The organism is Streptomonospora mangrovi (assembly GCF_027604915.1).
Classification (GTDB): Bacteria; Actinomycetota; Actinomycetes; order Streptosporangiales; family Streptosporangiaceae; genus Streptomonospora; species Streptomonospora mangrovi.
Genome location: NZ_JAJAQC010000049.1, coordinates 1 through 57671 on the forward strand (window position 1 = coordinate 1; position 57671 = coordinate 57671).

Annotated in this window: 48 protein-coding genes (1 of these 48 running past the window's edge); 29 read left to right on the plus strand and 19 right to left on the minus strand. The window is 74.7% G+C overall.

What is annotated here, in order from left to right:
* Nucleotides 1-947, minus strand: a 947-nt coding sequence (gene sepH / locus LG943_RS22490) for a septation protein SepH (protein ID WP_270074341.1), incomplete at its 3' end; no start/stop codon positions are given.
* Nucleotides 948-1654: 707 nt separating this feature from the next.
* Here sepH and LG943_RS22495 point away from each other — a divergent pair.
* Nucleotides 1655-2623 carry a hypothetical protein gene (locus LG943_RS22495; RefSeq protein ID WP_270074342.1) on the plus strand — a complete coding sequence of 323 codons (969 nt, stop codon included), beginning with the start codon at nucleotides 1655-1657 and terminating at the stop codon, nucleotides 2621-2623.
* 87 nt (nucleotides 2624-2710) lie between these two features.
* Here LG943_RS22495 and LG943_RS22500 read toward each other — a convergent pair whose 3' ends face one another.
* The gene (locus LG943_RS22500) at nucleotides 2711-4012 is read right to left on the minus strand and encodes a D-arabinono-1,4-lactone oxidase (RefSeq protein ID WP_270074343.1); all 1302 of its coding nucleotides are present in this window, start codon (nucleotides 4010-4012) and stop codon (nucleotides 2711-2713) included.
* Between the two features lie 218 nt (nucleotides 4013-4230).
* Between LG943_RS22500 and LG943_RS22505 the strand changes: the two genes are divergently transcribed.
* Both LG943_RS22505 and LG943_RS22510 read left to right on the plus strand, forming a co-directional pair.
* The gene (locus LG943_RS22505; RefSeq protein WP_270074344.1) at nucleotides 4231-5268 is read left to right on the plus strand and encodes a ferrochelatase; all 1038 of its coding nucleotides are present in this window, start codon (nucleotides 4231-4233) and stop codon (nucleotides 5266-5268) included.
* Nucleotides 5269-5410: 142 nt separating this feature from the next.
* On the plus strand, nucleotides 5411-6229 hold the full coding sequence (locus LG943_RS22510) for an inositol monophosphatase family protein (RefSeq protein ID WP_270074345.1): 819 nt from the start codon (nucleotides 5411-5413) through the stop codon (nucleotides 6227-6229).
* A 156-nt stretch (nucleotides 6230-6385) separates the two neighbouring features.
* Here the strand turns inward: LG943_RS22510 and LG943_RS22515 are convergent, their stop codons facing one another.
* Nucleotides 6386-6553 (minus strand): hypothetical protein, encoded by a 168-nt coding sequence (locus LG943_RS22515; RefSeq protein WP_179765602.1) that lies wholly within the window; start codon nucleotides 6551-6553, stop codon nucleotides 6386-6388.
* A gap of 781 nt (nucleotides 6554-7334) precedes the next feature.
* Between LG943_RS22515 and LG943_RS22520 the strand changes: the two genes are divergently transcribed.
* The 4 genes from LG943_RS22520 (at nucleotide 7335) to LG943_RS22535 (ending at nucleotide 11279) form a co-directional block, all read left to right on the plus strand.
* A complete protein-coding gene (locus LG943_RS22520; protein ID WP_270074346.1) occupies nucleotides 7335-7988 on the plus strand; it encodes a response regulator transcription factor in 654 nt (217 codons plus the stop codon).
* Complete coding sequence (locus LG943_RS22525) at nucleotides 7985-9280, plus strand: sensor histidine kinase (RefSeq protein WP_270074347.1); 1296 nt, start codon at nucleotides 7985-7987, stop codon at nucleotides 9278-9280. Before LG943_RS22520 ends, LG943_RS22525 begins: the two co-directional genes overlap by 4 nt.
* Before the next feature lie 461 nt (nucleotides 9281-9741).
* Nucleotides 9742-10041, plus strand: a complete 300-nt coding sequence (locus tag LG943_RS22530) for a DUF4193 domain-containing protein (protein WP_179765605.1) — start codon at nucleotides 9742-9744, stop codon at nucleotides 10039-10041.
* A 221-nt stretch (nucleotides 10042-10262) separates the two neighbouring features.
* Nucleotides 10263-11279 carry a hypothetical protein gene (locus tag LG943_RS22535; protein ID WP_408648634.1) on the plus strand — a complete coding sequence of 339 codons (1017 nt, stop codon included), beginning with the start codon at nucleotides 10263-10265 and terminating at the stop codon, nucleotides 11277-11279.
* A gap of 130 nt (nucleotides 11280-11409) precedes the next feature.
* Here LG943_RS22535 and LG943_RS22540 read toward each other — a convergent pair whose 3' ends face one another.
* Nucleotides 11410-11709: a DUF4235 domain-containing protein gene (locus LG943_RS22540; protein ID WP_270074348.1), complete on the minus strand. Its 300-nt coding sequence runs from the start codon at nucleotides 11707-11709 to the stop codon at nucleotides 11410-11412.
* Between the two features lie 266 nt (nucleotides 11710-11975).
* On the opposite strand from LG943_RS22540, the gene valS reads away from it, so the two are divergent.
* From valS to LG943_RS22560, 4 genes are all read left to right on the plus strand, one after another.
* Nucleotides 11976-14552: a valine--tRNA ligase gene (gene valS, locus LG943_RS22545; protein ID WP_270074349.1), complete on the plus strand. Its 2577-nt coding sequence runs from the start codon at nucleotides 11976-11978 to the stop codon at nucleotides 14550-14552.
* A 318-nt stretch (nucleotides 14553-14870) separates the two neighbouring features.
* The gene (dut, locus tag LG943_RS22550; protein ID WP_270074350.1) at nucleotides 14871-15344 is read left to right on the plus strand and encodes a dUTP diphosphatase; all 474 of its coding nucleotides are present in this window, start codon (nucleotides 14871-14873) and stop codon (nucleotides 15342-15344) included.
* Between the two features lie 56 nt (nucleotides 15345-15400).
* Nucleotides 15401-16189: a DUF3710 domain-containing protein gene (locus LG943_RS22555; protein ID WP_270074351.1), complete on the plus strand. Its 789-nt coding sequence runs from the start codon at nucleotides 15401-15403 to the stop codon at nucleotides 16187-16189.
* A gap of 10 nt (nucleotides 16190-16199) precedes the next feature.
* Nucleotides 16200-16805 (plus strand): GNAT family N-acetyltransferase, encoded by a 606-nt coding sequence (locus LG943_RS22560; RefSeq protein ID WP_270074352.1) that lies wholly within the window; start codon nucleotides 16200-16202, stop codon nucleotides 16803-16805.
* Nucleotides 16806-16879: 74 nt separating this feature from the next.
* On the opposite strand, the gene LG943_RS22565 is transcribed toward LG943_RS22560, so the two are convergent.
* On the minus strand, nucleotides 16880-17968 hold the full coding sequence (locus tag LG943_RS22565) for a serpin family protein (RefSeq protein ID WP_270074353.1): 1089 nt from the start codon (nucleotides 17966-17968) through the stop codon (nucleotides 16880-16882).
* Between the two features lie 480 nt (nucleotides 17969-18448).
* Here LG943_RS22565 and LG943_RS22570 point away from each other — a divergent pair, with 480 nt between their 5' ends.
* Nucleotides 18449-19267, plus strand: coding sequence for a DUF3159 domain-containing protein (locus tag LG943_RS22570; protein ID WP_270074354.1), 819 nt, complete (start codon nucleotides 18449-18451; stop codon nucleotides 19265-19267).
* A 148-nt stretch (nucleotides 19268-19415) separates the two neighbouring features.
* Here LG943_RS22570 and LG943_RS22575 read toward each other — a convergent pair whose 3' ends face one another.
* The 3 genes from LG943_RS22575 to LG943_RS22585 form a co-directional block, all read right to left on the minus strand.
* The gene (locus LG943_RS22575; protein ID WP_270074355.1) at nucleotides 19416-20081 is read right to left on the minus strand and encodes a class I SAM-dependent methyltransferase; all 666 of its coding nucleotides are present in this window, start codon (nucleotides 20079-20081) and stop codon (nucleotides 19416-19418) included.
* 149 nt (nucleotides 20082-20230) lie between these two features.
* Nucleotides 20231-20914: a potassium channel family protein gene (locus LG943_RS22580; protein ID WP_270074356.1), complete on the minus strand. Its 684-nt coding sequence runs from the start codon at nucleotides 20912-20914 to the stop codon at nucleotides 20231-20233.
* Nucleotide 20915: 1 nt separating this feature from the next.
* On the minus strand, nucleotides 20916-21599 hold the full coding sequence (locus LG943_RS22585) for a potassium channel family protein (RefSeq protein WP_270074357.1): 684 nt from the start codon (nucleotides 21597-21599) through the stop codon (nucleotides 20916-20918).
* A 331-nt stretch (nucleotides 21600-21930) separates the two neighbouring features.
* Here LG943_RS22585 and LG943_RS22590 point away from each other — a divergent pair, with 331 nt between their 5' ends.
* From LG943_RS22590 to LG943_RS22600, 3 genes are all read left to right on the plus strand, one after another.
* The gene (locus LG943_RS22590; RefSeq protein ID WP_270074358.1) at nucleotides 21931-23193 is read left to right on the plus strand and encodes a class I SAM-dependent RNA methyltransferase; all 1263 of its coding nucleotides are present in this window, start codon (nucleotides 21931-21933) and stop codon (nucleotides 23191-23193) included.
* Nucleotides 23194-23264: 71 nt separating this feature from the next.
* On the plus strand, nucleotides 23265-24035 hold the full coding sequence (locus LG943_RS22595) for a DNA alkylation repair protein (protein ID WP_270074359.1): 771 nt from the start codon (nucleotides 23265-23267) through the stop codon (nucleotides 24033-24035).
* Between the two features lie 129 nt (nucleotides 24036-24164).
* The gene (locus tag LG943_RS22600; RefSeq protein ID WP_270074360.1) at nucleotides 24165-25097 is read left to right on the plus strand and encodes an LLM class F420-dependent oxidoreductase; all 933 of its coding nucleotides are present in this window, start codon (nucleotides 24165-24167) and stop codon (nucleotides 25095-25097) included.
* An 80-nt stretch (nucleotides 25098-25177) separates the two neighbouring features.
* Here LG943_RS22600 and LG943_RS22605 read toward each other — a convergent pair whose 3' ends face one another.
* The gene (locus tag LG943_RS22605) at nucleotides 25178-25465 is read right to left on the minus strand and encodes a hypothetical protein (RefSeq protein ID WP_270074361.1); all 288 of its coding nucleotides are present in this window, start codon (nucleotides 25463-25465) and stop codon (nucleotides 25178-25180) included.
* A 415-nt stretch (nucleotides 25466-25880) separates the two neighbouring features.
* On the opposite strand from LG943_RS22605, the gene acnA reads away from it, so the two are divergent.
* Together acnA and LG943_RS22615 are read left to right on the plus strand one after the other, a co-directional pair.
* Nucleotides 25881-28616: an aconitate hydratase AcnA gene (acnA, locus tag LG943_RS22610; RefSeq protein ID WP_270074362.1), complete on the plus strand. Its 2736-nt coding sequence runs from the start codon at nucleotides 25881-25883 to the stop codon at nucleotides 28614-28616.
* A 244-nt stretch (nucleotides 28617-28860) separates the two neighbouring features.
* Nucleotides 28861-31419 (plus strand): serine/threonine-protein kinase, encoded by a 2559-nt coding sequence (locus LG943_RS22615; protein WP_270074363.1) that lies wholly within the window; start codon nucleotides 28861-28863, stop codon nucleotides 31417-31419.
* A 157-nt stretch (nucleotides 31420-31576) separates the two neighbouring features.
* Here the strand turns inward: LG943_RS22615 and LG943_RS22620 are convergent, their stop codons facing one another.
* Nucleotides 31577-32044, minus strand: coding sequence for a septum formation family protein (locus LG943_RS22620; protein ID WP_270074364.1), 468 nt, complete (start codon nucleotides 32042-32044; stop codon nucleotides 31577-31579).
* 386 nt (nucleotides 32045-32430) lie between these two features.
* Here LG943_RS22620 and LG943_RS22625 point away from each other — a divergent pair, with 386 nt between their 5' ends.
* Entirely contained in the window at nucleotides 32431-34158 is a 1728-nt protein-coding gene (locus LG943_RS22625; RefSeq protein ID WP_408648635.1) for a molybdopterin-dependent oxidoreductase, read from the plus strand.
* A gap of 155 nt (nucleotides 34159-34313) precedes the next feature.
* On the plus strand, nucleotides 34314-34628 hold the full coding sequence (locus tag LG943_RS22630) for a hypothetical protein (protein WP_270074365.1): 315 nt from the start codon (nucleotides 34314-34316) through the stop codon (nucleotides 34626-34628).
* An 83-nt stretch (nucleotides 34629-34711) separates the two neighbouring features.
* On the opposite strand, the gene LG943_RS22635 is transcribed toward LG943_RS22630, so the two are convergent.
* Entirely contained in the window at nucleotides 34712-35284 is a 573-nt protein-coding gene (locus tag LG943_RS22635; protein ID WP_270074366.1) for a nucleoside/nucleotide kinase family protein, read from the minus strand.
* Nucleotides 35285-35400: 116 nt separating this feature from the next.
* Here LG943_RS22635 and LG943_RS22640 point away from each other — a divergent pair, with 116 nt between their 5' ends.
* The 9 genes from LG943_RS22640 (at nucleotide 35401) to LG943_RS22680 (ending at nucleotide 45660) form a co-directional block, all read left to right on the plus strand.
* On the plus strand, nucleotides 35401-36570 hold the full coding sequence (locus LG943_RS22640; RefSeq protein WP_270074367.1) for an ROK family transcriptional regulator: 1170 nt from the start codon (nucleotides 35401-35403) through the stop codon (nucleotides 36568-36570).
* Between the two features lie 243 nt (nucleotides 36571-36813).
* A complete protein-coding gene (locus LG943_RS22645) occupies nucleotides 36814-37953 on the plus strand; it encodes an ABC transporter substrate-binding protein (protein ID WP_270074368.1) in 1140 nt (379 codons plus the stop codon).
* A gap of 113 nt (nucleotides 37954-38066) precedes the next feature.
* Nucleotides 38067-38852, plus strand: a complete 786-nt coding sequence (locus tag LG943_RS22650) for an ATP-binding cassette domain-containing protein (RefSeq protein WP_270074369.1) — start codon at nucleotides 38067-38069, stop codon at nucleotides 38850-38852.
* Nucleotides 38852-40132, plus strand: coding sequence for a sugar ABC transporter permease (locus LG943_RS22655; protein ID WP_270074370.1), 1281 nt, complete (start codon nucleotides 38852-38854; stop codon nucleotides 40130-40132). Before LG943_RS22650 ends, LG943_RS22655 begins: the two co-directional genes overlap by 1 nt.
* A 260-nt stretch (nucleotides 40133-40392) precedes the next feature.
* Nucleotides 40393-40638 (plus strand): hypothetical protein, encoded by a 246-nt coding sequence (locus LG943_RS22660; RefSeq protein WP_270074371.1) that lies wholly within the window; start codon nucleotides 40393-40395, stop codon nucleotides 40636-40638.
* Between the two features lie 124 nt (nucleotides 40639-40762).
* Nucleotides 40763-41482, plus strand: a complete 720-nt coding sequence (locus LG943_RS22665) for a sulfite exporter TauE/SafE family protein (protein ID WP_270074372.1) — start codon at nucleotides 40763-40765, stop codon at nucleotides 41480-41482.
* A gap of 42 nt (nucleotides 41483-41524) precedes the next feature.
* Nucleotides 41525-42166, plus strand: a complete 642-nt coding sequence (gene mug / locus LG943_RS22670; protein ID WP_270074373.1) for a G/U mismatch-specific DNA glycosylase — start codon at nucleotides 41525-41527, stop codon at nucleotides 42164-42166.
* A gap of 95 nt (nucleotides 42167-42261) precedes the next feature.
* Nucleotides 42262-44184, plus strand: coding sequence for a 1-deoxy-D-xylulose-5-phosphate synthase (gene dxs, locus LG943_RS22675; RefSeq protein WP_270074374.1), 1923 nt, complete (start codon nucleotides 42262-42264; stop codon nucleotides 44182-44184).
* 120 nt (nucleotides 44185-44304) lie between these two features.
* Nucleotides 44305-45660, plus strand: a complete 1356-nt coding sequence (locus LG943_RS22680) for an FAD-dependent oxidoreductase (protein ID WP_270074375.1) — start codon at nucleotides 44305-44307, stop codon at nucleotides 45658-45660.
* 80 nt (nucleotides 45661-45740) lie between these two features.
* On the opposite strand, the gene LG943_RS22685 is transcribed toward LG943_RS22680, so the two are convergent.
* Nucleotides 45741-47210 (minus strand): neutral zinc metallopeptidase, encoded by a 1470-nt coding sequence (locus LG943_RS22685; RefSeq protein ID WP_270074376.1) that lies wholly within the window; start codon nucleotides 47208-47210, stop codon nucleotides 45741-45743.
* A 122-nt stretch (nucleotides 47211-47332) separates the two neighbouring features.
* Nucleotides 47333-48028: a TetR/AcrR family transcriptional regulator gene (locus LG943_RS22690; RefSeq protein ID WP_270074377.1), complete on the minus strand. Its 696-nt coding sequence runs from the start codon at nucleotides 48026-48028 to the stop codon at nucleotides 47333-47335.
* A gap of 236 nt (nucleotides 48029-48264) precedes the next feature.
* Between LG943_RS22690 and LG943_RS22695 the strand changes: the two genes are divergently transcribed.
* Complete coding sequence (locus tag LG943_RS22695) at nucleotides 48265-50499, plus strand: MMPL family transporter (protein ID WP_270074378.1); 2235 nt, start codon at nucleotides 48265-48267, stop codon at nucleotides 50497-50499.
* Nucleotides 50500-50535: 36 nt separating this feature from the next.
* Here the strand turns inward: LG943_RS22695 and LG943_RS22700 are convergent, their stop codons facing one another.
* The 6 genes from LG943_RS22700 to LG943_RS22725 all read right to left on the minus strand — a co-directional run.
* Nucleotides 50536-51096 (minus strand): STM3941 family protein, encoded by a 561-nt coding sequence (locus LG943_RS22700; RefSeq protein ID WP_270074379.1) that lies wholly within the window; start codon nucleotides 51094-51096, stop codon nucleotides 50536-50538.
* Nucleotides 51097-51204: 108 nt separating this feature from the next.
* On the minus strand, nucleotides 51205-53328 hold the full coding sequence (locus tag LG943_RS22705; RefSeq protein WP_270074380.1) for a 3-hydroxyacyl-CoA dehydrogenase NAD-binding domain-containing protein: 2124 nt from the start codon (nucleotides 53326-53328) through the stop codon (nucleotides 51205-51207).
* Nucleotides 53325-54503, minus strand: a complete 1179-nt coding sequence (locus LG943_RS22710; RefSeq protein WP_408648636.1) for a thiolase family protein — start codon at nucleotides 54501-54503, stop codon at nucleotides 53325-53327. Before LG943_RS22710 ends, LG943_RS22705 begins: the two co-directional genes overlap by 4 nt.
* A gap of 207 nt (nucleotides 54504-54710) precedes the next feature.
* The gene (locus tag LG943_RS22715; protein ID WP_270074386.1) at nucleotides 54711-55631 is read right to left on the minus strand and encodes a tetratricopeptide repeat protein; all 921 of its coding nucleotides are present in this window, start codon (nucleotides 55629-55631) and stop codon (nucleotides 54711-54713) included.
* A 204-nt stretch (nucleotides 55632-55835) separates the two neighbouring features.
* On the minus strand, nucleotides 55836-57107 hold the full coding sequence (locus LG943_RS22720) for an HRDC domain-containing protein (protein ID WP_270074382.1): 1272 nt from the start codon (nucleotides 57105-57107) through the stop codon (nucleotides 55836-55838).
* 151 nt (nucleotides 57108-57258) lie between these two features.
* Nucleotides 57259-57671 carry the 3' portion of a DUF3000 domain-containing protein gene (locus tag LG943_RS22725; RefSeq protein ID WP_270074383.1) on the minus strand. Its footprint extends 169 nt past the window's final position, so only the last 413 of its 582 coding nucleotides appear in the window; its start codon lies beyond the right edge, outside the window — the gene reads right to left on this strand; the stop codon is at nucleotides 57259-57261.

The following is a 57671-nucleotide window of genomic DNA, read 5'->3' on the forward strand; positions in this document are numbered from 1 at the left end:
GGGGCCTCGGGGGCGCGCGCGGGGTCGTCGCGGCGCTGCGGCGGGGCGGGCGGGTGGGCGCTGTGGGCGGCGGGGACGGGGGCGTCGCGGTCGGGGCGGATGCGCACGCGGCCGGGCGCGGAACGCTCGGGCGCCACCGGACGCGCGGGCGGGGCGGGCGGCGCCGGCGGCTCGTCGGGCCGGGCGGCGGGGGCCGAGGGCAGGGGGGCGTCGCCGACGGGCTCGCGGCGGGGTTCGGGGCGCGGCGCCGGGTCGGGCTGGCGGTAGGCGGGCTGGGGGCGCACGGGCTCGGGCGCCGGGGGCGGCCCCTGCCGGCGCGGCACGAAGGGGGTGACGTTGGCGCTGCCGGGGCCGAGGTCGAGGGGGGCGTCGGCCTCGGGGGAGAGGAACCGCAGGGCCTCGTCGTCGGCGGGGGTGACCGAGCGGCGGCGGGGCTCGTAGACCCAGTGGGCCACCCGCTCCTCACCCGCGACCAGGTACGCCAGCTTGAGCTGCCAGTTGTTGTCCTCGCGCTTCCAGGAGTCCCAGACGGCGTCGCCGTTCTCCAACTGGTGCGCGCCGATGCGCTCGGCCACCAGGTCGCCCAGGACGGGCCCGGGGGCGGACTCGCCCTGGCGGCGGACGGTGGCGCGCTGCGCCTGCTGCGCGATGTACTCGCGCTCCTGAAGCACGGGGCTCTCGAACCAGCGCACGCGCTCGATCGGGATCCCGGCGTGCTCAGCGATCGCCTCGGCGGTCTCACCGGAGCGGATCCGAGCCTGGATTTCCTTGGGGCGCAACGGATTCTCCACTTCGATCTCGTACTGGCCGAGCCGGGAGAACTGGCCGCGCACGGCGGCGCGGAGACGGTCGTCGACGGGCAGCATGAAACGGGTTCCACGGCCGGCACTCGCCAGTACCAGGTAAGTGCCGTCCTCGCTGACGGCGACCAGGCGAAGCTCTTGCATCGCCCTCCTTCTCGCGTCCCGTCGAGGGTAGGTCGTCGGCCATCCCCCATGGTCCCAGTCTCATCGGCATCCACAGCTTCGGCCAGTACCGCGCCCGGCATGTCCGAACTGTGTGACCCCAGGGCGGTTCCGAACCGCCCGTGAGCGTCGTGGTGCTGCCCCCGTGCCATCTTGACACGGGAGTGAACCGGGATTCCGGAGCGGCGGTCCGTCCCGGCCTCGACCGCGCCCGTCGCCCCTGGGCCGATGGTATCCGCCGATCCGGCGGCTGGGCCGGTGCGGACGCGGGCTTTCCCGGGCCGTCGCTGCCCCGCCGCGCACCCGTTATGCAAGCCGACACGCTGGTTGGCGGCATAACGTGATTCAATCTACTTCTGTCCTGTTTCCGGGCTATTAGGGAACATTCGCCCCTTCTGGGGGAGTTCTGGTGTGGCAACGGGGGAGCGGCGGTGCCGATGCCCATCGGCACCGCCGCACAGCGTTCCCGGCGCCCGCAGGCCGCCCCCACCGGCCGCCGCCGGCCGCGCCGCCCACGGCGCGGCACGCCCCACCGGTCGGAACCGACCGCGATCACGGGAACGCCACCGCACACCGCCGCTCGGCCGCCGGCGCCGCCGCGCGCCGCCCATGGCCGTCGCACCGGCACCACCGGCCACCACAGGCACCACAGGCACCACCGGCACCACCGGCCACCACGGAGGGGGAGGATGACCGACCGCGAGGAAGAAGACGAGCCCACCCGGCGCAAACGCCTGGACCTGAGCGTTCCCCAGGTCGTCGGCGCCGGGGTCGCCACGCTCACGGCGGCCACCCTGGCGTCGTTCCTGGGCGTCTACGGCACCATCATCGGCGCCGCCGTGATGAGCGTCCTCAGCACGGCGGGCACCGCCGTGTTCCAGCACCTGGCCGAGCGCAGCGGCGAGACCGCCCGCAACCTCGCCGCCAGGTCCGGCGGGCGCCGCCCCGACTCCGCGCGCGGCGCGCTCGCCCGCTCCGGACCCGGCACCGCCGACGGCGACACCCTGCTGGCCGCCGCCACCGAGACCGACACCGCCCTTGGCGCCCGCTCCGAGAGGGCGTACGCGGGCGGCGCGGCCGATGCCGACGACCTCCAGGCCACGCGCGCCCTGCCCACCGTGGGCGGCGGCGAGCGGAACCGGACCGGCACCGCCCCCGAGCCGGCCGAGCCGGCTGAGCCGCGCACCTGGTGGCGGCACTGGCGGTTCGTCGCCGTCCCCGCCGCCGTGGTGTTCGTCGCCGCGATGGCCGCCATCCTGGTGTTCGAGCTGTTCACCGGCCAGTCGCTGTCGGACACCGTGCGCGGCTCCGACTCCGGCTCGGCGCCCACCCTGCTGGGCGGGGGCCAGGCCGACGGCGCCCAGGAGTCCGTGCCCGACTCCGAGGCCACCCCCACCGGGGGCACCGGCGAGGACACCGGCACCGCACCCCAGCCCGATCCCGCCGACCCCGCCCAGACCCAGGAGGGCACCGGGCAGGAGACGGTCGCACCCGAGGAGGACGCGCAGACCGCCGTCCCCGAGGAGGACGCCGAGCCCACCACCGACCCCGGCGCCACCACCGACCCCGGCACCGGCGGCACGGGCGGCACCGGCGCCCAGCAGCCCCAGACCGGCACCGACCAGAACGGCGACCTGTCCGGACAGCCCGCCCAGTAGCGCCGCCTCGCAGGTCCGCTCCAGCAGGTCCGCTGCCCAGCCTCCGCGCCGCCGCCCCGCACACCCGGGACGGCGGCGCGGGCGCGTTCAGCGGCCCAGCACCGTGTCCAGGTAGGCGTTGGCGAAGCGCCGCTCCGGGTCGACCCGCTCGCGCACCGCCAGCGCCTCGGCGAAGCGCGGGTAGACCCCGGCCAGGTAGGCGCTGTCGCGGGTGTGCAGCTTGCCCCAGTGCGGGCGCCCGCCCACGGCGGTGAACACCGGCTCCACGTCGGCGAAGTAGGCGCGGTGGTCCACGCCCTGGTAGACGTGCAGGGCGACGTAGGCGGTGTCGCGGCCGTAGGCGGTCGACAGCCAGACGTCGTCGGCCGGGGCGAACCGCACCTCCACCGGGAAGGACACCCGGTGCCCGCGCGTCTCGACGATCCGCCGCACCTCGCCCAGCACCGCGCCCAGGTGCTCGGCCGGCACCGCGTACTCCATCTCCACGAACCGCACCCGGCGCACCGTGGAGAACACCCGGAAGGAGGCGTCGGTGTAGGCGCGCGCCGTCAGCGCCCGCGCCGAGACCTGGTTGATGGCGGGGATCACCGCCGGCGCCCGTCGGCCCACCCGGTTCACCAGCTCGAACACGGTGTTGGACAGGAACTCGTCGTCCAGCCACGCCCGCAGCGGCGCCAGCGGCTCGGCCGGGCCGTGCACCCGGTTGTTGCGCTTGGTGATGGTGCGGCCGGTGTGGGGGAACCAGTAGAACTCGAAGTGGTCGTTGGCCGCGCGCAGCTCCTCCAGGCCCTCCAGCACCGCCTCCAGTGCCATCGGCTCCTCGCGGGCGTGCAGCAGGAACGCGGGGCGCACCGCCAGCGTCAGCGCCGTCACCACGCCGAAGGCGCCCAGGCCCACGCGCGCGGCCTGGAACAGGTCGGGCTCGTGCTCGGCCGAGCAGCCCACCACCGACCCGTCGGCCAGCACCAGCTCCAGCCCCACCACCTGGGCGGCCAGCCCGCCGCTGGCCCGCCCGGTGCCGTGCGTGCCGGTCTGGATGGCCCCGGCCGCCGTCTGCACCGCGATGTCGCCCATGTTGGCCAGGGCCAGCCCGTGGTCCAGCAGCGCCTCGTTGAGGTCGCACAGCGGCATGCCCGCCTCCACCACGGCCGTGCCGGCCTCGGGGTCCACCGACCGCAGCCGCGACAGGCCGGTGGGCGCCAGCAGCACGCCGTCGGTCACCGCCACCCCGGTGAAGGAGTGGCCCGAGCCGACCATCCGCACCCGCGCCCCCTCGGCCGCGGCGGCCCGGACCTCGGCCGCGACCTCCTCGGTACTCCCGGGAACCGCGATCCGGCGCGGCCGCGCCGTCTGGGTCCGCCCCCATGTGCGCCACACCACATTGGTCATGGCCCCGGAGGCTACAGCGCCACCGCGCACCCGAACAGAGGCCGCCGCCGACCGATCCCGGCCGCCGGCGGAGGGTCCGCGCCCTCTCCGCTCACCCGACCTCGCCGCGGCGGGTCCGGGAGGAGCGCTCCCGCGCCCGCGAACCCCGCCCACCCCCCGTGACACGCGCAACGCGCGGGCGGCGCGGGGGCGGCTCCCGAGGCTGGTTACATGGAGCCATGCCCTACGATCCCTACGACGCGTTCCTGCTGATCTCGTTCGGCGGCCCCGAGGCCGAGGACCAGGTCATCCCCTTCCTCGAGAACGTCACCCGAGGACGCAACATCCCGCGCGAGCGGCTGGCCGAGGTGGGTCAGCACTACTACCTCTACGGCGGCGTCAGCCCGATCAACCAGCAGTGCCGCGACCTCATCGCGGCCGTCCGCACCGACTTCGCCGAGCACGGCGTGGACCTGCCCGTCTACTGGGGCAACCGGTTCTGGGACCCCATGCTCGCCGACACCGTCGCCCAGATGGCCAAGGACGGTGTGCGCCGCGTGGTGGCCATGGCCACCTCCGCCTACAGCAACTACTCCAGCCACCGCGCCTACCTCGACGACATCGCCGCCGCCCGCGAGGCGGTGGGTCCCGGCGCGCCCGAGATCGAGCTGATCCGGCCCTTCTACGACCACCCCGGGTTCGTGGAGCCGCTGGTGGAGCACACCCGGGCCGCCTTGGACCGGCTGCCCGAGGAGGACCGCGCCGGCGCCCACCTGCTGTTCTCGGCGCACTCCATCCCCACCGCCATGGCCGCCGCCAGCGGCCCGCCCGGGCACGGTTTCGGCCCCGGCGGCGCCTACGTCGCCCAGCTCACCGAGGTCGCGCGCCTGGTCACCGAGCGGCTGGGCGGCGACCACCCCTACGACCTCGTCTACCAGAGCCGCAGCGGCCCGCCCTCCCAGCCGTGGCTGGAGCCCGACGTCAACGACCGCCTCGCCGAGCTGGCCGAGCAGGGGGTGCGCGCGGTCGTCGTGGTGCCGCACGGGTTCGTGTCCGACCACATGGAGGTCAAGTACGACCTCGACAACGAGGCGCGCCAGACCGCCGCCGACCTCGGCCTGCGCTTCGAGCGCGCGCTGAGCCCCGGCACCCACCCCCGCTTCGTGGCGATGGTGCGCGAACTGGTGGCCGAGCGCGCCGCCGGAGCCGAGCGGGTGGGCCTGGGCACGCTGCCCGCCGACCAGGCGTGCGCGCCGGGCTGCTGCGCCCAGCGCTGACGCCGCCCGCCCAGCCCTTCGGCCCCCGGCCCGCGACCGCCCCGCCGGCGCCGCGGGCCGGGCCGATACCATCGCTCGGTGTTCGGGGCCGCTCCCGCCGGGCACGGCGGGCGCCCCACCAGCCAAGCCAACGGGGGGATTCATGTCCACGTCCGCCGAGGACCGGTCCGCGCTGCTGGCCATCGCCGTCGACATCGCCCGCGAGGCCGGGCGCGTCGCCGCCGAGGGCCAGGCCGGGATCGACGTGCTCGCCACCAAGTCCACGCCCACCGACGTGGTCACCGAGATGGACCGCGCGGTGGAGGAGCTGATCCGCAAGCGGGTGCTGGCCCAGCGCCCCGACGACTCGGTGCTGGGCGAGGAGGGCGCCGAGGAGACCGGCGGCTCGGGCGTGCGCTGGGTCGTCGACCCCATCGACGGCACCGTCAACTACCTCTACGGCCGCGAGGACTGGGCGGTGTGCATCGCGGTGGAGCACGCGGGCGAGACCGTGGCCGCCGTGGTGGCCGCCCCGGTGCGCGGCGACCTCTACACCGCCACCCTGGGCGGGGGCGCCTACTGCAACGGCGAGCGGCTGCGGGTGGCCGACCCCGTGCCGCTGGAGATGGCGCTGGTGGCCACCGGGTTCGGCTACTCCGCCCGGCGGCGGGCGCAGCAGGCCGAGGTGCTGCGGACCGTGCTGCCGCGCGTGCGCGACATCCGCCGCGGGGGATCGGCGGCGGTGGACCTGTGCGGCGTGGCGCGCGGGCGCACCAACGCCTACTACGAGCGCGGCCTCAACCCCTGGGACTGGGGGGCGGCCGCCCTCATCGCCCAGGAGGCGGGCGCCCGGGTCGGCGGGCTGCACGGCGCCCCGCCCAACCCCGACCTGACCATCGCGGCCCCGCCCGGGCTGTTCGAGGAGCTGCACGACCTGCTGGTGGGCCTGGGCGCCGACACCGACGGCCCCGAGGAGGGCTGAACGCCGACAGCGCCGGTCCGCCGCGGGTGCGGCGGGCCGGCGCTGTCGGGTGGGTTTTCGGTGGTGCCCCGGACCCCGGGCGGGGGTGCGGGCGCGGCCCGTGCTGCGGGGCCGCGCGGAGCCGGGGCGGGTCAGGGCCGCCGGCCTCCGGTGCGCTCAGACGCAGCCGGTGTCGACCCCGTTGCGTGCGGCGATGCGGTGCAGGTCCTCAAGCTCCGACATGTGCACGTCGGCGAGGTACTCGTCTCCGGCGGCCTGCGCCGCTTGAAGCGACTGGCGGATCTCCATGATGCGGCCCTTGATCTCCGCGCGGAACTCGCCCATTTCACCTCACTTTTTCTTCGCGTCGATGCTGCGAATGCTGCGGTTGCTGCGTATGCGGTGGGCCCCGACGGGACCCGGACGGACGCCATGAACGCGCCACGGCGGTGTGGCGGATGACGTGGAGGACGCGGCGTCGTGACCCTCGCGACCCGCGGGTGGTGGCCATACCCAGTGCGGCGCTGCCCCCAAACCCCCGCAGGTGGGACGTGATCGAGCCGTGATGGGGGCCGGGCGGGCGAAAGCCCCGTCGCGGCGCGGGCGGGCGTGGGACAATCGCGAGGGGCGCCGGCGGGCGCCCGCCGCACGTGCCGCCGACCGCGTTCGCCCGTTACGGAACGGTGCGCTACACCACATCCGGCGAACGGCACCAGGGCTTACTTGTTTCTTATTCTTGATGTGTCAGATTTGAAATGTGCGGGGTGAACGTCGCTGCCGGCGGTTGGGGGATACGCCGGCAGCGACACCCGCGCACAGGGGAGCCCCTCGGGCACCGGATCCCGGTCCCGCGCGGCCCCTCAGCGGCTACCCAGGTTGCCGCGCACCCGCCACCGGCCGCTCGCGGCCGGCGCCCCGGGTGAGGCCCCGCCCTCCGCGGCACAACCGCGGCGGGCACGGAGATCCATGGCGGCACCCCTGCCGCGATGGCTTACCTCATCCTTATTCAGCGGGTGCGATAACGGATGGTGCAGCCGGGGGTTCAGACGCCGCTGCCGGTGTGTTGGGGGATGCGCCGGCAGCGGCCCACCCGGGTCGCGAATGGACGAAGGACGACGAACACACAGTGCGCGTACTCGTGGTCGAAGACGAGCAGGTCCTGGCCGACACCGTCGCCGTGGGACTCCGCCGCGAATCCATGGCCGTCGACGTCGTCTACGACGGCGACAGCGCCCTTGAGCACGTCGGGGTCAACGACTACGACGTCATCGTCCTCGACCGCGACCTCCCCGGCGTCCACGGCGACGACGTCGCCCGCACCCTGGTCGAGCAGAGCTACACCGGCCGCATCCTGATGCTCACCGCCTCCGGCGAGCTTGAGGACAAGGTCGCCGGCCTCACCCTGGGCGCCGACGACTACATCACCAAGCCCTTCGCCTTCGCCGAGCTGATCGCGCGCGTGCGCGCCCTGGGCCGCCGCGCCGTCCCGCCGCTGCCGCCCGTGCTGCGCCGCAACGGCATCGAACTCGACCCCGCCAACCACACCGTCCAGCGCGACGGCCGCACCGTCTCCCTCACCCCCAAGGAGTTCGCCGTGCTGGAGGTGCTGATGCGCGCCAACGGCACCGTGGTCAGCGCCGAGGGCCTCCTGGAGAAGGCGTGGGACGAGAACGCCGACCCGTTCACCAACGTCGTGCGGGTCACCGTGATGACCCTGCGCAAGAAGCTCGGGGAGCCGCCGGTCATCCAGACCGTCCCCGGAGCGGGGTACCGGATTTGACCCCGCCGGACGGCGAGTCCGGCCCCGCCGTCTCGCCGGGCGAGGTCGCGCCCACGCCGCCGGGCGACACCGGCACGTGGCGGCGGCTGTCCTCGGCCCAGCCCGCCCCCTCGGCCGCCGCGGGCGGCCCGGTCGCGGGCGGGGTGCACCGCTTCACCGACAACATCAGCCTGCGCGCCCGGCTCACCCTCATCTACGGGATGCTGTTCTTCGCGGCCGGCTCGTTCCTGGTGCTGCTCAACTACATCATCGTCGCCGGGCTGCTGGACAACCTCACCTTCACCGTCGCGCCCGACTCCCCCTACTACGACGACCCCACCGCGCTGGAGAACATCAAGAACACCTACATCGAGACGGTGCTGGCCGAGGTCACCCGCTTCTCGGTGATCGCGCTGGTGATCGTGGGGCTGCTCGCGGTGGGCCTGGGCTACTTCGTGGCGGGGCGGGCGCTGTCGCCGCTGCACAAGATCACCCGCATCGCGCGGCGGCTCTCCGAGCGCTCCCTGCACGAGCGCATCGCCCTGGGCGGGCCCGACGACGAGATCCGCGAACTCGCCGACACCTTCGACGGCATGCTGGAGCGCCTGGACCGCGCCTTCGACGGCCAGCGCCGGTTCGTCGCCAACGCCTCCCACGAGCTGCGCACCCCGCTGGCCATCAACCGCACCCTCCTGGAGGTCGCCCTGAGCGACCCTGAGGCGTCGGCCGACCTCAAGACGGTGGGGCGCACCCTGCTGGAGACTAACGCCCGCCACGAGCGGCTCATCGACGGCCTGCTGTTCCTGGCCAAGAGCGACCGCGAACTGGACGTGCGCACCCAGGTCGACCTCGGCGAGGTCGCCGAGACGGTCCTCAGCCAGCTCTCCGAGGACGTCGAGAAGTCCGGCCTGACCGTGCGCACCGACCTGCGCGCCGCGCCCGTCACCGGCGATCCCGTGCTGCTGGAGCGCCTGGTGGCCAACCTGGTCGAGAACGCGCTGCGCTACAACGTGGCCGAGGGCGAGATCACCGTGCGCTCGGGCAGCTACGAGGACTCCCCGGCGGTGCAGGTGGAGAACTCCGGCCCGGTGGTCCCCGGCTACGAGATCGAGGGCCTGTTCGAGCCGTTCCGCCGCGCCTCGGGCGACCGCGTGCGCTCGGGCCGCAGCGCCGGCCTGGGGCTGTCCATCGTCCGCTCGGTGGTGCGCGCGCACGGCGGCACGGTCAGCGCCTGGCCGCGCGCGGGCGGCGGCCTGGTGGTCACCGTGCGCTTCCCCCGGGTGCGCCGCGAGTCGGCCGCGGCGGGGCGCTGAACCCCCCTGCGCGTACGGCCTCCGGCGCCCTCGGCGGACAAGCTGCGGTGCGCGGTGTGTCCGTGATATCTATACGTGTCTCACGACACGGCGCCCCCGGGTCCGAGCCGCTTCCGAAGGTGGGTATGCTCTCCCGGGCGTGAACACGGCGGGAATAAACCCCGGCGCACGCGTGTCTGTTCTGACCTTGCGACTCGGGGAGTACCCGCGCTCGACCGATGCGAGGAAAGACGAGGAAATAGGTCGGAATCCTTCAGGCGTTGGGTAGCACATGAGAACGGGCGGAACCCGCGCGATGACGCGCGGTGAGTCCGGAGGCTGTGCAGGTGCGACTGCACCCGGGAGGGGTCATAGTCCACTTACGCCGGCGGAACTTTCTGGCAGGTTCGGGCACAAAACGAGTCTCTGAAGCGTTGGTAGCGCGCGACGAGGCATAGAACGAGGGGGATGGAGTAGGCAGAATGGCCACCGATTACGACAGCCCGCGTAAGACCGACGAGGACATCAACGAGGACAGCCTGCAAGAACTCCAGGCACGTCGCGTCGACAAGGGCACCAGCACCATCGACGTCGACCCGGACGAGGTCGCCGAGGGCATGGAGCTTCCCGGCGCCGACCTCTCCGGCGAGGAGTTGGCCGTCCGGGTGCTGCCGCGTCAGGCCGACGAGTTCACCTGCGGCCGGTGCTTCCTGGTGCACCACCGCAGCCAGCTCGCCGAAGAGCACAATGGGCAGTTCGTCTGCAAGGAGTGCGCCGCCTGAACGGGTGGCCTCCTTCCTCCATTGGCTCGACTGCCTCAACCGGCCGTGCGGCGTGTGAGCGGCACCGGATGCGTCCCCTTAGGGGGGCGCATCGTGCTTTAGCGGCCGGTTATGGCCTCCCGGCGGCCCATTGATTTCCGGACTTCCCTTAGCGTGGAAAGCGGCAGGGGTGACAGGCTTTGCCAAATGCTGGGAAAAAGCTGGGATTTGGGGGTAAGCAGGTGTCCGACGACACGCCCGTGGACCGCACCGGCGAGCAGGCCGACACGGCCCCCGGCGGCACGCCCCTCGGCGCCGCCGAGGAGGCCCGCGGCGGCTCCACGAAGGCCGCCGGAGGCCCGGAGGCCGCTGCCGGCGGCGCCGGCAAGGCCGCCGACGGCCCCGAGAACTCCGCTGAGGGTCTTGAGGAGGGCCGTCCCGGGACCGAGCTCGAACCCGCCTCCAACGCCGAGGTCGGCGCCCTGGTGGGGCGCATCCTCGGCGAGGAGGGAGCCGACCCCAAGCGCCGCGCCGGGCTGATCGGGCGGCTCGCCCGCGCCCTGGCCGGCAGCGCGCGCTCCGCCCGCGACGGCGGGGTGGCCACCGGCAAGTGGGTCACCGACCTGTTCGCCAACGACATCGCCCCGCGCATCCCCGTGCGCGACCGCGAGACGCTCGTGCGCCACCACAAGGGCCTGGAGGGCGAGGAACTCGCCGAGGCGCTGGTGCGCAACGCCGCCAACGCCACCACCACCGTGGGAGCGGCCGGCGGTGCCCTGGCCGCCGTGCAGTTCACCGCGCCGCCGCTGCTGCTGACCGCCCCCGCCCAGCTCGTGGCCGAGACCCTGGTGGTCGCCGCGATCGAGGTCAAGCTCATCGCCGAGCTGCACGAGGTCTACGAGTCCCCGGCGCCCGGCTCCGGACTCCAGCGCACCTCCGGCTACCTCGCCGCCTGGGCGCGCAAGCGCGGCATCGACCCCACCAAGGCGGGGGAGTCGCTGTCGGTCACCCTGGGCGCGGCCGCGAAGGCGGCGCTGCGCAAGCGGCTGCTGCGCCTCATGGGGCGCCACCTCACCACCCTGGGCCCCTACCTCACCGGCGCCCTGGCCGGGGGCACCCTCAACCGGGCCGCCACCCACGCGCTGGCCAAGTCGGTGCGCGCCGACCTCCGCAAGCGGGCGCTGCCCGGAGCCGGCGGCGGCCGTGGCGGCGTGGAGTCGGGCGGGGCACGCGGCCGCGCCCTGCCCAAGGCGCCCTAGGGAACGAGGGCGGGCGCCCCGCCGCCGCCCTGACCGTCCGTGCTGAGAGCCGATGGCCGCGCCCCCGGACCCGCGCCTCGCATCGGGAACCGGAACGCGAAGAGGCGGGTGGACCGGGTCTGTCCGGGGGTCAGTCGACGTCGATGCCCACGACGCCGGTCTGGTTCCCGGCGTCGAAGAACTGCCGGTAGGCGGCCCGCACCGCGAGCACGCGGGTGACCTCCATGCCGATACCGGTGATCACGGCCCAGCCCAGCGCCTCGCCGAGCGTGACGTCGGGCGACTCCGGCTCGGTGGGCGGCGCCTTGCCGGTGACCTGCGTCCAGGCGAACGTCAGCGCCTTGCGCGCGACGTAGGCCGCCGCCACCGCCGTGACGCCGCCGACGATCTGCGCCGCGAGGTGCCCCTGGCCCTCTTTGCTCTTAGCCATCTCTACGAAACGTGTCCCTTCCCAACGGAGGACGGTCGGGCCTCTCCTGCCCCGAAACGACGCCGCGAACCGGATCGGAGGGCCTGGCCGAAATACTGGAAATACTGCCATGCCCCGCGCCCGCCGCCCGTAGGGGCGGCCCGCGCGTCGGCGCGGCGGGCGGCGCACCCACCCCCGTGAGGGCGGGCGGGGACGGTCCGCGCGCAGGTCCGGCGGGCTGTGGAAAACGGAGCGATCAGGACCGGCAAACCAATACCATTGGGCCTATGACCAACCGCTCTCGTTCCTTCCGCGTTCCCGACAAGCCTTCGCTCGACGGTATCGAGGCGAAATGGGTCCAGGTATGGGACGAGTCCGGCGTCTACCACTACGACCGCACCGCCTCCCGCGCCGAGACCTTCTCGATCGACACCCCGCCGCCCACCGTCTCGGGCTCGCTGCACATCGGCCACGTCTTCTCCTACACCCACACCGACACCGTCGCCCGCTTCCAGCGCATGCGCGGCAAGGCGGTGTTCTACCCCATGGGCTGGGACGACAACGGCCTGCCCACCGAGCGCCGCGTGCAGAACTACTACGGCGTGCGCTGCGACCCCACCGTCGCCTACGACCCCGACTTCTCGCCGCCGGCCAAGCCCGACCCCAAGCGCCAGGTCCCCATCTCCCGGCGCAACTTCATCGAGCTGTGCGACCGCCTCACCGCCGAGGACGAGAAGGTCTTCGAGAGCATCTGGCGCCGCCTGGGCCTCAGCGTCGACTGGCGCCACACCTACGCCACCATCGACTCCGCCTCCCGCACCGCCTCCCAGCGCGCGTTCCTGCGCAACCTGGCGCGCGGCGAGGCGTACATGGCCGAGGCCCCCACCCTGTGGGACGTCACCTTCCGCACGGCCGTCGCCCAGGCCGAGCTTGAGGACCGCGAACGCCCCAGCGCCTACCACAAGCTGGCCTTCCACCGCGAGGGCGCCGACCCCGTGGTCATCGAGACCACCCGGCCCGAACTGCTGCCGGCCTGCGTGGCGCTGGTCGCCCACCCCGACGACCCCCGCTACCAGCCGCTGTTCGGCCAGACCGTGCGCACCCCGGTCTTCGGCGTCGAGGTCCCGGTCGTGGCGCACCGCCTGGCCGACCCCGACAAGGGCTCCGGCATCGCCATGATCTGCACCTTCGGCGACACCACCGACGTCACCTGGTGGCGCGAACTCCAACTGCCCACCCGCCCGGTCATCGGCTGGGACGGCCGCATCGTCGCCGACCCGCCCGAGGCGGTGGCCGCCGCCGGCGGGGGCGAGGCATACTCCCGCCTGGCCGGGGCCACCGTGCACACCGCGCGCGAGCGCATGGTCGAGATGCTGCGGGAGTCCGGCGACCTCCTCGCCGAGCCCGCGCCCATCACCCACCCGGTGAAGTTCTACGAAAAGGGCGACAAGCCGCTGGAGATCGTCACCACCCGCCAGTGGTACATCCGCAACGGCGGCCGCGACGCCGCCACGCGCGACGCCCTGCTGGCGCGGGGCCGCGAACTCAACTGGTACCCCGACCACATGCGCTCGCGCTACGAGCACTGGGTGGCCGGGCTCAACGGCGACTGGCTCATCAGCCGCCAGCGGTTCTTCGGCGTGCCCTTCCCCGTGTGGTATCCGCTCGACTCCGAGGGCAACCCGCTCTACGACTCCCCGCTGCTGCCCGACGAATCCCAGCTCCCGGTCGACCCCAGCTCCGACGCCCCCCAGGGCTACACCGAGGACCAGCGCGGCCGCCCCGGCGGGTTCATCGGCGACCCCGACGTCATGGACACCTGGGCCACGTCGTCGCTGTCGCCGCAGATCGCCGCCGGCTGGGAGCGCGACCCCGACCTCTTCGAGCGCGTCTTCCCCATGGACCTCCGGCCCCAGGGCCAGGACATCATCCGCACCTGGCTGTTCGCCACGGTGGTGCGGGCCCACTTCGAGAACGGCACCCTGCCCTGGGGCAACACCGCCATCTCCGGGTGGATCCTCGACCCCGACCGCAAGAAGATGTCCAAGTCCAAGGGCAACGTCGTCACGCCCATCGACCTGCTGGAGAAGTACAGCTCCGACGCCATCCGCTACTGGGCGGCCAGCGGCCGGCTGGGCACCGACACCGCGCTGGACGAAGGCCAGATGAAGGTCGGGCGGCGCCTGGCCATCAAGATCCTCAACGCCGGCAAGTTCGCGCTGTCGGTCGCCGGCGAGGACACCTCGGCCGACCCCGCCGCCGTCACCGAGCCGCTGGACCGCTCCATGCTGGCCGCGCTCGCCGACGTCGTCGAGGACGCCACCGCCGCCTTCGACAACTACGACCACACCCGGGCGCTGGAGCGCGTCGAGCGCTTCTTCTGGGAGTTCTGCGACGACTACCTGGAGCTGGTCAAGGCCCGCGCCTACGACTCCGCCTCGCCCTCGGCCGCCTCGGCGCGCGCGGCGCTGCTGATCGCGCTCTCGGCGCTCCAGCGGCTGTTCGCCCCGTTCCTGCCCTTCGTCGCCGACGAGGTGTGGAGCTGGTGGCACGACGGCTCGGTGCACGCCGCCTCCTGGCCCGACGCCGAGGAGTTCCGCGCGGCCGCCCGCGACGGCGACCCCGCCGTGCTGGGCGCCGCCTCCGAGGTGCTGCGCATGGTCCGCAAGGCCAAGTCCGAGGCCAAGCTGTCCATGCGGGCCGAGGTCGAGCGCGTGGCCGTGCGCGGCAAGCACGTCCACCAGGCGCGCCAGGCCGCCGACGACCTCGCCGCCGCCGGCCGCGCCGCCCGGCTCGACTTCGAGGAGACCGACGACACCGACCTCCAGGTCGACGTCAGCCTGCCCGCCGAGCAGGCGGAGTAGGGCGAGCAGGACAAGCAGTACGACCAGGGCCGGAGTCGGCGCGGCGACAAGCAGCAGCGCGCTGCGCCGACCGAGCCCGCCGAGCCCGCCCTGCCCACCGAGCGCGGGGGGGGGGGGGGGGGGGGGGCGGGCCGGGCGCGCCGGCGGGGGGGGGCGGGCGGGGCCCCGCTGCGGCGGCAGCAGCGCCACGCTGCCCGCCGCGTGCGCGGGTCGAGGTTTGTCGGGCTCCGGCCCGGGGCGGGGCGGCACCAGGACGGGGCCGTGGGCACGGGCTCCGGCGTCGATCGGAGCCGGTGGACCGCGCTAAGCTCGCTAAGTGTGAGTAGCGAATCCCACACCGGCGGAGACCTCGACATCCTCATCCGCCGGCTCGACCCCGAGATCCCCCTGCCGACCTACGCGCACCCCGGCGACGCCGGTGCCGACCTGGTCACCACCGAGGACGTCGTCCTCAAACCCGGGCAGCGGGCCGTGGTCGGAACCGGGATCTCCATCGCGCTGCCCGACGGCTACGCCGCGTTCGTCCACCCGCGATCGGGGCTCGCGGCCCGCTGCGGACTCACGCTCGTCAACGCGCCCGGCACCGTCGACGCCGGATACCGGGGCGAGATCCGGGTGACCCTGCTCAACACCGACACGGCCACCCCGGTCAAGCTCACGCGCGGCGACCGCATCGCCCAGCTCGTCATCCAGCGGGTCGAGCGGGCGCGGTTCCGCGAGGTCGACACCCTGCCGGAGTCCGTGCGCGGCACGGGCGGGTTCGGGTCCACGGGCGGCCACGCGGCGCGGTGACCAAGACCAGCACACCCGGGGCGACCCGGGACCACCGAGCGGGAAGGGTGTAGGGCGTGTTCGGACGCCGAGGCAAGAAGAAGGACACCGCGCGCGCCGCACGGGCCCGGGAGGCCGATCGGGTGATCGGCCCCAGCGCCGAGGACACCTCGGCGTCGGCGCCGCCGGAGCCCGCCAAGGAGGCCGACCGCCACCGCAGTCTGGGGCCCTGGGACGCCTCCGAGGACGCCCCCGAGCTCCAGCGCCTGGACCTGGGGTCGCTGCGGGTGCCCGTGGTGCCCGGCACCAGCATCCAGGTCAACTCCGCGCGCGGCGGCCGGCACATCGGCGTGACCCTGCACAACCAGCGCACGGCCTTGCAGATCCAGCCCTTCTCGGCGCCCAAGTCCAGCGGCGTGTGGGAGGAGATGCGCGAGGAGCTGCGCACCCAGGTCACCACCCAGGGCGGCAAGGTCGAGGACTTCGACGGCACCTTCGGGCCGGAGCTGCGCGCGGTCATCCCGGTGGCCGGGAAGAAGGACGACCAGGGCCGCCAACTGGGCGAGCGCGTGCGCTACATCGGCGTGGACGGCCCGCGCTGGGTGCTGTTCGGCGTCATCCGGGGCGAGGGCGCGGTCAAGCCCGAGGCCATGGCCGGTGTCGAGGAGCTGTTCCAGAAGATCGTGGTGGTGCGCGGCGAGACCCCGATGCCGCCGCGCGAGCTGCTGCCCATCGTGGTGCCGCCCGAGGCCATGCCGAAGAACCAGGCGGGGCAGAACGGGGCGGCGGGCCAGGGCGCGGGCGCGCCGGAGGCCGCCGGCACCGGCGAGCCCGGTGGCGCGGCCGCGCCCGAGCGCGAGAACTGAGGCCCGCCCCGTGATCATCCGCCGCGAGACCCCGGGCGACGCCTCCGCCGTGCGCGCCGTCACCGCCGCCGCCTTCGCCGCCCAGGCGGCGGCCTCCGGCATGCCGGAGGGGCGCGAGCCCATCGAGGTGACCCTCATCGACCGGCTGCGCGCGGACCCCGGCTGGGTGCCCGAGCTGTCCCTGGTGGCGGTGTCCGACGACGACGCGGACGCGGCGCGCGGGCAGGGGCCTGTGATCGGCCACGTGGTGTGCAGCCGGGGCCGGGTGGGCGCCACCGAGGCGCTGGGACTGGGGCCGGTGAGCGTGGCGCCCGAGCACCAGGGGCGGGGCGTGGGGTCGGCCCTCATGCACGCCGTCCTGGGCGCGGCCGACGCGTTGGGCGCGCCGTTCGTGGCGCTGCTGGGCGAGCCCGCGTTCTACCGGCGCTTCGGGTTCCGGCCCGCGTCGCACCGCGGCATCGCCGCGCCGGACCCGGCCTGGGGCGACTACTTCCAGGTCCGCACCCTCACCGCCTACGACCCGGCGGCGGCCCGGGGCGCCTTCGCCTACGCGGCCCCCTTCGACCGCCTGGACGAGCCGCCCGAGAACGCCGGAGCAGCCGCCGAGCGGGGCTGAGCGCCGGGAGCCCGGTCCAGCGGCCATCGATCGCTTACAACCGCTGACCAGGGCACCGGTCTCCCGGCAACGGTCTAGTCCTCGGCCGGGCCGGGGTCGGTGGGCGAGGTGACCGTGCCCAGGAACAGCAGGCCGCCCCGGCGGCGGAGGATGAAGGTGAACGGGCGGTCCACCACGAAGCGCACCGGCTTGCTGGGCACCGCCGCGACGGTGCGCATCACCACGCCGGTGGCGGCCGCGCCCACCGCGCCCTTCTCGTCCACCCGCAGCACGGCCTCGTGGACGGCCTCGTCCACGCGCAGCGGATGCTCCGAGACCCCTGACAGGTCGGCGTCGTCGGTGAAGACGGTGGCGGCTCCGCAGGCGCGCAGCGCGCCGGAGAGGGTCGCGCGGGTGCGCACCTCGAAGCGGGGGAGCGCGAGGTCGACGTCGGTCGGCGCGGCCGCCCGGTACAGGGCGTGCAGGGCCTTGACGGTGGGCACGCCCCGGTCGGACTCGTCCTCGGGCAGCAGCACGTCCAGCGCGAGGTCGTCGGCCGCCGCGACGGTCACCATCCGCCACCCGGCCGCGCGGGCGTAGGGGCGGCGTTCACGCCCGCGCATCATCGGGACCCGCCGGGTGCCCGACGGGCTGCGGAAGTCGTGCGGGGCGGTGTCGGCGGGGTCGAACGGCTTGGACCAGCGCACCCGCACCCACAGCGCGTTGACCAGCAGGGCGCGGGTCGCGCCGTTGACGTCGCCGGACCCCAGCAGTTCGGTGATGAGGCCGCGCGTCAGCTCGGCGACCTCGGCGTTGGCCGCGCGCCGCACGCCGTCGGGGTCGGCGGCGAAGTCGCCCGTGCGGACGGCCGAGTTGGGCCGGGTCTTGACCGCCGCCGTGAACTCGGGGCGCACCGGGAGGTCCTCGCGCACCCACAGGCTGGTGAGGGTGGCGAGTTCGGGCGCGCCGGTCACGGCGTCGTCCAGGGCCGTCAGGTGGGTGTCGAGGTCGGGGCCGAGCAGGGCGGTCAGCTCCCGCCGGGTGCGCCCGCGCGCGCCGGTGGCCAGCAGGCCCAGGGCGCTGGCCACCGAGAGCGGCGACCACGCCAGTTCGCCGCCCGCGCCGAGGGCGGGCGTGAGCCGTGTCGCGAACTCCACCTGGTCGGACCGAAGGGAAACGGGCATCGCGGACACTCCCAGCAGACGCGGTCGGCACTGCGGCCAGCCTAACCGCCCGCCCCCCGCACGGCCGGGCGCCAATCGCCCATTCTCGCGTCGTGGTGTGGCGGGGACGGCTGCGAGGCCGGCGGCGGGCGCGAAGACCTGGGAAGGGGGGAGCCGCTTCTCGTTGCGCGCGGACCCGGTCCCGTGTCGTTTCGGTTCCTCGCCGTCCGTCTGAACCATCCGCCATGAGGGCTGCCGTCGGCGCCCTCCTCGCCGCCTGAGCCGCCTGTGCTCCCCGCACCGCCCGACCGCTCCCGCCTGCGGCGGGAGGGCCGGGCGGCGCGGCGTCGCGGGTGGGGGTGCATCGAGAGGGCGGAACGGGGAAGCAGGAGAAGAGGCGGCCGACCGGAAACGCCAGGGTCGGCCATGGTCAAATCGCGCTCGGCCGCGCCGCCGTGACCTAGGGTGGAAGGCGTAGCCGACGCCGGAATCTGGAGCCTCATGACCGACCACCAGCGCGCCGCCGAAACCACGGAGGTTCCCGGCGCCCGATCCGACTCCGCGGCGACCGACGACACGGCCGCGACCGCCGCCGCCCAGCCCGTCTCCGAGCAGACGGTCGAGGCCGTCGTCCGCGCCCAGCTTTCCAAGGCGCTCGGCGGCAAGCGCGGCATGGTCGAGGCGGCCATCCCCACCCTCACTTTCACCGTCGCCTACATGGCCACCCAGGAACTCCGGCTGTCCCTGATCCTGAGCGTCGGCGTCGCCGTGGCCCTGGCCGTCGTCCGGCTGGTGCAGCGCTCCTCGGTCCAGTTCGTGGTCAACAGCCTCTTCGGCATCGGCATCGCCGCCGTCTTCGCGCTGCGCAGCGGCGACGCCGAGGACTTCGCGCTGCCCGGCATCATCTACAACGCCGTCTACGCGGCGGTGCTCACGCTCACCATCCTCATCCGCTGGCCGGCGATCGGCCTGCTGATCGGCGCGGTCACCGGCGATCCCACCGGCTGGCGCGACAACCCGGCCGTGGTGCGGCTCAGCTCCCGGCTGACCTGGCTGCTCGTGCTGCCCTGCGTGGTGCGCGTGGCGGTGCAGCTTCCGCTGTGGGCGGCCGAGAGCTACGGCGTGGCCAACACCTTCGCCTTCCTGGGCATCGCCAAGATCGCCATGGGCTGGCCGTTGCAGGTGGCCGCCCTCGCGGCCATGGTGTGGCTGCTGGCGCGCGGCCGCACGCCCATGGCGGGCGAGGCCGCCGACACGGAGACCACCGAGGTCGCCGCCCGGGCCGAGGAAGCCGCCGCGCGGCCGCGCACCGCCGAGTAGCGGCAGCGCGCGGCAGTCGCCCCGCCCGGGGGCGGCCGGCGACCGTCCGCCCCGCGCACGCCCCGACGCCGCATTCGGGCACGCCCCCGCCCCGGCGTTCCGCGACCGCCCGACGCCTGTCCCGCGCGCGGGCGGTCGCGCACCGGTGTCAGCCCCGGCGCATCAGCAGGGCGCCGCGCCGGAACCGCTCGTTGTCACCCGGCTCGCGCAGCATCCGGCCGATCTCGGTGAACCCGGCCGCGCGGGCGAGCCCCGCCAGTTCGTCGATCGGCCACCGGTAGGCCGTGGTGACCTTGTGGTCGAACTCCGTGACCGGACCGCCCTCCGCCTCGAAGAACCCCAGCAGGAGGTGGCCGCCGGGCGCGAGGAGCCGCGCGAACTCGGCCAGGTAGGCGGGCACCTGCGCGGGCGGGAGGTGGATGAGCGAGTACCACGACACCACCCCGGCCAGCGCGCCGTCGGCCAGGTCCAGGGCGTCCATGGAGCCGACCTCGAACCGCAGGTCGGGGAACGACGTGCGGGCCAGGTCGATCATCACCGGCGACAGGTCGACGCCGAAGACGTCCAGCCCCAGCTCCCGCAGGTGCGCGGTGGTCCGACCGGGGCCGCAGCCCAGTTCGGCGACGGGGCCCGAGCCGGCGGCGCGCACGTGCGCGGCGAACGCGGCGAGCATCGCGCGGTCCAACGGGAAGGCGTCCAGCGCGTCGCGGGCGAGTTCGTCGTAGATCACGGCCACGGCGTCGTAGGCGTCGGCCGTCGCTTCGAGGTGCGCGGAGGAAGCGGAGGGTGCGAAGGGTGCGGAGGAATCGGTCACGGGCTAGCACCCTAGGGCCTTGCGCGCGGTCCCGCGACCGGCCCCGCCGAGGCGCCGCCGCGGTTCCCGGCCCGTCGCCCTCGCCCTGGCACCGGTCCCGGGCCGACCCCGGCGGTGGACCCGCCGAGTCGGCCCGCATGCGCCCCTGTCTACCCCGGCTCGGGCGCCAGCAGCACGCCCAACTCCTCCACCGCGTCGGTGCTGCCCAGGAACACCAGCCCGTCGCCCGCGCGCAGCGGCGTCGCCGGCTCCGGCGGGTGCGCCCGGCCGGCGCGGACCACCGCCACCAGCACCACGCCCTCGGGCAGGGCCGCGGCGAACTCCGCGACCAGCCGCCCCTCGTGCGGGGTGTCGTCGGGCAGGGTGAACTCCAGCAGGTCGGTCTCGGGCAGCGACAGCCCGCCCGACACCTCGGCCGCCAGTTCGTCCTCGACGTCGGTGTCGGGCGCGTCCACCAGGGCGGCGATCAGCCGCGGCGGCGACACCGCCATGTCCACGCCCCAGTTCTCGGTGAACAGCCACTCGTTGCGGGGGTCGTTGATGCGCGCGATGACCCGGCCCACGCCGAACTCGGTCTTGGCCAGCAGCGAGACCACCAGGTTGACCTTGTCGTCGCCGCTGGCGGCCACCACGGCGTCGAAGTCGCTGAGCCGGGCGTCCTCCAGCGACGCCAGCTCGCAGGCGTCGGCCAGCAGCCACTCCACGCGCGGCAGTTCGTCCACGCCGATGGCGCGGGTGTCGCGGTCGATCAGCAGCACCTCGTGCCCGCTCTCGCTCAGTTCGGCGGCGATGGAGCGGCCCACACCGCCCGCCCCCGCGATCGCGACGCGCATCCTAGCCTCCCTGCCGCTCGTCGGCCGCCTCGGCGAGGCGGGCCTGGATCCGGTCGATCTCCTCGGCGCGCGCCAGCACGTGCAGGATGTCGCCCGCGTGCAGGGTGTCGTCGCCGCGCGGCAGCATGATGCGGTCGGCGCGCACCAGGTAGGCCACCCGCAGCGGCAGCGCGGCCTCCACCTGCTCCACCCGCCGGCCGGTCCAGGCCGATGTCAGCGGCGCCTCGGTCATCACCAGGGTGCCCGAGGGGTCGCGCCACAGCGGACCCAGGTCGAGGTCGGCCGCCCCGGGCATCAGCCGCCGCAGGACGGTGTCGGCGGTCCAGTGCACCGTGCCGACGGTGGGGATCCCCAGCCGCTGGTAGACGGCCGCGCGCCGGGGGTCGTAGATGCGGGCCACGACGTTGCGCACCCCGAAGGTCTCGCGCGCCACCCGGGCGGTGATGATGTTGGAGTTGTCGCCGCTGCTGACCGCCGCGAACGCCGACGCCGACTCGATACCCGCGGCGATGAGCACGTCGCGGTCCTGGCCGGCGCCGTGCACCGCCGCCTTGGCGGTGGCCGGGCGCAGCCGGCGGAACGCCTCGGGGGACTGGTCGATCACCGCGACCGAATGGCCCATGTCCTCCAGCCGGTGGGCGAGGGTGGAGCCCACCCGCCCGCAGCCCAAGATCACGATGTGCACAGCTCACCCGCTCCCGCCGGTATCTTCGCGCGGGGCCGCCCGCGGCGCGCCCCCCGGCGACGGTATACCCATCGCGCACGCGCGCGGGAGCGGGGCGCGCCCGCACGCGTGCCCCGCCGGGGCGCCCGCCCGGGGCCGGCGCGGGCAGCGACCGGGCCGGTGGGGGGCCGCGCGGCGCCGAATCCGGTCCCCGGGCTCGGCTAGAGTGGCGAGCAGATGGGCGGTGGCTGTACGCGGAGGGTCACCCACGCAAAGCCCGAACGTTCCCGTCTGCCGGAGGTCGTCTGCATTGAGTCCCGCGCCGAGCCCGAAAACCCGTCGCGCGCCGGGCATGGTGGGCACCGAGATCGAACTGCGGGTCGACAACGTCGCCCACGGCGGCTGGTGTGTGGGCCGCCACAACGACCGCGTCGTCTTCGTCCGGCACACGCTGCCCGGCGAGCGGGTGCGGGTCCGGGTCACCGAGGAGACCAAGCGCTTCCTGCGCGCCGACGCCGTCGAGGTGCTTGAGGCGTCCCCCGACCGGGTCGAGCCGCCCTGCCCCTTCGCCGGTCCGGGCCGCTGCGGCGGCTGCGACTGGCAGCACGCCACCCTGGAGGCCCAGCGCCGCATCAAGGGCGAGGTGGTCGCCGAGCAGTTGCGCCGCATCGCCGGCATTAACCGCGAGGTGCGCGTCGAGGAGCTGCCGGGCACGCCCGACGGCCTGGGCTGGCGCACCCGCGTGCGCTTCGCCGTGGACCACGCCGGGCGCCCGGGGCTGCGCCGCCACCGCTCCCACGAGATCGAGCCCGTCGACCGCTGCCTGATCGCCCACCCCGAGGTCGACCGGCTCGGGGTCACCGACCTGGAGTGGCCGCAGGTGCGCGAGGTCGAGGCCGTCGCCTCGGGCTCCACCAAGGACACCGCCCTGATCGTCACCCCCACCGGCGCCAAGCTGCCGCCGCTGCCCGCGCCCAAGGCGTCGGCGGCGGTGCTGCGCCGGTTCCGCAACGGCCGCGTGCAGCAGGTGCGCGGCCGCCGCGCCGTGCGCGAGCGCGTGGGGGAGCGGGAGTTCCGCGTCAGCGCCGGCGGGTTCTGGCAGGTGCACCCGGCGGCGGCCCGCGTCCTGACCGAGGCGGTGCTGGAGGCGCTGGCGCCCAAGCCGGGCGAGACCGCGCTGGACCTCTACTGCGGGGCCGGCCTGTTCACCGCCGCCCTGGCCGAGGCGGTCGGCCCCGAGGGCCGCGTCCTGGGGGTCGAGGGCGAGGTCGACGCGGTGCGCGACGCCGCCCACAACCTGCGCGACCTGCCGTGGGCGCGCGTGGAGCAGGGCGACGTCGGCCAGCGGCTGCGCGAGTGGGTCGACATGCGCGTGGACGTCGCGGTCATCGACCCGCCCCGCACCGGCGCGGGCACCCTGGTGGCCCGCCAGCTCGCCGAACTCCGCAACCGACGCGTGGCCTACGTCTCGTGCGACCCCGCCACCCTGGCCCGCGACCTCGCGGCCTTCGTGGAGGAGGGCTACGAACTGGTCGACGTCCGCGCCTTCGACTCCTTCCCCATGACCCACCACGTGGAGTGCCTGGCGGTACTGGAGCGCACCGAGCAGGACTGACCGCCGGGCCCGACCCCGCCCATCCCTGAGGGCGCGGTGACCCGTCCCGGCCCGAGCGGAAGGCCGCGGCCATGGTGACTCCCCTCGATCCGCCGGCGCTGGCCGAGGAGATGCGTACGCGGCTGCGCGCGGGGGCGGTGCCCGGGCGGGCCGAGACGGAGAAGCGCTACCTCCGAAGCGGCCTGGACCACGTGGGGGTGCCGCTGCCGGCCATGCGGGCGCTGGTCAAGGCGGTGCTGCGCGAGCACCCGGGGCTGACCCGCGCCGAGGTGACGGCCACCGTCGAGGAGCTGTGGGCGCGGCCGGTGCACGAGGAGCGGTCGCTGGCGCTGCTGCTGCTGGACGGCTGCGTGGACCGGCTCGAACCCGCCGACACCGCGCTGCTGGAGCGGCTGCTGCGGGACTGCGCGACCTGGGCGCACGTGGACCTGCTGGCGCCCTTCGTCGCCGGGCGGCTGCTGCTGCGCCATCCTGAGGTGGAGGCCGACGCGCGCCGGTGGGCCGCCGACGACGCGCAGTGGGTGCGGCGCGGGGGCCTGCTGACCTTCCTGCTGCCCGTGCGGCGCGCGGGTGACTTCCCGCGCTGGTTTCCGGTCTTCGGCGAGGTCGCCGACCCCCTGCTCACCGACACCCGCTTCTTCGTGCGCAAGGCGATCGGGTGGGTGCTGCGCGAGGGCGTCAAGCACCACCCCGACACCGTCGCCGACTGGCTGGCCGAGCGCCTGGACCGCGTCTCCGGGCTGACGCTGCGCGAGGGGGCGCGCCGCCTCCCCGAGGCGCGGCGGGCCGGGCTCGTCAGCGCCCACGCGGCCCTGCGCCCGCGCGGCGGCCGGATGCCGTGACCCTCCGCGCCCGTGCCCCGCGTGCCGCGCCGCTTCCGCGCCCCGCGCGGGGGCGGTGTGACCGGAGTGGGCCGCGGTGTCCGTGGGTCGCGTTTTCCCCCACGGGGCGAACGGTACGACAATGGGACCATGCGCTTGAGGATCTTCATCGAACCGCAGCAGGGTGCCACCTACGAGACCCAGCTCGCGGTCGCCAAGGCCGCCGAGGACTTGGGATTTGATGCTTTCTTCCGATCTGACCATTATTTGAAGATGGGCGGCGTCGACGGGCTGCCCGGGCCCACCGACTCCTGGGTGACCCTCGCCGGGCTGGCCCGCGAGACCTCCCGTATCCGGCTGGGCACGCTCATGACCGCCGCGACCTTCCGCCACCCCGGGCCGCTGGCCATCGCCGTCGCCCAGGTCGACCGCATGAGCGGCGGCCGGGTGGAGTTCGGCTTCGGCGCCGGCTGGTTCGAGGACGAGCACACCGCCTACGGCATCCCGTTCCCCACCTCGGGCCGCGAGCGGTTCGAGCGCTACGAGGAGCAGCTCGACATCATCACCGGCCTGTGGGCCACCCCGGTCGGCGACACCTTCCGCTACGAGGGCCGCCACTACCGCCTCACCGACAGCCCCGCGCTGCCCAAGCCGCAGCAGGCGCCCCGTCCGCCGGTGCTGATCGGCGGCGTCGGCAAGGTCCGCACGCCCCGGCTGGCGGCGGCGCACGCCGACGAGTACAACGTGCCGTTCAACTCGCCCGAGGACACCGGCGCCGCCTTCGACCGGGTGCGCGCGGCGGTGGAGGCCGCCGGGCGCGCCGAGCCGATGGTCTACTCCGCCGCGCAGGTGGTGTGCTGCGGCCGCGACGAGGCCGAGGTGAACCGGCGGGCCGAGGCCATCGGCCGCGAGCCCGAGGAGCTGCGCCGCAACGGGCTGGCCGGCAGCCCGGCCGAGATCGTCGAGAAGCTCGGCCGCTTCAAGGAGCTGGGGGCCGAGCGGGTGTACCTCCAGGTGCTCGACATGTCCGACCTGGACCACCTGGAGCTGCTGGCCGCCCAGGTGTACCGCCAGATCCAGTAGCGTCCACCGCCCGGCCCGGTCCACCGCCCGGTCCGCCCGCGCGGCGGGCCGGGCCGGCGGTGCCTCGCCGCCTCGGCGCCTCAGTCCTCGCGGCGGTGCTCCTCGGGCGCCGGGGCGGGGGCCGGTCCGCCGTCGGCGGGGTCCGCGCCCCGCGCCGGGGTGCGCGGGCGGCGGCGTCCGCCGCGCACGTAGAAGACGATCCCGGTCGCCAGCATCGCGGCGCCCACGGGGATGGTCCAGTAGCGCGCGGCCGCGTCGGAGAAGGTGAGGTCGGCGGGCGCCCCCGGGGAGAGCAGGGTGATGAGTCCCCACACGAGCAGCGCCAGGCCGCAGAGGACGAAGATGACCGTGTCGCGCACTGCGCGCATGTGGGGGGCTCCTTGCTGGTTCGCCGACATGGGGGACCGGGGCGTGTCGAGGAGGTAGGACGCGCGGCGGACCGCCGGTGGTTCCCCGGAACCCGCCCCCACCTCGTACCCGTTGGTAACTTGATGTCGAGATATGTGTGGGATACCTTGATATCGAGATAAATCAACTCGGGGCAGGCGAGATCGGCCGCCGCGCGGCAGCCCCGCGCGGGCGAAGTCCGGACCCGGCTACGCGCGCCGACGGGGGCACCGGGGACATCGCTGGTAGAACGGAACAGGGTCCCCGGCGCGCCGCCAGGCGGGTGGCGCGGCGCCGTCCTGGCCGGCTCCTTGTTAGGACAGCCTCAGTGGTGTCCCAGCACCGTCGCTGCGGCAGGATGCTGGGACAAAGTGGCGAGATCAGGAGGCAATCACCGTGTCCGCGAACAGCTTCGGCAGCCGTGACACGCTCCGCGTTGGCGACGAGTCGTATGAGATCTTCCGCCTGGACGCCGTCGAGGGCGTCCGGCGGCTCCCCTACAGCCTGAAGGTGCTGCTGGAGAACCTGCTGCGCACCGAGGACGGGGCCAACGTCACCGCGGAGCACATCCGGGCGATCGGGCAGTGGGACCCCAAGGCCCAGCCCAGCCAGGAGATCCAGTTCACCCCCGCGCGGGTGATCATGCAGGACTTCACCGGCGTGCCCTGCGTGGTGGACCTCGCGACCATGCGCGAGGCCGTCAACGACCTGGGCGGCGACCCCGAGAAGATCAACCCGCTGGCTCCGGCCGAGCTGGTCATCGACCACTCCGTGGTGGTCGACATCTTCGGCCGCCCCGACGCCTTCGAGCGCAACGTCGAGATCGAGTACGAGCGCAACCGCGAGCGCTACCAGTTCCTGCGCTGGGGCCAGACCGCCTTCGACGAGTTCAAGGTGGTGCCGCCCGGCACCGGCATCGTGCACCAGGCCAACATCGAGCACCTGGCCCGCGTCGCCATGGTGCGCAACGGGCAGGTCTACCCCGACACCTGCGTGGGCACCGACTCCCACACCACCATGCAGAACGGCCTGGGCATCCTGGGCTGGGGCGTGGGCGGCATCGAGGCCGAGGCCGCCATGCTGGGCCAGCCCATCTCCATGCTCATCCCGCGCGTGGTCGGCTTCAAGCTGACCGGCTCGCTCAACCCGGGCACCACCGCCACCGACCTCGTGCTCACCGTCACCGAGATGCTGCGCAAGCACGGCGTGGTCGGCAAGTTCGTGGAGTTCTACGGCGAGGGCGTGGCCTCGGTGCCGCTGGCCAACCGCGCCACCATCGGCAACATGAGCCCGGAGTTCGGCTCCACCGCGGCGATCTTCCCGATCGACGAGGAGACCATCCGCTACCTCACCCTGACCGGCCGCCCCGAGACCCAGACCCGCCTGGTCGAGGCCTACGCCAAGGAGCAGGGCCTCTGGCACGACCCCTCCCACGAGCCGGAGTACTCCGAGTACCTGGAGCTGGACCTCGGCGACGTCGTGCCCTCCATCGCCGGCCCCAAGCGCCCGCAGGACCGCATCGCCCTGTCGGAGGCCAAGGCCACCTGGCGCCAGGACGTGCAGAACTACGTCACCAGCTCCGTGGACGAGGCATCGGCCGAGTCCTTCCCGGCCTCGGACTCCCCGACGCCCACGCCCAACGGGCTGGTGCCGCACAACCCCGTGCCGGTCACCATGGCCGACGGCACCCAGACCGAGCTGGACCACGGCAAGGTCGTGATCGCCGCGATCACCTCCTGCACCAACACCTCCAACCCCTCGGTCATGATCGGCGCCGCGCTGCTGGCCAAGAAGGCGGTCGAGAAGGGCCTGTCCCGCAAGCCGTGGGTCAAGACCTCGCTGGCGCCCGGCTCCAAGGTCGTCACCGACTACTACGAGCGCTCGGGCCTGACCCCCTACCTGGACAAGCTCGGGTTCAACCTCGTCGGCTACGGCTGCACCACCTGCATCGGCAACTCCGGCCCGCTGCCCGAGGAGATCTCGGCGGCGGTCCAGGACAACGACCTCGCCGTGGCGGCCGTGCTCTCGGGCAACCGCAACTTCGAGGGCCGCATCAACCCCGACGTCAAGATGAACTACCTGGCCTCGCCGCCGCTGGTGGTGGCCTACGCCCTGGCCGGGTCCATGGACGTCGACATCACCACCGAGCCGCTGGGCATCGGCTCCGACGGCGAGCCCGTCTACCTCGCCGACGTCTGGCCGGCGCCGGAGGAGGTCCAGGAGGTCATCGACTCCGCGATCGCCTCCGACATGTACGAGTCGGCCTACTCCGACGTGTTCGCCGGCGACGAGCGGTGGCGCTCGCTGCCCACGCCCACCGGCAACACCTTCGAGTGGGACGCGGACTCCACCTACGTCCGCAAGCCCCCCTACTTCGAGGGCATGGGCGTGGAGCCCGAGGCGGTCACCGACATCACCGGCGCCCGGGTGCTGGCCAAGCTCGGCGACTCCGTCACCACCGACCACATCTCGCCGGCCGGGTCCATCAAGCCCGACACCCCGGCGGGCCAGTACCTCAAGGCGCACGGCGTGGAGCGGCGCGACTTCAACTCCTACGGGTCGCGGCGCGGCAACCACGAGGTGATGATCCGCGGCACCTTCGCCAACATCCGGCTGCGCAACCAGATCGCGCCGGGCACCGAGGGCGGCTACACCCGCGACTTCACCCAGGCCGACAACCCGGCCGACGCCCCCGTCACCTTCATCTACGACGCGGCGCAGAACTACGCCGAGCGGGACATCCCGCTGGTGGTGCTGGGCGGCAAGGAGTACGGTTCGGGCTCCTCGCGCGACTGGGCGGCCAAGGGCACCCGGCTGCTGGGCGTGCGCGCGGTGATCACCGAGTCCTACGAGCGCATCCACCGCTCCAACCTCATCGGCATGGGCGTGCTGCCGCTCCAGTTCCCCGAGGGGCAGTCGGCCGACTCCCTCGGCCTGACCGGCGAGGAGACCTTCTCCATCACCGGCATCACCGAGCTGAACGAGGGGCGGGTGCCCAGCACCGTCAAGGTCAGCACCGACACCGGGGTGGAGTTCGACGCCGTCGTGCGCATCGACACCCCCGGGGAGGCCGACTACTACCGCAACGGCGGCATCCTCCAGTACGTGCTGCGCCAGCTCATCGCGAAGTAAGAAGTAGATCGCGAAGTACCGCGAGGTACCGCGAAGTGGAGTGAGGAGCGCGCGCGGCCCCCGGGCCGCGCGCGGTGCCCAGCGGGGCCGCCGTCGTCCGGCCGGACGACGGCGGCCCCGCGCCGTCGGCGCCCCCACCAGGGGGCCCGGCGGCCACCCCCGCGCACCGCGTGTTCCGACCCGGTGCTCGCGGGGCGTATAGTCCTGATCCCGTAGAGCATGGGGCGAGTCGGAAACGGTGCGTATGGGCGAGGCCGAAACCGCAGGAGGCGACCGCTTCGCCGGGCCGTACCGGTTGGTGCGGCGCCTGGGGCGCGGAGGGTTCGGCGATGTCTTCATGGGCGAGGCGCCCGACGGCGCCCGCGCCGCCGTGAAGCTGCTGCACACCTCCTGGGCGCAGGACGAGGAGATGCGGCGCCGGTTCGCCGCCGAGGTGGAGCAGGCCCGCAAGGTCGGCGGCTTCTGCATCGCGCCGATCCTCGACGCCGACTGCGCCGCCGAGCAGCCCTGGATCGCCTCGGAGTACATCGAGGGGCCCACGCTCACGGCCGCCGTGCGCGACGAGGGGCCGCGCCGGGGGGCGGCCCTCCAGCGGCTGGCGGTCTCCACCGCCACCGCGCTGGCCGCCATCCACGGTGCCGGGGTGGTGCACCGCGACCTCAAGCCCGACAACATCCTGCTGGCCGCAGACGGCCCGCGCGTCATCGACTTCGGGATCGCCCGCGCGGTGGAGGCCACCTCGGTGACCGCCAGCGGCGTGGTGGGGACCGTCGGCTACATGGCGCCCGAGCAGTTGGAGGGGCTGCGGCTGACGGCGGCCGTCGACGTCTTCGCCTGGGGCGCGGTGATGGTCTACGCCGCAACGGGCCGCGAGGCGTTCGCCGCGCCCACCCAGGCCGCCCGCGCCACCCGCATCCTCACCGGCGAGCCCGACACCGGCGACCTGGGCGAGCCGCTGCTGTCGGTGGTGCTGGCCTGCCTGGACAAGGACCCGGCCCGCCGCCCCACGGCGCGCGGGCTGCTGGACCTGCTGCTGGGCGCGGCTCCCGGCGGCCCTGTGGTCGTGGGCGGGGCGCCCGGCTCGGAGCCGGGAGTGGCGCCCGCGCCCGATGGCGGAGCCGAGGCCGGGACCGAGGGGCGCACCGTGGTGGCGCCCGCGCCCGGCGCCGACGCCACCCGGGTGGAGCCCGTGGGCGCGGCGGCGGGGGAGCCCCACGGCCCCGGGGCCGACGGGGGCACGGTGGTGGAGCCCACCCGCGTGGCCGACCCCGCCGCCCCGATGGCCGAGTCCGCCACCCGTGTCGTCGAGACGCGCGTGGCGGAGACCCGGGTGGCCGAGACCCGCGTGGGGCCGCCCGCCGGTGCGGGGGAGCCCGGAACCTCCGCACCGGGTAGCGCCGGTGACGGCGGCGCGCCCGAGGCCGCCCCCGGAACGCTCATCTACACCAGCCTGGCGCCCGGCGCCACGCGCGCGGCCCCCGCCCCGGGCGCCGCCGAGAGCGCCTCGGGCCCCGCCGCGGCCCACGCCTCGGGCGCGGCGGCCACCCCCGCCCCGCCGCACGCCACACCGCCGCACGCGGCGGCCCCCGGCCAGGGCGCCTCCGCCTTCGGCACCCCGCCGCCGCACACCGGGGCGCACGCGTTCTCCGGGTTCCACGGCGCCGCCGGCGGCGACGCGGTGCCGCCCTACTGGTTCACCGGGCGCCGCTTCACCGACCCCGGGGAGCTGGCGGCGGCGATGCAGGCCAACTGGTCCGCCGCCGTGGAGGTCTTCGGCAGCGAGGAGGAGCGCGCCGCGCTGGGCGTGTGGCTGGTCAACGACATCGGCGACACCCTGGTGGACCGCGCCCTGTTCCGCCGCCGCGCGGCCGACGCCAACGTCGCCGTCGCCTGGTTCATCGTCCAGTTGCGGCCCGACCTGCCGCCGGTCTTCCGGGGCCGCGACGCCTCGGTCGCCGCGCTGCGCGAGCGCTTCGCCGTGGTGCGGCCCGCCTTCACCGGCGCCGCACCCGACAACGAGCTGATGCTGCTGGCCCGCTCCGAGGTGCTGAGCGTCATGGCGCTGCACGCCGGACCCGACAGCGCCGAGCTGCGGAAGCTGGCCGACGACCTGGAGGCCGCCGAGCGGGCGGCGGGGGAGTTCCGGGAGCGGCTGGACCGGGCAGCGCCCCGCCTGGCCGCGCACGCCGCCGTGGACTCCGCGCTCATCCTGTCCTACCTGCTGCGCCCTGAGCTGGTCGGCCCGCCCGACGCCCAGGGCAGCGCCGAGGCCGCCGAGTGGTTCGCGGTGCTGTGGAGCGCGGTGGAGGGGGCGCCGACACCGGCGGCCCGCGCCGGCGTGGCCGCCGCCGTGGCGCCGCTGACGGGCGTGGCGCGGGAGAGCGCCGCCCGCCTGGCGGACTGGTCGGCGGCGCTGGCCGTGGCCGAGGGGGAGCGCACCGAGGCGCTGAGCCGGTGGGAGCGCGAGACCCGGCTGAACCGGCTCGGCGCCTGGCTGCGGATCAACCCGGCCTTCCCCGGCCTGGCGGTGGGGGTGCTGGTGATCCTGGACCTCACCGAGACCGCCGACGACATGCTCGGCTGGATCGTCCTGATCGCGGTGGTGTGGCTGGCGGCGCGGCTGGCCGCCGGGCTGCTGCGGCTGGCCAGCGGCCCCCGCCACGGCCACCGCACCTCCGCCCACGCGGCGGAGGCGCGGTTCCACCAGCTCAACGGGCACGCCGCCCAGTTGGAGAACGGCGTACTCCAGATGCGCCGCGAACTGGAGGAGGTCCGGGCGGCCTGCACCGCGCAGGGCCGGTAGGGCGGTCGGCAGGGCTCGGCGGTGTTCCCGGGGCCGAAGTCCGCACGCGCGCCGCGCCCGGTCATGAAGGCCCCCACACGCACCGCGCCCGGCCGGGGTGAACCCGGCCGGGCGCGGAAGGGCCGGCCCTCGCGGGCCGGCGCGGTGGACGCGGGGACTAGCGGGCCGCGCCCGACAGGCTGCCGGTGGTCTGGCCGGCGGGGTCGTAGATGACGCAGAGGATCTCGCGGTCGTCCATGGACTCCCACGACTCCTGGGTGGGGTGCAGCATGTCCATGTCCAGCTCGGACTCCATGTAGGGCATGCCCACGAAGCTCTCGAACTCCGACACGCAGGTCTCCTCGGCCTGGGTCGCCACGGCCTCGTCGCCGGGGTAGTCGCCGTCCTCCATCATGACGCTGGCGAAGACCTCGGACTCGTGCGGCTGACTGCACTCGGCGGTCTCGATCTCGGAGATCTCGGTCATGCCCAGGGGCTCGGCCAGGCAGTCGCCGACCTCGAGGGTGAACACGTTGCCCTGGAGGCTGGCCAGCAGCCCGCAGCCCGACAGGGTCAGGCCGGCGGCGGCGACGGCGGCGGTGGCGGCGACCCGAACGATACGCGGGCGCATGGTCGTCGTAGGCATGGTTTCTCCGTCTGTTCTTCGTTCCAAGGGGATGGGCTCCAGGCGTCCAGACCGCAAGGGATGGCCGAGCGATGCGTCCGTCTCGATACCGCGGGGGCAGCGGCCTGGGGGGCACCGCGGTCAGGGGTGCGGTCCGCGTCCGAGGTCGCTGTGATCTTGGGACGCCGCCCGGGTCGGCTTGGTTCCACAAACTTCGGAAAGCGCCCATGTCAGACGTCACCCTGGCCACACTCGGCCACCACCCGCCGGAGCGGCGGAGGTGGGGAGGCCGCCGAGGGCGGTGGCGGAGGCGGTGGGGGGCGGTCCCGGGAAGCCGTGCGCTGGTCCGCGTCGCGTATCCGTGACAGGATCCAGATGCCCCGGACCGGCGGCTGTGGAGGAGGGGCGTGTCCGACAACCAGCCCGACCACCCGCCCCACGGCAGCGCGCCGCAGGGTGCCCCCGGCGCGCGCATCCCTGTGCCCGGCCGCGTCGGCGCCCTCAGCGGCGTCGTGGCCGCCGGGGCCGCCCTGGGCGCCGGTGAACTCCTCGGCGCGCTGATCCACCCGCAGGCCGCCCCGCTGATCGCGGTGGGCGGCGCGGTCGTCGACCTCACCCCGCTGCCGCTGGTGGAGTTCGCGATCCGGACGGTCGGCGAGGCCGACCGGCCGCTGCTCATCGCCGGGACCGCGGTGCTGCTCGCCGCGCTGGCCGCCTGGATCGGCGCGGCGGCGCTGCGTCGGCCCTGGACGGGCGACGCGGGCATGGCGGCGCTGGCGGCGGTCGGCGCGGCCGCCGCGCTCACCCGGCCCGAGGCCGGACCGCTCTTCGCCGCCCCGGCGCTGGTGGGCGGTGCGGTCGCCGCCTCGGTGCTGCGGGTGCTCCTGGCGGCGGCCCGCCCGCGACCGGCGGCCGAGTCCGCACCGGCTACCGGCGCCGGTGAAAGCTCAGCGCCCGCCGCACCCGCCGAGAGGACGGCCGCGCCGCCTCCCGGGGCCGGCGGTCCACCTGTGTCGGCCGTCCCCGCCTCGGCCGCCCCGGCCTCCGGCTTCGACCGGCGGCGGTTCGCCGCGCTGGGCGCGACCGCCGCCGTGCTCTCGGCGGGTGCGGCGGCGGGCGGGCGGCTCTACGCCGCACGGCGCCCGGCGGCGGGGGAGCAGGCCCGCGCCATCCGGCTGCCCCGCCCCGACTCCCCGGCCCCGCCGCTGCCCGACGGCGCCGAACTGGACATCGACGGCGTGGCGCCCTTCTACACACCCGTCGAGGACTTCTACACCATCCACACCGCGCTGGTGGTGCCCCAGGTCGACGCCGCGCGCTGGCGGCTGCGCGTCCACGGCCGGGGCGTGCGCCCGCGCGAGTACACCTACGCCCAACTGCTGGACCGCTCGGACCTGATTGAGCGCGACATCACCCTGGCGTGCGTGTCCAACCAGGTCGGCGGCGACCTGGTGGGCAACGCCCGCTGGATCGGCGTGCCGCTGGCGGCGGTGCTGCGCGAGGCGGGAGTGCGCCCGCCCGGTGAGGGCGGCCCCGCCGACCAGCTCGTGGCGCGCTCGGCGGACGGCATGACCATCGGCACGCCGGTGGCCGACCTGCTCGACGGCCGCGACGCCATGCTGGCCCTGGGCATGAACGGCCGCCCGCTCACCGCCGAGCACGGTTTTCCCGTCCGCATGGTGGTTCCCGGCCTCTACGGGTATGTCTCGGCGTGCAAGTGGATCACCGAGATGGAGCTGACGACATTCGCCGCCTTCGACGCCTACTGGGTCCCCCGGGGCTGGTCCGCGCGCGGGCCGATCAAGACCCAGTCGCGCATCGACACCCCGCGCGCGGGCGCCTCGCTCGGCGCGGGCACCGTTGCCGTGGCCGGTGTGGCCTGGGCGCAGAACACCGGTGTGGACCGGGTCGAGGTGCGCGTCGACGACGGCCCGTGGCGCCCGGCGCGCCTGGCCGAGGAGGACACCGCCGACACCTGGCGCCAGTGGGTGCTGGAGTGGGCGGCCCGCCCCGGCCGGCACCGGCTGAGCGTGCGGGCGCGCGACCGCGACGGCCGGTGGCAGACCGCCCAGGAGGCGCCGCCGGCGCCCGACGGGGCGAGCGGCCACCACACCGTCGAGGTGACCGTGGCCTGACCTCGGCGGAATGCCTCCCGCGCGGCGCCGGGTGTTTGACGGCGCCCTGTTCGGGACAGCTTGAACGTCCAGGACCGGCCGCACGGCCGGAGCACGGCCCCGCCGCGCCCCGTGGCGGGCACCAACCGTAACCGAGTCTCAACGAGGAGCACCCGATGCCCGACACCTCCCTCAACGTCCTGCGCCGCCTCGTGGCCGCCGGCGCCATCGCCCTGACCGCCTCGTTCGCGCTGACCGCCTGCAACGACGACGACGGCGACGACGGCGAGGAGACCGTCCAGGAGGAGGACGGCGGCGACCAGCAGGACGACCAGGACGACATGGACGACCAGCAAAACGATCAGGACGATCAGGACGACCAGCAGGACGGCCAGGACGACCAGCAGGACGGCCAGGACGACCAGGACGACCAGCAGGACGACCAGAACGACACCGACGACCAGAACGACCAGCAGGACGACAACAACTAGCCGCTGCCGCTTCCGCCACCCGGCCCCCGACCGGCCGGTCGCAGTGCCCTGCCGTCCCGACCGGCGCCCCGCGCGGGCGCCGGTCAGCCGTTGTCCAGGATGATCCCGGCGTGCTCGCGCGGGCGGTGCGCGGCGTAGAACGCGTCCTCCTGGCGCGCCCACTCCTGCCGGTGCGGCGCGTAGGCGGCGGCGTCCCAGCGGGCGTCCAGGCGCCGCCCCCGCAGCGCGGGCGGCGCCTGCACCCAGGCCAGCTCCGCCAGGTAGGGCCGCAGTTGGGCCGCGCCCGACCCGCAGCCCTCGATCACCAGCTCGCCGCGCACCGGCGTGGTGCGCCATTCCCCGAAGGCGCCGCGCGCCCAGTCGTAGGCCCGCCAGCGGGGGTCGGCCCCGCGCGCCAGCGGCTCCAGCACCCACTCCCGCACCAGCGGCACCACCGCCGCCAGCCCCGACCACCCCGGGTAGAGGTCGTCCAGGTGCAGCAGGGGGCAGCCCGCCTCCTCGGCGACGCGCCGGGCCAGCGTGGTCTTGCCCGCGCCCGATCGCCCCTCGACCGCCAGCACCCGCACCCGTCCGGCGCGGGCCGGCGCGCGGCGCAGCGCCGCCACGGCCCGCCGGGGCCAGTCGGGGGCGGCGGTGGACAGGGTGAGCACGGGCACGCGGGGCAGGCTACCCGGGCCGCGCCGCCGTGCCTGTGCTGAATTCAATTCTTGTAAGCTCGCTTCCACCAGCGGCGCGAGGCTTCAGGGCGGGTTTCACGGGAGGAGACGGACCGGTGACCGATGTGGAGGTGACTCCGGGGTCCCAGGCGGCGCTGCGGCGGGCCAACCAGCAGCGGGTGGTCGACGCGCTGCGCAGCGGCGGCACGCTGACCCAGGCGGAGATCGCGCGGGGCACCGGGCTGTCGCCGGCCAGCGTCTCCAACATCGTACGTAACCTGCGCGCGGCCGGCACGGTGTCGGTGCGCGAGACCTCCTCCAACGGCCGCCGCGCCCGCGCGGTCACCCTCATCCGCCCGCCCGGCGCCGTGGTCGCCGTCGACTTCACCCTGACCGCCATCACCGCCGCCCTGGGCGACAGCGAGGGCGGGGTGCTCGCGCGCGAGGCCATCGCCTACGACGTGGCCGGCGACCCCGAGCGCGGGGTGCGGCGCGCGGTGTGGCTGGTGGAGACCCTGCTGGGCCGGGTGCGGGTGGACCGCCGCACCGTGGTGGCGGCCACGGCCGCGGTGCCCGGCCCCGTCGACCTCGCCACCGGCGAGATCGGCGCCATCACCTGCATGCCGCGCTGGGCCGGGTTCCGCCCGGGCGCGGCGCTGGGCCTGCGCCTGGGCGTGCCGGTCACCGCCGAGAACGACGCCAACCTGTGCGCGCTGGCGGAGATGGCCGACGGCGCCGGTCAGGGCCGCGAGCACGTCATCTACGTGCGGCTGGGCCAGGGCGTGGGAGCCGGGATCGTGGTCGGCGGCGCGCTGTTCCGCGGCGCCGGGGGCACGGCCGGCGAGATCGGGCACATCGGCCTGGACGAGCGCGGCCAGGTGTGCCGCTGCGGCAACCGCGGCTGCCTGGAGACCGTGCTGGGGGCGCCCTACCTGCTGGACATGCTGCCCCACCAGGGCGAGGGCGCGCCGGCGAGCGTGGCCGAGCTGGTCGCCGCGGCCGAGAAGGGCGACCCCGGCTGCCGGCGCATCGTGGCCGAGGCGGGCTCGGCGCTGGGCCGGGCGCTGGGGGTGCTGGCCAACACGTTCAACCCCGAGCTGGTCCTGCTGGGCGGGGAGCTGACCGGGGCGGGCGAGGCCCTGCTGGAGCCGGTGCGGCGCTCCATGGAGCTGGGCACCCTGGGCAGCGCGCTGGAGCGGCTGCGCATCGAGCGCGGCCGGTTGGGCGACGAGGCGGCCCTGCGGGGCGCGTTGCTGCTGGCCGCGAAGGCCGCCGCGAACATTTAGCGCCAAAGGCGACATAACTCCCGAATGGCTCACCTTTCCCGGTGCTACCGCTGACCTGCGCCGTTATTGCGTTCACGGGTTGAATGAAGCCTCTGTGACGTTTCGGTTATTCGTTCAAGGCTTGACGGCAAGCTGGTGGCGGGGTTTGACTTCCCGCATCGGCCCACCGAGTGACCCGGCCCACACTGCGCGACCGGTGTCCCCCCACGTACGACTCGGTGGCCTCAGAGGAGGTCAAGTTCGTTGAACAAGCGAAGCGGATACGCGGGCCGCGCCGCGCTGGGCGCGGCGGCGGCACTGTCGGCGCTGACCCTGGTCGCCACCGGCTGCGGCGCCACCACCACCGGCACCGGTGAGGAGGGCGGCGACGCCAGCGTCGAGGAGGGCTTCAAGGTCGGCCTGCTGCTGCCGGAGTCCAAGACCGCCAGGTACGAGGAGTTCGACAAGCCCCTCTTCGAGCAGGCGCTCCAGGAGCTGTGCGAGAACTGCGAACTGCTGTACCAGAACGCCGACCAGGAGACCTCCAAGCAGCAGTCCCAGGCCGAGGCCATGCTCACCGACGGCGTGGACGTGCTCGTGCTCGACGCCGTGGACTCCGAGGCCGCCGCCGGGATCGTCAACAACGCCCAGAGCCAGGGCGTGCCCGTCGTGGCCTACGACCGGCTCGCCGAGGGCGGCGTGGACTACTACGTCTCCTTCGACAACCACCGCGTGGGCGAGGTCCAGGCCGAGGCCCTGCTGACGGCCCTGGAGGAGGAGGGCGGCAGCGGCGAGCCGCAGATCGTCATGATCAACGGCGCGCCCACCGACCCCAACGCCGGCGACTTCAAGGACGGCGCCCACGGGGTCTTCGAGGGCCAGGTCGAGATCGCCGCCGAGTACGACACCCCCGAGTGGTCGCCCGACCAGGCCCAGACCGAGATGGAGCAGGCCATCACCTCGGTGGGCGCCGACAACATCGACGGCGTCTACGTGGCCAACGACGGCATGGCCGCCGGCGTGGTCGCCGCCCTCAAGAGCGCCGGCGTGGACGACCTCCCGCCCATCACCGGCCAGGACGCCGAGATCGCGGGCGTGCAGCGCATCATCTCCGGCGAGCAGTACATGACCGTCTACAAGGCGATCGAGCCCGAGGCGCGCACCGCCGCGGAGATGGCGGTGGCCGCCGCCACCGGCGAGGAGTACCAGGCCGGCGAGGGCGTGGAGCTGACCGAGGTCGAGGACAACGACGGCAACACCATCCCCGCCGTGCTCATCGAGCCGGTGCCGGTGACCGTGGACGAGGTCCAGGACACCGTGGTGGCCGACGGGTTCTACACCGTCGAGGAGATCTGCACCGAGGAGTACGCCGACACCGACTTCTGCCAGGACCAGGCGGAGTAGCCGGCCGCCGACACGCCGACGGGCGCCGGTCCTGCACACCGGCGCCCGTTGCCGAGCGGGACACCACAAGCCACGCGACTCCCGTCGTGGACGGAAGCCTAAAGGACGCCACATTGAGCACACCAGTCCTGGAACTGTCCGGGATATCCAAGAGGTTCGGCGCCGTGCAGGCCCTCGACCAGGTCGACCTGCGGGTCGCACCCGGTGAGGTGGTCGCCCTGCTGGGCGACAACGGCGCCGGCAAGTCCACCCTCGTCAAGGTCATCGCCGGGGTGAACCCGGCCGACAGCGGCGACATCCTCTGGGAGGGCAAGCCGGTCTCCATCGGCCGGCCCGGCGACGCCCAGCGCCTGGGGATCGCCACCATCTACCAGGACCTCGCCCTGTGCGACAACCTCGACATCGTCGCCAACCTGTTCCTGGGCGTGGAGAAGTCGGCCGCCGGGATCCTCAACGAGGTCGAGATGGAGCGGCGGGCGCTGAAGCTGCTGGACTCCCTGTCGGTGAAGATGCCGAGCCTGCGGGTCCCGGTCGCCTCGCTGTCGGGCGGCCAGCGCCAGATCATCGCCATCGCCCGCTCACTGCTGGGCGAGCCCAAGGTGGTCATGCTCGACGAGCCCACCGCCGCGCTGGGCGTGGCCCAGACCGCCCAGGTGCTCGACCTCATCGAGCGGCTGCGCGACCGCGGCCTGGGCGTGATCCTCATCAGCCACAACATGGCCGACGTGCGCGCCGTGGCCGACCGCGCCGTCGTCCTGCGCCTGGGGCGCAACGCCGGCGACTTCCCGGTGGAGGACACCAGCTACGAGGAGATCGTGGCGGCCATCACCGGTGCGGCCGACAATCCGGTCTCGCGGCGCTCCGGGCGCGCGTCGGTGGGTCGGACGGAGGAGGCGTGATGGCACAGCAGACACCCATCACCGGCAAGGCCGGCGCGTCCGGCGGGAAGTCCGGCATCGGGGTCGAGCCCGACCCCCGGCTGCTCGTCACCCAGACGTCCCCGCCCGGCCTGGCCGCGGCGGCGCTGCGCCGCATCCGCGGCGGCGAGCTGGGGCCACTGCCGGTCATCGTCGGCCTCATCGTCATCTGCGTGGTCTTCCAGCTCATGCACGAGCGGTTCCTCTCGCCGCAGAACCTGTCCAACCTGACGGTGCAGGTGGCGGCCGTGGGCCTGATGACCACCGGCGTCATCATGGTGCTGCTGCTGGGTGAGATCGACCTGTCCATCGGGTCGGTGGCCGGCGCGTCGGCCTCGGTGCTGGCCGTGCTGGCGGTACGCATGGGCGTGTCGGAGTGGCTGGCGATCCTGGCCGCCATCGGCACCGGCCTGGCCATCGGCATCCTGCACGGCACGGTCTTCGCCAAGATCGGCGTACCGGCGTTCGTGGTCACCCTGGCCGGCCTGCTGGGCTGGCAGGGCGTGCAGTTGCAACTGCTGGGCAGCGACGGCACCATCAACATCAGCGACAGCGGCGCGATCGCCGCGCTCACCCAGACGTTCTTCGTGCCGGCCTTCGGCTGGGGCATCGCCGTCGTGGTGGTCGCGACGTTCCTGGTGTTCACCCTGCTGGGGGAGCGCCGCCGGGCCGCCGCCGGGCTGCCGGCCAAGCCGCCGGTGGAGATCGCGGTGCGGACCCTGGCCCTGGCCGTGCCGGTGTTCGGCGCCGTGTTCGTCCTCAACCAGTTCAAGGGCGTGCCGCTGGCGTTCCTCATCTTCGTGGGGTTCGTGGTGGCCTTCGACCTGATCCTGCGCAAGACCCGCTACGGCCGGATGGTCTTCGCGGTGGGCGGCGGCGCCGAGGCGGCCCGCCGGGCGGGCATCAACGTCGACGCGGTGCGGATCTCGGTGTTCGCGCTGGCCTCCATGCTCTCGGCGATGGGCGGCATCATCCTGGTGTCGCGGTCGTTCTCGGCCAGCCTGGACACCGCCGCCGGCGAGGAGCTGATGATGGCCATCGCCGCCGCGGTGATCGGCGGCACCAGCCTCTTCGGCGGGCGCGGCAACGCCTACTCGGCGCTGCTGGGCGGCCTGGTGCTGGGCGCCATCACCTCGGGGCTGTACCTGCTCCAGATGGGCACCCCGGTCCGGTTCATGATCACCGCGCTGGTGCTGCTGGTGGCGGTCACCCTGGACGCGGTCTCCCGCCGCACCCGCCGCACCCACGCCAGGGGCGGCTGACCCGCCGGCGGCGCGTCCCCCTCGCGCCGCCGCCGCGACCGCCCGCACCCCCTCCCCACCCCGGTGCGCGGGCGGTCACCCCGGCGCCCCCGGAGTCCTCCCTCCGGGGGCGCCCTCGCGTGTGCCCGTCCCCGGCGAACGCCCCGATGCCCGCCCGCCGGCCGGTTCTCACCCTCCTCTAGCTCGGTTCGCACCCGCGCCACGTGCGCGGACGGCAGCATGGGGGATGAACGCGAACCGACCACGTCAGGGGGCAGCGGATGGGGATCCAGCAGCGGATGTTCGGCGAGGGCGCGAGCGGGCCGCAGGTGGTGCTCGACCCCGACGCCGCGCAAGGGGCGGAGCGCGCGGCGGGTGCGCGGGCGGCCGGCACCGATTCGCAGGCCGCGCCGGCGGTGCCGCCCGCGGCGGTCGAGGCCGTCACCGGGGTCGAGGTCGACCCGGCGGCGCCCGTGTGGGAGTGGGCGGTGCCGGGCCTGGACCAGGCGCGCTTCACCGCCGTGTGAGGCGCCGCCCGGCGGGCCGCGCCGGGCCGGCCGCGCGGGGGAGCGGGCCGGAGGCGGGATGACCCGATGTTCCGGCAATGCGGGCAATCCGACCTGGAATGCGGGGATATAGCCTCGCTGACCGATGCCCGAACTCTCCTTCCTCCTGACGGCCGGCCTGGCCGTGCTGCTGGGGGCGGTGGTGCAGAGCGGCGTCGGGCTGGGCCTGGGCCTGGTGGCGGCGCCGGTCGTCGCGCTGCTCCACCCCGAGTACATGCCGGGCACCATGCTGGTGGTTACCAGCGTGCTGCCGCTGTTCACCCTGGGCACCGAGTGGCGGGAGATCGACTGGCGCGGCCTGGGCTGGGCCATGCTGGGCCGGGTGCCCGGCACCGCCGCCGGGGTGGGGGTGGTCGCGCTGGTGGCGCCCGAGGTGCTGGGCGGGGCCGTGGGCGCCATGGTGCTGGTGGCCGTGGCGCTGACCGTGCGGGCGGTGCGGGTGCGGCTGAGCCGCACGGCGCTGGTGGTGGCCGGCGTGGTCTCCGGGGTCACCGGCACCGCCACCTCCATCGGCGGGCCGCCGCTGGCGCTGCTCTACCAGCACGAGTCGGGCCCGCGCATCCGCGCCACCCTGGGCGCCTACTTCCTGCTGGGGGCCGTGCTGTCGCTGGGCATGCTGGCGGCGGGCGGGCAGTTGCACGCCGAGCACGTGCGGGCCGGGCTGTGGCTGCTGCCCTTCGAGGTCGCCGGGTTCCTGCTGGGCCGGCCGCTGGCCCGCGTGGTCGACGCCGGGCTGATCCGGGCCGCGCTGCTGTGCGTGGTCACGGTCTCCGGCGCCGCGCTGCTGGTGCAGTCGCTGCTGTGACCCGGTCGGCCCCCGCCGCGCCTCGGGTAGGCTCCGGAGGCCATGAGCGCATCCAGCGGCGCCCAGCGCCCCCGCCCCCGGCGCCCGTCGAAAGCCGACCTCGCCGCTGCGCACGGCGCCGTCATCGACGACGTGCTCGCCCCCGGCCTGGACATCCTCTTCTGCGGCATCAACCCGGGCCTGTACTCCGGGTGGACCGGCCACCATTTCGCCCGGCCCGGAAACCGGTTCTGGCCCGCTCTGCACCGCGCGGGGCTCACCCCCCGCCAACTGCGCCCCGAGGAGCAGCACCTGCTGCCCGACTGGGGCCTGGGGATCACCAACCTGGTCGCCCGCGCCACCGCGCGCGCCGACGAGCTGACCCCCGCCGAACTGCGCGAGGGCGGCGCGGCCCTGGCCGCCAAGCTGCGCGACCTGCGACCCCGTGCGCTGGGCGTGCTCGGCGTCACCGCGTTCCGGCACGCCTTCGGCGACCCGGGCGCCCAGATCGGGCCGCGCGAGGAGCCCATCGCCGGCGTCCCGGTGTGGGTGCTGCCCAACCCCAGCGGGCTCAACGCCCACTGGAACACCGACGGCATCGCGGCCGAGATGCGCCGCCTGCACGACGCCGTCGCCGCCGCCGAGGGGACCGAATCGTCCGGGGCCGGGTGGGTTCGGTACCACCCGCCGCCCAGCGGCTCATAAACTCGGGAAAACCGAGCAGGACGAGGCGTGCACGGTGCGGAGGGACCGCGCCCGGCCCAGTCGGGGCACGCCGGATCGAGGGGACTGACGAGACGTTGACGCTACTCGACTCGCTGCGCAACCCGGACGACCTCAAGAAGCTCCCGGCTGAGAGGTTGCCGCAGCTCGCCGCCGAGATCCGGGAGTTCCTCGTCACCGAGGTCACCCGCACCGGCGGCCACCTGGGCCCCAACCTGGGAGTGGTCGAGCTGACCATCGCCCTGCACCGCGTCTTCGACTCCCCGCGCGACCCCATCCTGTTCGACACCGGCCACCAGTCCTACGTGCACAAGCTGCTGACCGGCCGCAAGGACTTCTCCGGCCTGCGCAGCCGGGGCGGGCTCTCGGGCTACCCCTCCCGCGCCGAGTCCGAGCACGACTTCATCGAGAACTCCCACGCCTCCACCGTGCTCTCCTACGCCGACGGCCTGGCCAAGGCCAACGAGGTCCAGGGCCGGCGCGACCGCACCGTCGCCGCCGTGGTGGGCGACGGCGCGCTGACCGGCGGCATGGCCTGGGAGGCGCTGAACAACATCGCCGCCCGCCACGACCGCCGCGTCGTCATCGTCGTCAACGACAACGGCCGCTCCTACTCGCCCACCATGGGCGGCCTGGCCGACCACCTCGCCTCGCTGCGCATGACCCAGGGCTACGAGCAGGCGCTCGACCTCGCCAAGGCCGCGCTGAACCGCGCGCCCGTGGTGGGCCAGCCGCTGTACGAGGCGCTGCACGGGCTGAAGAAGGGCATCAAGGACGCCATCCAGCCGCAGATGATGTTCGAGGACCTCGGCCTGAAGTACGTCGGCCCCATCGACGGCCACGACGCCGCCATGGTCGAAAAGGCGCTGCGCCGCGCCCGCGACTTCGGCGGCCCGGTGATCGTGCACTGCATCACCCAGAAGGGCAAGGGCCACGCGCCGGCCGAGAACCACGAGGAGGACCAGTTCCACTCCATCGGCGCGGCCAAGACCGCCCCGGCGGGCGCGCCCAGCGCGCCCGCGCCGCGCAAGTGGACCTCGGTCTTCAGCGAGGAGATGGTGGCCATCGGCGCCGAGCGCGAGGACGTCGTCGCCATCACCGCCGCCATGCTGCACCCCACCGGCCTGGCGCCCTTCGCCGAGGCCTACCCCGACCGCTGCTTCGACGTCGGCATCGCCGAGCAGCACGCCGCCACCTCGGCCACCGGCCTGGCCATGGGCGGCCTGCACCCGGTCGTGGCGGTCTACGCCACCTTCCTCAACCGCTGCTTCGACCAGGTCCTCATGGACGCCGCCCTGCACCGCCAGGGCGTCACCTTCTGCCTGGACCGCTCGGGGGTCACCGGCCCCGACGGCGCCAGCCACCACGGCATGTGGGACCTGTCCATCCTCCAGGTGGTGCCCGGCCTGCGGCTGGCCGTGCCGCGCGACGCCCCGCGCCTGCGCGAGCAGTTGCGCGAGGCCGTCGCCGTCGAGGACGCCCCCACGGTCGTGCGCTACCCCACCGGGGCCGTCGCGCCCGAGATCGAGGCCGTGGGCCGCGTGGGCACCATGGACGTCCTGCGCCGGGCCACCCGCGCCAACCACTCCGAGGACCTGCTGCTCATCGCGGTCGGCCCCATGGCCGAGACCTGCTGCGAGGTCGCCGACCGCATGGCCGACCAGGGGATCGGGGTCACCGTCATCGACCCCCGCTGGGTCAAGCCGCTGGACGAGGCGATCGTGGGCGAGGCCGCCCGCCACCGCGTGGTGGCCGTGGTCGAGGACAACGGCCGCGTGGGCGCGGTGGGCGACGCCGTCGCCCGCACCCTGCGCGACGCCGACCTCGACATCCCGGTGCGCACCTTCGGCATCGAGCAGGAGTTCCTGGACCACGCCAAGCGCGGCGACATCCTGGCCGACATGGGGCTGACCCCGCAGAGCCTGGCCCGCGAGCTCACCGAGACCGTGTCGCGCCACGCCGAGCGCGGCGTGGGCGACACCGCCGGCGCCAAGCCCTGAGCCGTCGCGCCGCCTCGGGGAGCCCGCGCCGCCGGCGCGGGCTCCCCGAGCGCCCGCGCTCGTGCCCGCGCGCGCCCGGCTGAGCCGACGCGCGCGGGCGCGATGCGCGAGAATGGGGAGATGAGTTCTCCCGACCCACTTCGGGTGGCGGTCATCGGCTCCGGACCGGCCGGCATCTACACCGCCGACGCGCTGACCCGGCAGAGCCGCGAGGACGTCGCCGTCGACCTCGTGGACCGGCTGCCCACGCCTTATGGCCTGGTGCGCTACGGGGTGGCCCCCGACCACCTCAAGATCAAGCGCGTGGCCCGCACCCTGCGCGAGGTCCTGGAGCGGCCCCAGGTGCGCTTCGTGGGCGGCGTGGAGTTCGGCCGCCACGTCGACCGCGCCGCCCTGGCCCGCGCCTACCACGCGGTCGTCTACGCCACCGGCGCCGGCGTGGACCGCCGCATGGGCATCCCCGGCGAGGACCTGCCCGGCAGCGTGGCCGCCACCGACTTCGTCAACTGGTACTGCGGCCACCCCGACTCCGAGGTCGAGCGGTTCCTGCTCGACGCCGAGGAGGTCGCGGTGGTCGGCGCGGGCAACGTCGCCGTGGACGTCGTGCGGCTGCTGGCCAAGACCGGCGACGAACTGCGCCGCACCGACATCCCCCAGCCCGTGCTGGAGGTGCTGGCCGCCAGCCGGGTGCGCCGCATCCACCTGCTGGCGCGGCGCGGCCCGCTCCAGGCGAAGTTCACCGCGCCCGAGCTGCGCGAGCTGGGCGAACTCCCCGGCGCCGAGGTCTCCGTGCTGCCCGAGCAGGTCGACATCGACCCCACCGGCCCGCAGATGCGCACCGCCGAGCGCGCCGCGCGCACCAACCTGGCGATCCTCAAGGGGTGGGCGGCCCGCCCGCCCGCGCCCCGGCCGCGCCGCATCGAGCTGCGGTTCTGGACCCGCCCGGTGGAGGTGCTGGGCGCCGAGCGGGCCGAGGCGCTGCGGGTGGAGCGCACCGAGCTGACCCCCGAGGGGCGCCTGGTGGGCACCGGCGACCTCGGCACGGTCCCGGCCGGCATGGTGTTCCGCTCGGTGGGCTACGCCGGCACGGCCCTGGCCGGGGTGCCCTTCGACGAGGGCACGCACACCGTGCCCCACGCCGAGGGCCGGGTGCTGGAGCCCGGCGGGGGCGTGCGCGCCGGCGACTACGTGGCGGGCTGGATCAAGCGGGGCGCCACCGGGGTCATCGGCACCAACAAGTCCGACGCCGCGGCCACCGTGCGCTCCCTGCTGGACGACGCCCCGGCGCTGCGCGCCGCCGCGCCCGAGCTGGAGCCGGTCGAGGAGGTGCTGGCCGGCAGCGGCGCGGTCGTCACCGACTACGGCGACTGGCTGACCATCGACGCCGCCGAGGTCGAGCGCGGCCGCCGGCTGGGCCGGGGCGAGCGGGTCAAGCTCGGCGGGTGGTCGGAGCTGCACGGCGCGCTGGGCCGCTGAGGCGGCGCGGGTCCGGGCGCCGCGCACCGGACCCGCGCGCCGGGCCGGCCCGGCCGAATCGACCGGCCCGGCCCACCGGGCTAGTCGACCTCGGCCACCGGCGCGGCGTAGGTGTTGCACGCCTCCAGGGTGTCGGCCGAGGCCCCGTTGTCGAACCACTCCTGGCGGTTGGCCGAGGTGCCGTGGGTGGGCAGGTCGCTGCCGCTGTTGAGGAAGGAGTTGGCCCGGTCGATCTCGGCCTGGTCGAACCCGCCCAGCGCCTGCATGGCGACCCCGGCCATGCACTCGGCCTGGAGTTCGGTGCGGCGCAGCGCCTCCAGTTCGGCGTCCTGGGTGGGCGCCTGGCGCTCCATGGCGTAGCTCTCCTCCAGGATGCCGGTGACCTGCTGCACGTGGTGGCCGTACTCGTGGCCCAGCAGCGCGCTCCAGACGCTCTCCTGGCTGTCCTCGGGGACGTCGCGCGCCAGCTCCGAGACGTTGGGCAGCACCACGGTGATGGTCATGGTGCCGTTCTCGTAGTAGGCGAGGGTCATGCCCTCCTCGGGCGGGCCGGTGTCGGGGTTCTCCTCGGTGACGTCCCAGGTGGGCTCGGGGGTGCGCAGGCCCAGCTCCTCCAGCCGGGGCTGCCACAGCTCGTTGAGGCAGCGGCCCACCTCGTCGCTGAAGGCGCGCCAGGAGGCGTCGGAGTCGGGGTCCAGGTCGGGCGGGGTGCAGTCGATCGACTCCGGCATGGCCAGGTCGTAGGCGGGGTGGTCGGCGACGTCGAGGTCGATGGCCCCGGGGCGGGCGGCCAGCCGCTCGTCGTAGTGGGCGGCGGGGTCGTCGCTTGAGGGCGCCTGGCCGCCGGCGGCGGGGGCGCCGCCGGGGTCGGCGGCCACCACCAGCGCCACGCACAGGGTCAGCGCGACCACGGCGGTGAACGCCGAGGCGCCCACGGCGATCCACACCGCCGTGGTGCTCCCGCGCCGGGGCGCGGGCGGGTAGCCGCCCGGGGGGAAGCCGTAGCCGGGGTGGCCCCCCGGGTGGGGGTGGCGGCCGGGGGGCGGGCCGAACGGCGCGGAGGGGGCGAAGCCGGGATAGGCGCCGGTCGGCGGCGCGCCGGGGCCGCCGGGGGCGCTGGGAGCGCCGGGATGTCCGGCGGCGGCGCCGGGAGTGCCGGGGTGCGGTTGCGCCGGGAACGCGCCGGTGGCCCAGGGACCCGGGGCGGGCGCGCCGGGCCACCCGGCGGTGAAGGCGCCCGTGGCCGGTCCGCCGGGAGCCGCCGGGGAGGCGGGGGCGCCCGGGGAGCTGGGGGCGGCGCGGAACGCGCCGGTGGCCGGGCCGGCGGGTGGGACCGGGCGGGCGGGCGCGGCCGCCGGGGCCGGCGGCGGGTCGGCCGGCGCCTCGCCGGGGCCGGCGCCCTGGGGGTCGAGGGGCGCGGCGCCGGGCGCGGGGGCCTCGGCCCGGGGGCCGGGGGAGGGCGGCGAGGGCTCCGCCGGGGGTCGGCCGCCGGCCGGGCCGTCCGCGCCGTCGGGGGTGGTCTCCACGGGCTGGTCCTTCTGGTTGCGCAACGCGGGCAAGCGTGACGATCAACCATATTCGCCCCGCACACGCGCGCGCTCAGCGCGGTCGGCAATCGGCCGGGACCGGCCAGCGCCGCGCGGGGCGGACCGGTCGCGGTCAGCCGGTGCGGTCAGGGGGCGCGGTAGACCACGCCTAGCCCGGTGACCAGGTCGCGCAGCTCGGCCTCGAACAGCGCGCCCAGGTCGTCGGCCACGAACCCTAGGTGCCGGAACACCTCCATGCACACCAGGCCGTAGAAGCGCACCCAGGAGCGCAGCATGAACCGCGTGGCGGCGTCGGAGGCGTGGTCGCCGGTGAACCCGGTGCACGCGGCGAAGGCGTCGAGCTGGGCGCGCAGCTCCGCCGACGCCTCGGGCTCGGCCGGCGGCGGGGCGAAGCGGCCCTCGGCCAGCAGCCGGTCGAACAGCGAGACGAAGGCGGCGGCGAACCGCTGCCCGGCCACCGCCGCCGGGCTGTCCTCCTCGGGGCCGGTGTCGGTGACGGCCGGGCCGAACAGCAGGGTGAACTCGGCGCGGTTGCCCAGCGCCCAGGCGCGCACCGCGCGCAGCGCGGCCAGCACCCGGCCGTCGGTGTCGTCCTCGGGCAGCGCGGCCTGGGCGGCGGCCACGGCGTCGGTCAGCTCGGTGAACAGGTCGGCGCGCAGGGAGTCCAGCAGGTCGTGCAGGCTGGCGAAGTAGCGGTAGAGCCCCGGCGCGGTCATGCCCATCTCGCGGGCGATGGCACGCAGGGAGACTCCCGCCGCGCCGTGCGCCACCAGGTGGCGCCGCGCGATCTCCTTGATCTCCCGGGATGTGGCCTCACGCACACGCTCGCGCCGGGTGGGCGGTGCCGTGTCCGCTACCTGCGTGGATGCCGGTGGGGTGGGCCGTGTGGGCAATTCCTCGTCCCTTTCCGCCCCCCGCTGCGGTGATCGCGGGGCGCCGTGCCACGATATCGTCATAATCGTTAACGACGTAAGCTTAGTTAACGCTGGTAACCACCGGTGTGCGCCGGTGTCTGCTCTGTTCATCCCACGTCTGTGAGACGCCGAGGAGCGGTTTCATGTTCGCAGGTCTGGGGCGCTTCACCTACCGGTGGCGCGGCTGGGTGCTCGCCGCCACCGCCCTCTTCGCGGCCTTCGCGGGGGTATGGGGCACCGGTGTGTTCGGCGCCGTCAGCGAGGGCGGATTCGAGGACCCCGGATCGGAGTCCGCCCGCGCCTCCGCCGCCCTGGAGGAGGAGCTGGGCCACGACGAGGCCGACGTCGTGGTGGTCTACCGCAGCGACGAGCTGCGCATCGACAACCCGATGTTCGCCTTCTCCGTCCAGCAGATGCGCGACGACCTGCCCGAAAACCGGATCGCCTCGGTGCGCACCTACCTCGACGACGGGCTCAGCGACACCGAGCGCGGCATGCTCGTCTCCGAGGACCGCCACGCCACCTACGTGCCGATCACCCTGGCCGGCGACACCGACGCCGAGCGCATGGCCAACTTCCACGCCATCGAGGACGAGCTGGACGCCGGCCAGCTCGACACCGAGATCGGCGGCCCGGTCGGCATCGAGTCCGACCTGGCGGCCCAGGCCGAGGGCGACGTCGTGCGCGCCGAGTTGATCTCGCTGCCGGTCCTGCTGGTGCTGCTGGTGGTGATCTTCGGCGGCGTGGTGGCCGCCCTGATGCCGCTGGCCGTGGGCGGCCTGGCCATCCTGGGCTCCCTCACCCTGCTGCGCGCCCTCACCTACGTCACCGACGTCTCCGTCTTCGCCGTCAACGTCGCCACCATCCTGGGCCTGGGCCTGGCCATCGACTACGGCCTGTTCATGGTCAACCGCTTCCGCGAGGAGCGCGCGCGGGGCACCGACGTGCGCGAGGCCGTGCCGCGCACCCTGGCCACGGCCGGGCGCACCGTGGCGTTCTCCGGTGTGACCGTCATGATCGCCTTCGCCGGCCTGCTGTTCTTCCCCCAGCCCATCCTGCGCTCCATCGGCTTCGGCGGGATCGCCGTGGTGCTGTTCGACGTGCTGGCCGCGCTGGTGGCGCTGCCCGCGCTGCTGGCGGTGGCCGGCGACCGCATCGACTCCCTGCGGCTGTTCGCCCGCGCCCGGCGCCGCCGCGAGCTGCGCCGCGCCGCCCAGGGGCGCGGCCCCGAGGAGGCCGCCGCCGGCGGCGCCTGGGCGCGCCTGGGCCACAGCGTCATGCGCCGCCCGGTGTTCTACCTGGTGGCCGTGGGCGCGGTGCTGCTGGCCTTCGCCTCGTCCCTGGGGGCCACCGAACTGGGCTCCACCGACCAGCGCTACCTGCCGGCCGACGCCGCCAGCCGGGTGGCCACCGAGTCGCTGCGCGAGGACTTCCCCGCCGGCGGGATCGGGCGGATCGACGTGGCGGTCACCGGCGACGTCGAGCGCGCCGAGCTGACCGACTTCGCCGACCGCCTGGGCGGCCTCGCGGGCGCCGAGGGCGCGGAGGTCTCGCGCACCGGCGAGGACGCCGCCCACATCACCGTGGCCTACGAGGGCGAGACCGACGACCCGGAAACCGCCGACCTGGTGCACGCGGTGCGCGCCGCGCCCGAGCCCGAGGGCGCCGAGGAGGTCCTGGTCGGCGGCCCGGCCGCCATGCAGATCGACAACGTCGCGGCCATCGTGGACACCCTGCCCACCACCGTCGCGTTCGTCGTGGCCACCACCCTGGTGCTGCTCTTCCTGGCCTTCGGCTCGATCGTGCTGCCCGTCAAGGCGGTGCTGATGGGCGCGCTGTCGCTGGGCGCCTCCCTGGGCGTGGTCGTCTGGGGCTTCCAGGACGGCCACCTGTCGGGGGTGCTGGGGTTCGAGGCGGTCGGCACGATCGACCCCACGTTCATCGTGCTGATCGTCATCATCGCCTTCGGTCTGGCCATGGACTACGAGCTGTTCCTGCTCAGCCGGGTGCGCGAGGAGTTCGCCCGCACCGGCGACAACGCCCACTCGGTGGCGGTGGGCCTCCAGCGCACGGGCGGCATCATCACCAGCGCGGCCCTGCTGCTGGTGGTCGTGCTGGCCGCCATGGGCTCCTCCGACCTGCTGTTCCTCAAGATCATGGGCATCGGCCTGGCCATGGCGGTGGTGGTCGACGCGACCCTGGTGCGGGCGCTGCTGGTGCCGGCCACCATGCGGCTGCTGGGCCGCGCCAACTGGTGGCTGCCCGCCCCGCTGCGCCGGCTGCACGACCGGGTGGGGATCACCGAGGGCGAGGAGCTGCCCGAGGAGCCGCGCGAGCCCGGAAAGCCGCGCCCGGCCGAACCCGCCGGGGCGCGCTGAGCCCGCCGGACCGGCGCCCGGCCCTCGGGTGCCGCCCTACCGGTGGCCGGGGGCGGCCTGGCGGCGGTCGTCGAAGGGCAGGTCGGGCTTGAAGCGGTGGGCCGCCTCGATGATCTCGCCGATGGTGTGGTTCCAGGTCGGGCGTACCCGCACGGCGTTGGTGGTGTGCCAGGGCGAGGGCGGGTGGAACGGCAGTTCGGCCTCGTCGCGGTTGACGAACACCAGGTAGTGCAGCGGCACCGAGCCGCCCCGGTGCGGCACGACCTGGGTGCAGGCCCGCAGCAGCGCGACCTCCGACCACGGGAAGGAGAGGTCGTCGCCGCGCCCGCGCGGCCAGGGCGCGATGAAGTGCACGCCCGCCTCGTCCAGCACCAGCACCGGGCGGTGGGACAGGAAGCGGGAGACCGACACCAGCCCGGCGCCGCCGAACACCGCCACCGCCAGCGCGCCCAGCGCGATGTCGACGGGGGTGCCCCGCAGGACCAGTGCGACGCCGATACCGGTGAAGACCAGGCAGGCCAGGGTCAGCCACAGTCCCTCCCACGTGATGCGGAAGCGGTTGGAGACCACGAAGGGTGTGGCTTGGCGGCCCGACATAACGCCAGGATAACGCGGCGCGGTCCCCGAGCCGGTAGGCCCGGGGACCGCGTTGCGCGTGTCGCACCGCGCGGCGGCGGCGCCGGCCGCCGCCGCGCGGGCTCGGCGCTACACGGCGCGGGGCCGCCCGGAGTGGAACCGCGCGCCGTTGACCTTCTCCGACACCCCCGACCGGTCCAGGTAGGGCGTGATCCCGCCCAGGTGGAACGGCCAGCCCGCGCCCGCGATGAGGCACAGGTCGATGTCGGCGGGCTCGGCCACCACGCCCTCGTCCAGCATCAGCCGGATCTCGCGGGCCAGCGCCTCCAGCGCCCGCTGGAGGATCTGCTCCTCGCTGGAGGGGGCGGCGCCGCCGGTGAACAGCGCCCGCACCTCGGGGTCGATGGTCAGGTCGGGGCCGTAGACGGCGGTGCGGCCCGACTCCACCAGGGCCCGCAGTTGCGGGGAGACGCCGAACCGGTCGGGGAACGCCTCGTGCAGGGTCTCGGCCACGTGCAGCGCCACGGCCGGGCCGACCAGTTGCAGCAGCATCAGCGGGGTCATCGGCAGCCCCAGCGGCGCCACCGCGCGGTCGGCGACCTCGGGCTCGGTGCCCTCCTCGACCGCCGCCAGCACCTCGCCCATGAACAGGGTGAGCAGCCGGTTGACGACGAACGCCGGCGCGTCCTTGCACAGCACCGCGCTCTTCTTGAGCTGCTTGGCGGTGGCGAAGGCGGTGGCCAGGGTGGCGTCGTCGGTGCGCTCGCCGCGGACGATCTCCAGCAGCGGCAGCACCGCCACCGGGTTGAAGAAGTGGAAGCCCACCACGCGCTCGGGGTGGCGCAGGTCGGCCGCCATCTCGGTGATCGACAGCGAGGAGGTGTTGGTGGCCAGCACCGCCTCGGCCGGCACGACCGCCTCGACCTCGGCGAACACCTGCTTCTTGACGTCCATCCGCTCGAAGACGGCCTCGATGACGAAGTCGGCGTCGGCGAAGGCGTCCTTGGTGAGCGACCCCGACACCTGCCCCTTGAGCCGGTTGGCCTGGTCGGGGTTGATCCTGCCCTTGGCCAGCAGCCTGTCGACCTCGCCGTGGACGTAGCCCACGCCCCGGTCCAGCCGCTCCTGGTCCAGGTCGGTCATGACGACCGGCACGCCCAGGCGGCGGGCGAACAGCAGCGCGAGCTGGCCGGCCATCAGCCCGGCCCCCACCACGCCGACCTTGGTCACCGGGCGGGCCAGCGCCTTGTCGGGCGCACCGGCCGGGCGCCGCGCCCGCTTCTGGTTGAGGTCGAAGGCGTAGAGGCCGGCCGCCAGCTCCTCGCTCATGATGAGGTCGGCCAGCGCGTCGTCCTCGGCGGCGAAGCCCTCGTCGCGGGTGCGGTCCTTGGCGGCGGCCACCAGCTCCAGCGCGCGCACCGGCGCGGGCGCCGCGCCGTGGAGGCGGCCCTCCAGCGCGAAGCGGGCGTTGGCCACGGCCTGGTCCCAGGCGGCGCCGCGGTCGACCTCGGGCCGCTCCACGGCGGTCTCGCCCGTGACGACCCGGGCGGCCCAGCGCAGCGACTCCTCAACGAAGTCGGCCGGCTCGAACATCGCGTCGGCGATGCCCAGGGCGTGCACCTCGGGGCCCTTGATCATCCGGTTCTGGGCCAGCGGGTTGTCGATGATGAGCTTGAGCGCCTTCTCGGCGCCGATGAGGTGTGGCAGCAGGTAGGTGCCGCCCCAGCCCGGCACCAGGCCCAGGAAGGTCTCGGGCAGGGCGAACGCCGGCACCCCCGAGGAGACGGTGCGGTAGCGGCAGTGCAGCGCCACCTCCACGCCGCCGCCCATGGCCGCGCCGTTGACGAACGCGAAGGTGGGCACGTCCAGCTCGCCCAGCTTGCGGAACACGTCGTGGCCCAGGCGGGCCACCGCGTGCGCCTGCTCGCGGGTGCGCACCTGCGGCACCCCGGTGAGGTCGGCGCCCACCGCGAAGATGAACGGCTTGCCGGTGATGGCCACGGCCGCGATGTCGGTGCGGGCGCGCGCCGCCTCGATGGCGTCGTTGAGGCTGAGCAGCCCGGCCGGCCCGAAGGTGTTGGGCTTGGTGTGGTCGTGCCCGTTGTCCAGGGTGATCAGCACGGCCGTGCCGGCGTTGTAGGGCAGTTGGACGTCGCGCGCCAGGGCGCGGGTGACGACCTCGTCGGCGAAGACCTCGCGCAGGGCGTCGGGGGAGTCGGGGACGCCGCCGCCGCGCACGTCGGAGTCGCTCACTTGGCGCTTCCTTCCCAGTTGGTGTTCTCCCACAGCACGGTGCCGCCCATGCCCAGGCCCACGCACATGGTCGTCAGGCCGTAGCGGACGTCGGGGCGCTCGCCGAACAGCCGGGAGAGCTGCGTCATCAGCCGCACGCCCGAGGAGGCGAGCGGGTGGCCCAGCGCGATCGCGCCGCCCCAGGGGTTGACGCGGGGGTCGTCGTCGGGCACGCCGAAGTGCTCCAGGAAGGCCAGCACCTGCACGGCGAACGCCTCGTTGATCTCGATGAGGCCGATCTCGTCCATGGTGAGGCCCTGGCGGGCCAGCAGCCGCTCGGTGGCGGGCACCGGGCCCACGCCCATGACCTCGGGGTCCACCCCGGCGAAGGAGAAGTCCACCAGCCGCATGCGGGCGTCCAGGCCCAGTTCGGCGGCGACCTCCTCGGCGGCGATGATCGCACCGGTGGCGCCGTCGTTGAGGCCGGCGGCGTTGCCCGGGGTGACGTTGCCGTGCGGGCGGAAGGGCGTCTTCAGCCCGGCCAGGCCCGCCAGCGTGGTGTCGGGCCGGGGCGGCTCGTCGGCCGTGGCCAAACCGAAGCCCTGCTCGGCCGAGCGCACCAGCACCTCGACCAGGTCCTGCTGGATCTTGCCGTCGGCGTAGGCCTTGGCGACCTTCTCCTGGCTGCGCAGGGCGTAGGCGTCGGCCCGCTCCTTGGTGATGGAGGGGTAGCGGTCGTGCAGGTTCTCGGCGGTGTTGCCCATGACCAGCGCCGAGGGGTCCACCAGCTTCTCGGAGAGGAAGCGCGGGTTGGGGTCGACGCCCTCGCCCATGGGGTGGCGGCCCATGTGCTCCACGCCGCCGGCGATGGCGACGTCGTAGGCGCCGAAGGAGATCCCGGCGGCGGTGGTGGTGACGGCGGTCATCGCGCCGGCGCACATGCGGTCGATGGCGAAGCCGGGGACGCTGCGCGGCAGCCCCGCCAGGAGGGCCGCGCTGCGGCCGATGGTCAGGCCCTGGTCGCCGATCTGGGTGGTGGCGGCGATGGCCACCTCGTCGATGCGCTCCGGCGGCAGGCCGGGGTTGCGGCGCAGTAGCTCGCGGATGACGCGCACGACGAGGTCGTCGGCGCGCGTCTCGGCGTAGAGGCCCTTGCCGGCCTTGCCGAACGGAGTCCTGGCTCCGTCGACAAACACGACATCACGGGCAGTTCGCGGCACGATTTGCCCTCCTGGTTCCAACGGACGGGTGACCGGTACACGCACATGCTACTGGCCGGTAACTAGTGTGGCGAGCAGGGGAGCCGTCCCGGTGCGGCGCGCGCGCAAAACGCCCTCCCGCGCGGGGCGCGGGAGGGCGTGCGAAAGGGGGGTGCGGAGCGGGTGCGGGCGCGGCGCGCCGGTTCAGAACAGGGCGGCGGCGTCGCGGTGGCGGCCCTGGGCGCTCAGCGCGCCGGCGAGGTCGCGGCGCATGCGCAGGGTCAGCATGCGGATCTCGGGGTCGCCGGCGGCCGAGAGCCCGTTGAGGTAGGCCGCGCGCAGCGTGTCGACGGCCTCCTCGCCGCGCCCGCCCTGGAGTTGGGTGCGGCCCAGCCGGTGCTGGATGACCAGGGTGTCCAGGTGCTTGGCGCCCAGGCGGCGGCGCCGCTGGGCCAGCACCATGCGCAACTGCCGGGCGGCGTCGTCGTGGCGGCCCAGCGCGGTGTAGGACTGGCTCAGGCCGATGCGCAGGTCCTCGCGTTCGGTGGGGGTGCCGGCGTCCTCGACCGCGCGCTCGTAGTGGGCGATGGCGGCGTCGTAGCGGCCGCACTTGCGGTAGCAGTTGGCCAGCCGGCTGCGCGCGGTCACGGTGTCGGCGGCCACCGGGCCGAGCTGGGCGTCGCGGTGCTTGAGCAGCGCCTCCCAGTGCTCGGCGGCCTCGTCGGCGCGCCCGGCGTCCTCATAGGACCACGCCAGGTTCTCGCGGATGACGTCGGTCTGGGGGTGGTCGGTACCGTGCACCGCCTCGGCGTCGGCCAGCGCGCGCTCGAACTCCGCGACCGCCGCCTGGCGCCGCCCGATCTGGGCGTACTTGCTGGCCAGGTTGTTGCGCGCGGCGATGGTGCGGGGGTCCTCGGCGCCGTAGGAGTCCACGTGCTCGCGCAGGACCTGCTCCAGGGCGGCGGCGCGCACGGCGGGGGACTGCCCGGGCTCGCGCGCCGGGGGCACCGCCACGGTATCGCCGGACGCGAATCCGGTCTTGCGCAGCAGGGACCGCCACAACGACACCAGACTCACCACCCGTCGAAAGGAGACACCGGCCGCCGCCGACTCGCCGCCACGCATCAAGAACAGCACGATTCCATAACTTAATCCGGGCGAGAAGGCCCGGAAACACACCACAGGCAGGCGTTGCCGGTGAATTGTGTCACTTCCGCCCGTTTGGGCGGAACGCGAGGTTTGGTCGGGCGCGCCGGAGGCAATAGCGGGCGTCCGAATCCCCGCCCCGAAAGGGCCTCCCGGCCGCCCCCGAACCCCGCCGAGGCCGCCCTAGTCGCCGGCGACGCGCGCCAGCGCCTCGGCCAGCGGCCCCGCGGTCTGCTCCACCTGCCAGGCGCGGGCGTGGTGCTCGCGCAGGTGGCCGGACACGCCCTCGACATCGGTCCGGGCCGGCGGGCTCCACGCCAGCCGCCGCACGGCGTCGGGCTGGAGCAGGTTCTCGGTGGGCATCGACACCCGCTCGGCGATGGTGGCCAGCGCCGCGCGCACCGCCTCCAGCCGCCGCGCCGCCGCGGGGTCGCGGTCGGCCCACCGGTTGGTGGGCGGCGGGCCGTCGCCCGGCGCGCCCGGCTGGGGCAGTTCGGCCGGCGGCATGCCGCGTACCCGGTTGATCGCCTTGAGCCAGTTGGGGACGTAGCGGCGGGCCAGCCGCACGCTGAACGGCTTAATGGCGGTCAGCTCGGCGGCGGTGGCCGGCATGGCGGTGGCGGCCTCGATGATGGCGGCGTCGGGCAGGACCCGGCCCGGCGAGATGTCGCGCTCGCGGGCGATGCGGTCGCGCTCCACCCACAGTTCGCGCACCACGCCCAGGCCGCGCTGGTTGCGCACCCGGTGGATGCCCGAGGTGCGCCGCCAGGGGTCGGGCCGGGGCTCCTTGGGCGGCGCCGACACCACCCAGGCGAACTCCTCGCGCGCCCAGTCGAGCTTGCCGGCCTCGGCGAGTTCGGCCTCCAGCGCGTCGCGCAGGTCCACCAGGATCTCCACGTCCAGCGCCGCGTAGGTCAGCCAGTCCTGCGGCAGCGGGCGCACCGACCAGTCCACGGCCGAGTGCTCCTTGGCCAGGCGCAGGCCCAGCACCCGCTCGACCATCGAGCCCAGGCCCACCCGCTGGTAGCCCAGCAGGCGCCCGGCCAGTTCGGTGTCGAACAGCCGGCGGGGCCGCAGGCCGACCTCGGCCAGGCAGGGGAGGTCCTGGTGGGCGGCGTGCAGGACGAGTTCGGCGTCGGCGACGGCGGAGTCCAGCCCGGACAGGTCGGGGCAGGCGATGGGGTCGATCAGCGCCGAACCGGCGCCGGCGCGGCGCAACTGGACCAGGTAGGCGCGCTGGCCGTAGCGGTACCCCGAGGCGCGCTCGGCGTCGACGGCCACCGGGCCGCTGCCGGCGCCGAAGGAGTCCACCACGCGGGCGAGGTGCGCGGTGTCGGCCACCACCGGCGGGAGTCCGTCGCGGGGCTCGCGCAGCAGGGGGGCCTCCGGCTCGTGATGGCCGTCGGGGTTCTCCGGGTCCGGGGTACCTGTCTTGGAGTTCAGCACGTTCGCCACACCCCCACGGTATGCGGTCCCCATGCCAGGGGCACGACAGCGGGGGCGCCCTGGGGGAGCGGCGGGCGCGCGCCGCGGCGCCGCCGCCCGGCCCGCCGCCGGCGCTTCCGCGCGGGCGGCGGCCTGCGGGCGGCGGCGGGAACGGGGCGGCTCACCCCTCCGGGCGGCCGCGCCGCTGGCCGATGTCGGCGACGTCCGCCGGCGGCAGCCCGGCCGCGGCCGACAGCAGGTCCAGCCACACCGCCATGTCCGCCGACAGGTCCTCAGCCGCCGGCGTCCAGGACGCGCGCAGTTCCAGTTCGGTGGTCGAGGGCTGGTCGGCCTTGGCGGCGAAGCCCTCGGTGGTGGCGCGGGTGACGGTCCCGCTGAGGGACGCGTGCGCGCAGCCGCGCGCCTGGAGGGCGTCGGTCAGCCAGCTCCACGCCACCTGGCCGAGCAGGGGGTCGGTGGCGATCTCCGACTCCAGGTCGGCGGTCACCCACGCCACGACCCGGAAGGGGCCGGGCCAGTCGCGCGTGCCCTCGGGGTCGTAGAGCACGATCAGCCGGCCGAACGCGGCGTCGG

Excerpts from the sequence above, each read along its gene's own strand:
- LG943_RS22500 (WP_270074343.1), bottom strand. The coding sequence starts at position 4,012 with ATGACCAATGTGGTGTGGCGCACATGGGGGCGGACCCAGACGGCGCGG.
- LG943_RS22495 (WP_270074342.1), top strand. The coding sequence starts at position 1,655 with ATGACCGACCGCGAGGAAGAAGACGAGCCCACCCGGCGCAAACGCCTG.
- LG943_RS22515 (WP_179765602.1), bottom strand. The coding sequence starts at position 6,553 with ATGGGCGAGTTCCGCGCGGAGATCAAGGGCCGCATCATGGAGATCCGC.
- LG943_RS22655 (WP_270074370.1), top strand. The coding sequence starts at position 38,852 with ATGGCACAGCAGACACCCATCACCGGCAAGGCCGGCGCGTCCGGCGGG.
- LG943_RS22530 (WP_179765605.1), top strand. The coding sequence starts at position 9,742 with ATGGCCACCGATTACGACAGCCCGCGTAAGACCGACGAGGACATCAAC.
- LG943_RS22510 (WP_270074345.1), top strand. The coding sequence starts at position 5,411 with ATGTCCACGTCCGCCGAGGACCGGTCCGCGCTGCTGGCCATCGCCGTC.
- LG943_RS22540 (WP_270074348.1), bottom strand. The coding sequence starts at position 11,709 with ATGGCTAAGAGCAAAGAGGGCCAGGGGCACCTCGCGGCGCAGATCGTC.
- LG943_RS22570 (WP_270074354.1), top strand. The coding sequence starts at position 18,449 with ATGACCGACCACCAGCGCGCCGCCGAAACCACGGAGGTTCCCGGCGCC.
- LG943_RS22600 (WP_270074360.1), top strand. The coding sequence starts at position 24,165 with ATGCGCTTGAGGATCTTCATCGAACCGCAGCAGGGTGCCACCTACGAG.
- LG943_RS22580 (WP_270074356.1), bottom strand. The coding sequence starts at position 20,914 with ATGCGCGTCGCGATCGCGGGGGCGGGCGGTGTGGGCCGCTCCATCGCC.
- mug (WP_270074373.1), top strand. The coding sequence starts at position 41,525 with ATGAGCGCATCCAGCGGCGCCCAGCGCCCCCGCCCCCGGCGCCCGTCG.
- LG943_RS22505 (WP_270074344.1), top strand. The coding sequence starts at position 4,231 with ATGCCCTACGATCCCTACGACGCGTTCCTGCTGATCTCGTTCGGCGGC.
- LG943_RS22680 (WP_270074375.1), top strand. The coding sequence starts at position 44,305 with ATGAGTTCTCCCGACCCACTTCGGGTGGCGGTCATCGGCTCCGGACCG.
- LG943_RS22695 (WP_270074378.1), top strand. The coding sequence starts at position 48,265 with ATGTTCGCAGGTCTGGGGCGCTTCACCTACCGGTGGCGCGGCTGGGTG.
- LG943_RS22630 (WP_270074365.1), top strand. The coding sequence starts at position 34,314 with ATGCCCGACACCTCCCTCAACGTCCTGCGCCGCCTCGTGGCCGCCGGC.
- LG943_RS22590 (WP_270074358.1), top strand. The coding sequence starts at position 21,931 with ATGGTGGGCACCGAGATCGAACTGCGGGTCGACAACGTCGCCCACGGC.
- LG943_RS22620 (WP_270074364.1), bottom strand. The coding sequence starts at position 32,044 with ATGCCTACGACGACCATGCGCCCGCGTATCGTTCGGGTCGCCGCCACC.
- valS (WP_270074349.1), top strand. The coding sequence starts at position 11,976 with ATGACCAACCGCTCTCGTTCCTTCCGCGTTCCCGACAAGCCTTCGCTC.
- LG943_RS22715 (WP_270074386.1), bottom strand. The coding sequence starts at position 55,631 with ATGCGTGGCGGCGAGTCGGCGGCGGCCGGTGTCTCCTTTCGACGGGTG.
- LG943_RS22665 (WP_270074372.1), top strand. The coding sequence starts at position 40,763 with ATGCCCGAACTCTCCTTCCTCCTGACGGCCGGCCTGGCCGTGCTGCTG.
- LG943_RS22565 (WP_270074353.1), bottom strand. The coding sequence starts at position 17,968 with ATGCCCGTTTCCCTTCGGTCCGACCAGGTGGAGTTCGCGACACGGCTC.
- LG943_RS22605 (WP_270074361.1), bottom strand. The coding sequence starts at position 25,465 with ATGCGCGCAGTGCGCGACACGGTCATCTTCGTCCTCTGCGGCCTGGCG.
- LG943_RS22615 (WP_270074363.1), top strand. The coding sequence starts at position 28,861 with ATGGGCGAGGCCGAAACCGCAGGAGGCGACCGCTTCGCCGGGCCGTAC.
- LG943_RS22660 (WP_270074371.1), top strand. The coding sequence starts at position 40,393 with ATGGGGATCCAGCAGCGGATGTTCGGCGAGGGCGCGAGCGGGCCGCAG.
- LG943_RS22595 (WP_270074359.1), top strand. The coding sequence starts at position 23,265 with ATGGTGACTCCCCTCGATCCGCCGGCGCTGGCCGAGGAGATGCGTACG.
- LG943_RS22700 (WP_270074379.1), bottom strand. The coding sequence starts at position 51,096 with ATGTCGGGCCGCCAAGCCACACCCTTCGTGGTCTCCAACCGCTTCCGC.